Below are 57671 nucleotides of genomic sequence, written 5' to 3'. Positions count from 1 at the left end.
TCAAATTGTAGAGGCCATTACCCAAATCGCCAATCAGACGAATTTGCTCGCGCTGAATGCCGCGATCGAAGCTGCAAGAGCCGGCGAGCACGGGCAAGGGTTTGCCGTCGTAGCCGGGGAAGTGAAGAAGCTGGCCGTCCAATCCGGACAATCGGCGGAAAAGGTCGGCGAACTGATCGGACAAGTTCAAGCCGATTTGCGGCAAGCGGCGGCTGCTATGGGGAAGGGGACCGCGGTCGTGCGGGAAGGACTGGAGCAGGCGCGGCAAACCGGGAAGGCGTTCGAGGATATCGCTGGCGCTGTCGACGAAATTACAGCGCAGTCCCAAGAGGTGTCGGCTATCGTCGAGCAGGTTCACGCGAGCTCCCATGAAACGAAGGCGATGATGGAGCATATCGCCGAGCTGCTGAAGCAATCGGCCGCGAATACGCAAAATGTCGCCGCCTCGGCGGAAGAGCAGTATGCGTCGAGCGAGGAAATATCGGCTTCCGCCGCCAGTCTCGGCGAGATGGCCGGTCAATTGCGAAAGCTGATCGGAGCGTTCAAGATGTAGAGGTAAGTGATGTGCTTCCCCGATTGTAGGGAGCTTGGCAAATTATCGGAAAACGCTCGTTCTGATGCCTGCGGAATCGCTATTTCTTGTCTAAATTTCTCCTGAAAATATTCGCGCTATATACCGATATTTGATAAGTAGACCTTGAACATGTCCCGAATATCCTTCAAATTACAGCCGACAGGAGAAGGAACTGATATGATTACAGATCCAAAAGATATTAGATACGTTCTGGCCGCAATGGAATCTTCCTTCATCGTTTCGATTACGGACGCAAGCGGTATGATGACGGCCGTAAACGATCATTTCTGCCGAGTGTCGGGGTATAAGCGCGATGAATTGATCGGGAGAAACCATATGGCGGTCAGTCCGAAGTTTCTGGCTCAAGCCGCTTATGAACAATTGTGGAATACGATTAGCGAAGGGCAAGTGTGGACGGGAGAAATTAAAAACTGGAATAAGGACGGCCGCGAATATTGGCTCAACCTGACGGTAGTGCCTTTCGTGAACGAGCAAGGGGCCGTTTATCAGCACCTCGCGCTGGGCACCGACATTACGCACCGCAAGCAGGGAGAAATCACGCTGTCGCAAACGCTGGAAAATTTGCGCGATATCGAGAATGCTTTGGATGAATCGTCGATTGTCGCCATTACGGACGACAAAGGGGTCATTACATACGTAAACGCCAAGTTTTGCGAAATTTCCAAATACGACCGCGAAGAGCTGATCGGCCGGACGCATCGCGTCATTAACTCCGGCTTCCATCCCAAGTCGTTTTTCAAAATCATGTGGGAGACGATCAAGATAGGGCACGTCTGGAAAGGCGAGGTGAAAAACCGGGCCAAGGACGGCAGCGAGTATTGGATGAACACGACGATCGTACCGTTCCTCAACGAGGATGGGACGCCGCATCACTTTATTTCGATCCGTACCGATATTACGGACCGGGTCAAGGCGGAAACGGCGCTGGCGGAGCGTACGGCGCAGCTGGCGAAGGCGCATGACGAAGCGATAAACGCGAATCTGACCAAAAGCCAGTTCCTTGCCAATATGAGCCATGAGCTGCGTACGCCGCTCAACGCGATCATCGGTTACAGCGAAATGTTGAGGGAGGAAGCGGAGGAGCTCGGCGAGCAAATGTTCGTGGACGATCTGACCAAAATCAGCAAGGCGGGCAATCATCTGCTCGCTTTGATCAACGATATTTTGGACATATCCAAAATCGAAGCCGGCAAGATGGAGCTGCTGCTCGAAACGTACGGCTTGTCCGATCTGATTCAGGACGTTATGGCGACAATTCGGCCGCTAGTGGAAGCGAAGGGCAACAAGCTGATGACGATCTGCGAGGAGAAGGGCGCCATTACGACCGACATCATGAAGCTGCGGCAAATTTTAATCAATTTGTTAAGCAATGCGAGCAAGTTCACCTCAGCGGGCTCCATCACGTTTGAGGCGTACGGGGAAATGCGCGACAACAAGGCCGGTTATGCTTTCCGCGTTCACGATACGGGAATCGGGATGACGCCCGATCAGCTCGACAAGCTGTTTCAGCCTTTTACGCAGGCGGACGCCTCCACGACGCGGAAATACGGAGGTACCGGACTCGGGCTCGCGATCAGCCGCCATTACAGCAAAATTATGGGCGGCGACATCGAAGTGGAGAGCGAATTCGGAACGGGAACGACCTTCACCTGCTGGATACCGGATCAGCAGCAGGGGAAATGGCGCGATTCGCGTCCCCAACCCGCCGTTAGCGCGGATGAGGCGTAGATGCTTCTGCAAAACAAAGACTCCATTCCCGCTCCAAATGCAAAGCGGGGATAGAGTCTTCTTCTTGTTTCGGATTACAGCTCGGCGAGCAGCTCCATCAGCCTTGTATTCTGATCCGCCTCAGGCAAGGAGCACAGATCCAGCAGTTTCCCAATCGCTTCCTGTCCGAGGGATTCGCCCGGCAGCTCGGCGAGCAGGCGCTCGTCCGATAGCCATCCGGCAACGAGCCGGGTGCTGGGCTGTCGTTTATCGGCAAGCAGATCGGTCACGGCTTCCCGCAGAAACTGGGCTTGAAACGGTTTTACTACAAAAGCCCGGGCGCCGCTGGCCAGGCCCGTTAATACGGAGACCACCTGCCCTTTGGCCGAGCAAATGACGATTTTCGCCTCCGGATCGATTTCTTTGATCGCCCGGGTCGCTTCAAAGCCGTCCATCCCGTCCGGCATATGGATATCCATAACGACGATATCAGGCCTAAGCTCGCGGAACTTGGCGATACCGTCTTCGCCGCATGACGCTTCTCCTATGACGGTATAACCGTCCTTGCCCAAAATGTCGCCGAGCATATGCCGCATGAAAGGGGCATCGTCGACGATAAGAACAGCAGCTTTTTTCAAGGGCTCCCCGTCTTCCTTTCGTGTATGCAGTCTTTGGTTTAATTGCTGGATGACCGTTTGGATTTTATTGTGTTCGCGTTTCAGCTCGCTCGACCGGAGCTTGAGCGCGTCTTCGATCCTTGCCGGATCGCCGGTGGCGAGCAGCTCCCGAATGGCATCCAGACTGAAGCCGTATGCCTTCATTTCGGTGATGAACACCAAATCCCGCACCTGGTCCTCGGAATAATACCGGTACCGGCTTTTGGCATCGGTGCGGTGCGGCTTGAGCAGGCCGATTTCATCGTAATATCTTAGCGCGTCGACGGAAATATTCACAATCTTCGAGATCTCGCCAATAGAGTACATGCTGCCTCCATTCCATTGCTTCCATAACATGTTTGGTAAAGCTATCTTACACTCTGGAGCCGCACCAGAGTCAACACACCTTTCGCGGCAAAAGGTTCGAATAAGCGACGAAATTGCGGAAATGGATGATATTGTGCGACGAAGAAGCGGAAAGAAAACAAGACCGCCAAGTCGGCGGCCTTGCGAAGCGGGTATTGAGCTATATGTGATGGTTAGAGGGTCAGGAGCGGGCAAGCTCCTTGTGCACGATCGGCGCGACCTTCGTCCCGAGCAGCTCGATCGCTCGAAGCACTTCCCGGTGCGGCATCGTGCCGACGTTAATATGCAGGAAGAAACGGGTAACGCCTAAATTTCGGCGCAGCAGCACAATCTTCTCGGCGACGAATTCCGGGTCGCCGACATACAGCGCTCCGCGAAGGCTGCGCGCGGCATCATAGGCGGAACGGTCGTAAGCCGGCCAGCCCCGCTCGCGGCCGATGACGTTCATCTGGGCTTGCGTCGACGGGAAGAATGCATCGGCGGCTTGCTCGGTCGTCTCACCGACGAATCCGTGCGAGTGCGTTGCAATGGGCAGCGATTCCGGATCGTGCCCGGCCCGGGCGGCCGCCTGCTTGTACAGCTTCACCAGCGGAGCGAACCTCTCGGGCATACCGCCGATGATCGCGAAGGCTATCGGAAGGCCCAGCATCCCGGCCCGGACGGCGGACTCGGGGTTGCCGCCGCTGGCGATCCAGACCGGCAGCGGGCTTTGGACGGAGCGCGGATATACCCCAAGGTTCTGGATAGCCGGGCGGTGGCCGCCGCGCCATGTCACTTTCTCCGAGGCGCGAATCGCGAGCAGCAGCTCCAGCTTTTCCTCGAACAGCTCGTCGTAGTCGTCCAGGCTGTAACCGAATAGCGGGAACGATTCGATAAAAGAGCCCCGGCCCGCCATAATTTCCGCCCGTCCGTTCGAGATCCCGTCAAGCGTCGAGAATGCCTGGTAGACGCGGACCGGGTCGTCGGAGGAGAGGACGGTAACGGCGCTCGTGAGCCGGATGCGTTTGGTCATGGCCGCGGCAGCAGCCAGTACGACTGCGGGAGCGGTACCCGCGTAATCGGCGCGGTGATGCTCCCCGATCCCGTATACGTCAAGGCCGACCTGATCGGCCAGCACGATTTCCTCTACTGCATGGCGCAGCCGTTCGGCATGGCTGATGACCGAGCCTGTCACCGGGTCGGGAGTTGCCTCCAAAAAGGTGCTGATTCCTATTTCCATTGGTTGTGTTGACGGGTTTGTCATGGCGGAAGCCTCCTTTGTTTATCTATTTCAGTTTACTTATTTTCTTTTGGTTTCTCAAATAAAGTAAGTAAAAAACACGAACTATTTTTCGATATCGAGAATACAGCGCCATTGACAGCATGAAATATAGTTGTATAATACAATCATATAGTTGCATCATACAACTTTATGAACAGGAAAAGGAGTTTTATCGTTATGTCTTCATTGGACAACGCACAGTCGGCCAGTTTGCTCAAGCAGCCTCGAGCAGTCTGGGCCGTTGCTTTTGCTTGTATTATCGCTTTTATGGGGCTGGGTCTCGTGGATCCGATTTTGCCGGCTATCGCCAAAAAGCTCGATGCATCGGCGAGCGAGGTATCGCTGCTGTTTACAAGCTATAATGCGGTGATGGCCGTTATGATGCTGATTACCGGCGTCATCACGTCCAGGCTCGGGATGAAAAAGACGCTGCTTGCGGGCATTATGATTATCGCTTTATTTTCTGCTTTGGGCGGATTGTCGAACAACATTTGGGTTCTGATCGGCCTAAGAGGCGGCTGGGGCCTCGGGAATGCCTTGTTCGTCGCCACTTCCTTGACCGCGATCGTTTCGCTTTCGAACTCTGGGGTCGCCAAAGCGATTATTTTATATGAAGCGGCAGTTGGTCTCGGCATCTCGGTCGGACCGCTGCTGGGTGGAGAGCTCGGCGCCATTTCGTGGCGTGGGCCTTTTTTTGGTGTCGCTTGTTTGATGGTTGTCGCTTTCGTCGGACTAACCGTGCTAATGCCAAGCCCGAAGCCGCAGGCCGCTGCCGTACGGAAAAAATCTTCACTGCTTGACCCGTTTCGCGCCCTGAAGCATCGTTCACTGCTTGTGTTCGGCATCATGGCCTGCTTCTACAACTTCGGCTTTTTTACGATTATGGCTTACGCACCGTTAGTTCTGGGCCATATGGGAATGGATGAGCACGGGCTCGGCTACGTTTTTCTGGGCTGGGGCATTTTACTTGCCATTACTTCCGTTTTTATGGCCCCTGTTCTGCAGCGGAAGTTCGGAACGATCAAATCTCTGTCTTTCATGCTCGTTTTGTTTGCGCTGACGCTTGCCGCCATGAGCATATGGACAACAAAGGAATGGGTGCTGATCGCTGCCGTTATTTTTGCAGGCGCGCTTCTCGGCAATAACAATACGCTGCTGACGACTGCCGTCATGAATGCCGCGCCAGTAGAGCGGTCGACAGCATCGGCCGCGTACAGCTTCCTGCGTTTTATCGGGGGGGCGATTGCGCCGTATATGTCGGGCAAGCTGGCCGAATGGTACAACCCGCATGTGCCTTTTGCCGTTGGCGCCGGTTTCGTCATTCTTGGAATGCTGGTCGTCTTGATCAATAAGAAGCATGTGATGCATGTCGATCAAGCGGAAGGACACTAAATACTCGATGCTTACAAGCCGATGCGAATCGGCTTTTTTCTTTTATTTACTTAGGATGCGGAGCCGGCGATTCGTTTATGTATCCGGTCGTGTCTAGAGGGATAAAGGCGCCGAGCTTCGTTATGACTTTAGTACCAGATCCAGTTTCCGGTCCCGTTCGCGGCCGGTGCTTTTTTTGCGTTTTTCACCAAAATACAACATCTTTTGACGAATCCCGGAAGGAGTTTTGTATAGTCGCAAAGAACTACTATTGGTTAAAAAAGGTATAAGAGTCGGTGCGAGGGTCAGGCAGGAAGGAGAACTTTATGCGAATCAAAGCTTTGGCGTGGCTTCTGTTGTGCGCGGTGCTGCTCGGGGGGTGCGGTGTACAAACACAGACCGCTGACGGGAAGCGGGTCAAAATCGGCATCATGCTGTCGGATGTCGGACTGGGCGACCAATCGTTCAGCGACGCGGCTTTTCTCGGCTTAAGCAAAGCTAGGGACGAGCTTAACATTCAATTCGACTACCGGGAAATATCGGAGACGGGGGACTATGAGAAAGGGCTTGTCGAGCTGGTGAAACAGGACAACGACCTGGTCGTCGGGCTCGGCTTTATGGTGCAGGAGAGCCTTGAGAAGGTAGCTAAGATGTATCCGGAGCAGGCATTCGTGTTGATCGACAGCGTTTCGGACGTGCCGAACGTCGTTTCGCTTACGTTCAAGGAAGAGGAAGGAAGCTTCCTCATCGGCGCGCTGGCCGGGCTGAAAACGAAAAGCAACAAGCTCGGGTTCATCGGCGGCATGGACGCCCCGGTTATACATAAGTTCGGCGCGGGCTTTAAACAAGGAGTGCAGACGGTCAACCCTCAGGCGCAGATCGTGGAACAAATCGCCGGCGATTTCGGCAGCGCGGAGAAAGGGGCAAGCATCGCCGCAGCCATGATTCAGAGCGGTGTCGACGTGTTGTATCCGGCCGCTGGGTTAACCGGGGTCGGCGCACTGAAGGAAGCGGAGAAGCAGGGCAAGCTCGCGTTTGGCGTCGACAGCGATCAATTTTTTGTAGCCGAGAAGGCGGTTGTCAGCTCGATGATGAAGCATATCGATATGGCGATTTACCTGATTGCCGAAACGCTGGTGAAGGACGGCAAGCTGTCCGCGAAACAGATGGAGCTCGGCTTGCAGGAGGACGGTGTCGGCCTGGCCGAAGTGCGTGTCGCCGCGCTCAGCGACAAGGAGAAGGAGCGGCTTGCATCGCTGAAGCAAGACATTATATCTGGAAAAATTAGGGTGAATAAAAAGTAATTGTAAACGGTAAAAATGGAAACGGGTGAGGTGCCCACGTTGAACCTGAATGTCAAGCTGCTGCTTAACGCATTGCTTCCGCTTGTTCTGGCCATAGCGGTAGTCGTGTATGTCAATATGGAAATGAGGCAAATCCAGGAGTCGGGGGCGGAGGACGTTCAACTGCTGCTCGAGGTGGAGCAGTTAAACGGAGGGCTTGTCGCCGCCCAGCTTGCGCTAAGCAGCTATTCCGGCTACATGAGCGGAGCAAATGCGAGCGATGCCAAAGAGAAGGTGGCGAAGGTCGGCGAACGGATCGCCTCGCTGCACAGCAGGCTGAAAATCGATGAGCATGCCGACGCCTTGCAGCGGATTGAGCACAAGTACAAGGAGCTTGTCGAAATGTTCGACAAGGCGTCTAAGGCCAGCGATAGCACGGAGCTGAAACGGCAATCGATCCGTACGCTCGGCATCGTCAACGATTCGTACCTGCTGAAGGACAAGGTGAAAAGCTATTACGATCAGGGGCTCGTTCGGACAAACTACGTCGCGGGCATTACGTTCGCCGTCAGTGCGGGGCTGCTGCTCGTCTCGTGTCTCCTGTCGTGGTATACCGTTCGCAGGCTTACCAAACCGATTCGTCAGTTGAACGCCGCCGCCCTGACCATCGCGGCAGGAGATTTGACGGTTGACATTATACCGGCCCGCTCACGGGATGAAATCGGGCAGTTGACGGAGTCGTTCCGCAAAGTCGCGAGCAGCTTGCGGACGCTGATCGATCAGATCGTAACCACATCGGATCGGCTTGCCGTATCCGCAGGCGAAATATCGGTGCGTACCGACGAGATGAGCCAGGCGAGCCGGCAAATCGCCGAAACGATCCAAGAAGTCGCCGTGGGCACGGAAAACCAGACGTACCGCGTCAAGGACAGCGAACAGGCGATCATAGCGATGACAGGCAGCGTACGCAACATATCGTCGCACGCTGAGAAGGTGTCGGGATTGGCGTCGGAAGCTTCCGACAAAGCGTCCGAAGGCAATAATACGATAGCGGCTACGGAAGGGCAGATGAGCGCGATTCGCCAAACAGTTCAGAGCCTTGAGAGTGTCGTGGCCCGCCTAGGCGAGCGGTCGGAGCATATCGGCGCGATCGTCTCCATCATTACCGGCCTCAGTCTTCAGACGAAAATATTGTCGCTGAACGCTGGCATCGAAGCGGCCCGCGCCGGCGAATACGGAAAAGGCTTCGCCGTGGTCGCCGGAGAAATCCGCAAGCTGGCGGACGACTCGGCGGAATCGACATCGCGGATCGCCGAGTTGATCGAAGCGATACGCAGCGATCTGGCGCTGGCGCTCCGGTCGATGGGCGACGTATCGCGCGAGGTGGCGACAGGCATGAACGCCGTGCAGACGGCGGGCGGCTCGTTCGCGCATATTCGCGAGGCGGTGGAGCAGGTCGTCCGGAAGATGGAGGAGTCGACAGCCGATATTATGACGCTTGTTTCCGGCTCCGAGCAGGTGGAGCAGTCGGTCCGCGTCATCGCCGGCATTGCCGAGCATTCGGCGGCCGGTACGGAGGAAGTGTCCGCAGCCACCGAGGAGCAGCTCGCCTCCGTAGAGGACATGCTCGTAGCTGCCAACCTGCTGAGGGAAACGGCCGAGCGGCTGCGGGAGCAGGTCCATCATTTTAAGCATTAATGGCGTAGCAGGCCCGGCGGGCGGCGGCGATTACTGAATATTTAGGACGTAGTCATAGAGGCCGTCGATTGCGAATCGCCGCTTCTGTGCCGTCAGGAAAAGCAGCCGTAGGGCTGCTTTTTCGGATTTGACAAGCACGAACGTTCGTGATTACACTTGGTTACAACAAACGATATGGGCGTAGCGGGAACGAAAGAAGGATAAAGTCGTCATGAATGACAAACTGGTAATGCCTCTATGGACGTTCGGCTTGTTTATTGTCGTAATGAATACGACGATGTTTAACGTATCGATTCCGAGCATTATTCAAGATTTGAACATTACGGCCGATCTCGGGTCGTGGGTCATCTCCAGCTACTCGATCGGGTACGCGCTCTCGACCGTTATCTACAGCCGGCTGACGGATACCGTTTCGATCCGCAGGCTGCTTGCCGTCGGACTTGCCGTGCTCGGGCTTTCTTCGATACTCGGGTTATTTGCACGCGATTTTCAGACGTTGCTGGCCGCTAGAATCGCTCAATCGGCCGGCGCCGGGGCGATGGCGGGGCTTGGCCTCGTGCTCGTCAGCCGCTACATCCCGATCGAGCGGCGAGGCCGGGCGCTCGCGCTCATCTCGTCAGGCAGCGCGATGGCGTTCGGGCTTGGCCCGATCGTCGGCGGCCTTATCAGCGAGTTTCTCGGCTGGAACGGGCTATTTGCCGTTACGTGCCTCGTGCTTGTCGTGCTGCCGGTGCTGCTGCGCTTGCTCCCCAAGGAGCAGCCGCAGGCGAGCGGCTTCGACCTGTGGGGCGCCGTGCTCACGGTCGTTAATGCGGCGACGCTGCTCACGGCGGTGACGCAGCAATCTTTCCTCTGGCTGGCAATCAGCCTGCTGTCTTTCGGCGTTCACGCCATGCATTTGAAGAAAGCGCGCAGGCCGTTTGTCGATCCCGGGCTGCTAAAGCAGCCGGGGTACGGCAAGCTGCTGCTGATCGGCTTTTGCATTCTCGTGTTGAACCTGGGCAATTTGTTTCTAATGCCGCTCGCGCTGGCCGCTCTGTTTCATCTGTCGGCGCTGGCGATCGGGCTTGTGATCGCGCCGGGCGCGATGGTTTCGGTCGTTTTGACGCGGTTTGTCGGCAGATGGATCGACCGGTACGGCAATGTGCGGTTCCTGCTTATCGGTCACGGCCTGTTGGCCGCGGTTATGGTTTTGTTCGCGTGCGCGGCTCCTGTTTCGCCTGTCGTTTTTTTATGCGGGTATTTGATCTTCTCGCCCGCTTTCTCGGCAACCATGGCCTCGTTGAACAACGAGACGTCCCGATTGCTGCCGAAGACGATGATCGGTTCGGGCATGGGACTGCTGCAGCTGATCCAGTTTTTCGGCGGTTCCGTATCCGTGGCGTTCTGTGGCTTGCTGCTGGAAGTGCAGCGAAACGTGGCACCGGCAAAAGCGTACCAGCATGTATACGGGCTGCTCATTTTGATCATCGCCGTCTCCTGCGGCGTGCTGTTGTGGTACCGGAGATCGCTGTCCGTAAGGGAAGCGTCCCAGCCTGTATGAAGAGACTTTTCGCGGAATCGCGGATGAGGAGGACGGAAGGTGGAGCCTTTTACAAAACGGGTCATCGATACGATTCGCGCCATACCCGAGGGTTCTGTTATGACATACGGCCAAATTGCGGCGCAATCGGGGAGTCCGCGGGCGGCGAGACAGGTGGTGCGCATTTTGCACTCGTCAAGTCGCGCTCACCGGCTTCCGTGGCACCGGGTCATAAACGGCAAGGGAGAAGTGGCGCTTCAGGATGACGAAGCCCGCTTTATGCAAATCGCGCTATTGCGCGGGGAGGGCGTTGACGTGGACGATGACGGTCACGTCGATCTGGAGCGATTCCGGCATGTGCCGGAATAAACGCGGCCATCCGGCAGCGATATACAAAGCACCCCTCTCCAAGCGGAGAAAGGGTGCTTGTGTTGTAGTTGAAGTAAGGAATCACGAATAGTTTGACACATCTGGCGTTTCGTTTACAAGCGATAGCGATTGGAAAATCAAAGACGCCCCCATTTGAGCTGCAAATTTTGGTACGATAGTAAGCGACAACTTGTCGTCCGCTTGATAGGAATTCCAATGGGATGGAGGGAAATAAGCGATGCACGAGCAACACGAACGCGAGCGATTTTTTCGGACGAACCCGGTTCGGAGCCAGCCGGAGGAGCTGCGCACCGAACGGAACGTCGAATCGGCAGGCGGCAGCGGCAACGACGTATGGAGGATGCTCACTGCCGCTATGACCGGCGATGCAGTAGAGGCTGCCGAACTGCTTGGGCGCGATCCGGCTCTGGCGAACTGCTGCTGGGGCTACTTCACGCCGCTTCATTTCGCCGTGCGCGAAGGGCATGCCGAGCTGGTACGGTTGCTGCTGGACTATGGGGCGGACGCTGCGTACAAATCGGGCCTATCGTGGCAGGATAACCTGCTGACCAAAGCCAGCGACCGCGGACATCGCGACATCGTTCTCATGCTGGAGCGCCATCTCGAGCGGAGCTACGGAACGACGCCGACAGGTACGGATATTGCGGCGCTTATTCGTGAGCGGCGGGTTGCCGAGGCAGTCCGGCATTTGGACGAAACCCCCGGTCTCGCGGCGCAGGCCGACGAGCGGGGCAACACACCGCTGCACTGGGCCGTCCTCACCCGTCAGCTGCCGCTGATCGACGCTTTGCTTACGCGCGGGGCCGATATCCAGGCGAAGCGGGCCGACGGGGCGACACCGCTTCAGCTCGCCATTGCCGGTGGCGATTACTGGTACCGGGCGAGGCGCGATTTGCCCGCTGAGGCGATGCGAACGGAAACGTTTCTCGTCGGTTATTTGATCGCTAAGGGCGCCGATTACGATATATGGGCCGCTGCGGCCGTTGGCGATGCCGAGCAAACGGCGCAGCTCCTGGCCACGGATCGTCAGCTCGCGAATGCGAAAAATTCCATAGGCAAACGGCCGCTCGGTTATGCTGCAAAACATGGCTACAAGACTGTAGTGGGACTGCTGCTGGATCACGGAGCCGACCCGAATGCGGAGGAAGCGGAAGCTCCGCGCGGCAGCGCGTTATGGCACGCGGCTTGCGGCAACCATCTCGAATGCGCCAGGCTGCTTCTCGCCCGCGGTGCCGACCCGAACGCGCCGCTTGATGCAAGCGGAAGCCCGCTCAGCATCGCCGTATCCAAGGGGCATGACGAGATGGCGAGGCTGCTGTATGCCCACGGAGGCTTCATGCGCCTCGATCTGGCATGCTATCTGGGGCTTATCGACGTGGCTAGCGCGATATTGAGCACGGACCCCTCGACTGCGAACGGCGGCGGCGATTACGGGCCGCTCTGTATGGCGGCCGGGTTCGGCCATACCGACATTGTGAAGCTGCTGATTCGCAGCGGAACCGATTTAAATGCTCCGTGGTATGCGAATAACTATATGGGGTATGCAGCCGATTATGGAACGGATATGGTGCGGATGCTGTTGGATCACGGGGCGGATCCGAATGCGGCGAGCTGGCTCGGGGTCACCTACCTGCATCTCGCGGCGTGTAAAGGAAAGACGGCAGTTGCTGAACTGCTGCTGGAATACGGGGCCAATCTCGATGCGATCGACGACGAATATGGAACGACCCCGCTCGGCTGGGCCGTGAAATACGGGCAAACGGACATGGTCCGGTGGCTGTTGGGGCACGGTGCCGATCCTTTTCTGCCGGCCGGGCAGCCGTGGACGCAGCCGCTTGCCTGGGCACAGCGCAAAGATCGCGGCGATATAGCGGCTCTGCTCGCGAAGGCTGCCGAGCGTAGAGATTGACACACCCCAGGAAGGTATGGTCACAAATCGTTTCAAATTGGTGTGATTGCAAGCACAGGCCGAATCGTTCTCGCTTCCTATACTGGGTGTATACCTAATCCAAACAAAGCGAGGAGATCGACATGTTAAGTCCAGCTACGATTGATACCATCAAATCAACGGTTCCGGTTTTGGAGAAGCACGGGACTGATATAACGAAACGTTTTTACGAGCTGCTGTTCAGTAATCATCCGGAGCTGTTAAACGTGTTCAACCACGCGAATCAGAAGCAGGGCCGCCAGCAGGCGGCTTTGGCGGGGGCTGTGTATGCCGCTGCTCAGCATATCGACAATCTGGAGGCGATTATTCCGGTTGTGAAAATGATCGGGCATAAGCATCGCAGTCTCGGCATCAAGGCTGAACATTACCCGATCGTCGGCCGCAACTTGCTCGCAGCCATTCAGGATGTGCTTGGTTTATCGGCGACAGATCCAGTTGTTCTGGCGTGGGGGGAAGCCTACGGCGTCATAGCCGATGCATTCATCAGCGTGGAAGCGGACATGTACGAGCAGGCGGAGCATCAGGAGGGAGGCTGGGCCGATTTCCGACCGTTCCGCGTGGAACGGAAAGTAAAAGAAAGCGATGAGATCGTTTCGTTTTACCTCGTTCCCGTGGACGGCAAGCCGATCGCCGCTTTCGACCCCGGCCAATATGTAAGCGTGAAGGCGGAAATTCCGGGAGAGCCGAATGTGCATATTCGCCAGTACAGCTTGTCCGTTGCGCCCGGCCAGCCGTATTACCGGATTTCCGTGAAACGGGAGAGCGGCTTGTCCGGCCGCCCGGACGGCAAAGTGTCGAACTACTTGCACGACAGCATCGAGCCGGGTGACGTTTTGCCGCTATCGGCTCCAGCGGGCAGCTTTACGCTGGACGGCGGCGATTCGCGTCCGGTCGTGCTCATCAGCGGAGGCGTCGGCTTGACGCCGCTCGTCAGCATGCTGCGCCACTCGGCTCAGACGAACCCGAGCCGGCCGGTTACAATCATACACGCCGCGCGAAACGGAGACGTGCATGCTCTGAAGGAGGAAGTGAAGCATGTCGCTGCAGCGAATTCCGGCATCGCCGCCTACTGGTGTTATGAGCAGCCGACGGAGCAAGACAAGGAGCTCGGCGAGTACGATCGGGAAGGCCGTATCGATCTGAACTGGCTTCAGCAGATCGTTCCATCGAAGCAGGCGAGTTTTTACTTCTGCGGTCCCGTGCCGTTTATGAAAGCCGTCAATGGCGCTTTGCGGGAATGGGGCGTAGAAGAGGCCGATATCCATTATGAATTTTTCGGTCCGTCCGGCAGCTTGGACTGAGCGGCCGCTTCGGCCCGCAGCAGCCGGTTGACCGTCTCGCGGCGAAGGCCGATCAATTGGCCGATTTCGTCCTGGGTGAGCACGTCGGTCATCGTGTCGGGCGCGATATAGGCGCTGAACCAAGCCTGGAGCTTCCGCAGCTTGTCGGCCGGAGCAACCTCGGTCAACTGGTCGATGCGCTGCTGCATCATGCGAAGCTTATCCTGCAGCTGAAGGGCGATAGCGCGGCATTGATCCGGATTGCGCTCCAGCTCGAGGTACCACAGCTTCTCGGACAGCACCTCGATCTCGCATGTCGTAAGCGCGACGGCCGTACCGAAGTACGGCTTTGGGCTGATGAGGGAATGGTGCGGGATCGTTTCGCCCGGCACGATCAGGTTGACCACAAACTGCCGTCCGTCCTCGTGCAGCCGGACAATTTTGAGCAGGCCGCTGTGCAGGCGGTAGAGCGGTCCCGACTCTCCTTGGCGAAATAACGTCTCGCCTTTGTGCAGGATCATATATATCCTCCATGTGTGGAAAGAAGCGGAAAACCCGTCTTGATCGGGGTTCGCTTCTTTTTTGTGTATCGTCTTCTATGTGCATTATACCAAGAATGCTTGGCCAGGCTCCATTGCCATTGTTTCTATGTTGACTGTTTCGGCGGGGAGGATTACAATGAAATTATTAAAAGATATTAACTATTAGGTGTAATTAATAGTTTAAAATTAATTTGTTTTTCTCGTCTTCTTGTATGCATTTCAAATTCGGGAGGTTTTCGTCATGGGAAGATTGGACCATAAAGTAGCTTTAATCACCGGCGCAGCCGGTGGCATGGGCAAGGCCGACGCGCTGTTGTTCGCAAAGGAAGGGGCGAAGGTTGCGATTACCGACCTTCAGCTGGACAAGCTTTAAGCCGTTGTGGAGGAGATTAAGCAAAATGGCGGCGAAGCGATCGGCTTTGCCCATAACGTAGCGTCCGAGGACGATTGGATTCGCATAGTGGGAGATACTATTGCCCAGTACGGCAAAATCGACATTCTCGTCAACAATGCCGGTATTTCCAGCGCCGTTCCTTACCTTGAAACGACGGTAGCGCAGTGGGACAAGGTCATGTCGATCAATTTGACCGGGACGTTCCTCGGACAAAAACACGTCATTCCCCATATGATCGAAAATGGCGGCGGCTCGATCATTAATATTTCGTCGATCGCAGGGCTGACAGGCGGCAGCGGCGCAGGCGCCTATACGGCGAGCAAAGGAGCCGTTCGGCTGCTGACGAAGGCGACGGCGATCGATTTTGCCAAACACAATATTCGCGTGAACTCGATTCATCCGGGTTATATCGCCACTCCGATGACGGTTGATTTGATGGCCGATCAGCAAATGAAAATGTGGTTCGAATCGCAAACGCCGCTGCCGCGTCTCGGCAAAACGGAGGATATCGCTAACGGCGTGTTGTTCCTGGCTTCCGACGATTCGTCGTTTATAACCGGAGTCGAGCTGCCGATCGACGGCGGATATTACGCCAAGTAAGCGCGCCGGGGTGAAGTCGGTTTCGGTTTCCATATACGGATTGTAAAAACGATAAAGGGAGAGGATACTATGACACAAACGAAGCAAATCGCGGTAGTTACGGGAGCCGGCAGCGGCATCGGCCGGGCGACAAGCCTGAAATTGTCACAGGACGGGGCGATCGTCGTCCTCGTCGATTACAGCCGGGAAGGCGGGGAAGAAACGCTTCGCCAGCTCCGCGAGCAGGGCGGCGAAGGCATGTTTATCCAGGCGGACGTTTCGAAAGCCGAAGAGGTGCGCGGTTATGTCAACCAAACGGAGGAGACGTACGGACGGATCGACTTTTTCTTCAATAACGCCGGAGTCGTGCAAAAGTTCTCGCTGCTGGAGGACATCGAGGAGGCCGAATTCGACCGGCTGATGGCGGTTAACGTGAAAGGCGTGTTCCTCGGCATGAAATATGTGCTCGAAGTGATGAACAAGCAGGGCAGCGGCCATATCGTCAACACCGCATCCACGGCCGGTATTCGCAGCGAGCATAGCGCCGGCGTGTATTCGGCGACGAAACACGCGGTGGTCGGTTTGACGAAGGCGGCGGCGCTGGAGTATGTGAAGAAAGGCGTCCGCGTTAACGCCATCTGTCCGGGCGGAGTCAACACGCCGCTTGTGGCGGGTGTAGCCAAATCGTTCGCCGAAGGCGGCTATGTGCCGGAGGAAATATCGCCGATGCGGCTGGGCCGTCCGGCTGATCCGACGGAGATTGCCGGTGTCGTCGCTTTCCTGGCATCGCCCGCTTCGAGCTATATGACCGGTTCGCTCGTGACGATCGACGGCGGGTTGACGCTGTAAGAGGCCAAGTAAAAGAGAGCCGCCTTCGCGAGAAGGCGGCTTGATGTTTGTGGGGGGCGGCAGCGGCGTAATAGAGGAAAAGGAATTCCGTTATTTGTAGTCCTCATCGAATACCCCCGGGTAACGGAAAACTGGTTCCGTTATTTTGGCCCATTGTTGTTTTTAATTGCAGCTACGGCGCGCAGCTGCTCCATTTCCGCTTGCAAGCGCTCAATAAACAGCCGCGACGGGTTTGAAAAATGCTTCTCCTCCGCATGAAGCCATCCCAAATAAACGGTTCTTTGCCCGGGCACACTAAGAGGCAGCAGCGCCAGCTCCCCCCGGATGTAGGAAGGGAGCCCGAGAAACGAGAAATCGAGCCCTACGGTCGCGGCCATCCCTTCGCACACCGCTTTGCGGATCGTTTCCGTATTGTTCGTGGAAAACAGAACGTTAAACGGGCCGTACTTGGACTCGGCCTGATCCATATACGATTTTACCGTTTCATCCTGATACAAAATTAGCGGAAGCGCCCCAAGCTGCGACGGGTCAAACGGCGATTCGTAGGCTAGAGCGTGCTGGCGGCTGACGGCGACGACCATCCGGGCCTCCATCAGCTTACCGAAGCTGAGTCCCGCCAGGCCCTTTGCTTCCTGCTCCGCAAGCACAGTCAGACCGAGATCGGCGCGGTTGTGGCGGATATCGTCCATAATATCAGTCGTGCTTTTTTCCGCAATCGTCATGGCGATACCCGGATAGTCTTGCTTAAAGTTCATAATGACATCGATCGCGAGCGACAACGGCCCCGGAATCGTCACGAGACGAAGCTCGCCGGATTGGGTCCGGGAGCTGCCGGCCGCCTCGTTGCGAAGCTCCTGCACTTTGCCGATGATCTCGAATGCTTTCTTGATAATGCGCTGCCCTTCGGCCGTCGGCACCGAACCGACCCGGGAGCGCGTAAACAACACGACGCCGAGCTCGGCCTCCAGAGCGGATATCGACTGGCTGACCGCGGACAGCGATATATGCAGATTGTTCGCCGCGCCGGTCAAGGAGCCGGTTTTGGCGACTTCGACTAGACATTCGAGCTGCTCCAAATACATATTCATCCGCTCCATTCCGGCAAGCCGCCCGGACAAGTTACAAGTTATTAAATCAATATACCTGTTGCTGCGCCGGAGAAGCAAGCCGGACCGGATTACGGCAAAAAGCCTTCCCCGAAGAGGGAAAGGCTTGTACCGTTCAGCAGGATTCGTCTGGAACCGTGCGCTCTTATTTAAACGAAGCGTATCCTTGATCGACCATGACGACGCTGCCGGTGATGGCCTCGGCTTCGTCAAGCGAGACGAGATAGACGCTTTTGGCGACCGTTTCCGGCTTGGTCAGCTCTCCGCCCATTACTTTGGCCCGCATGCTGTCCAGCATTCCCGCGTTTTTATACCCTTGGATGATCGGAGTATCTACGGCTCCCGGCGCGACGGCCACGACGCGAATGCCGTACGGGGCCAGCTCCAGTGCGGCCGATTTGGACATCATGATAACCGCGCCTTTCGTAGCGTGATAGGCGAAGGTGCCTGGCGAAGCGAGAAATCCGAACACGGACGCCGTATTGATGATGACGCCCCGGATGCCGAGTTCCTTCATTTTGCGGCCTGCCGCCATAATGCCGTACGCGACTCCGTGCTGATTGACGGCGATCGTTTTATGGTACAGATCCATGTTTTGCTCCAGTACGGGACCGGCTCCGCCGATACCGGCATTGTTAAACATGACGTCGAGACGTCCATACGTATCTACAGCCTGTTGGACGAGCGCATTGACGCTTTGCTGATTCGATACGTCAACCTGGATAAATACCGCTTCGCCGCCGAGCTCATGAATGAGCCGAACCGTTTCTTGTCCGCCCGCCTCGTTAAAATCCGCCACGACGACCCGGTCGCCTTTGCGCGCAAATTGCAGGCTCGTTTCCCGACCGATTCCGCTTGCTCCGCCCGTTATGATAGCTACACGCTTATTTGCTGTTGTCATAAACGATAACCTCCCAAGGTTGTGGTCTAAGCTGTAACGATCGTTTACATCCTCATTATAGGCCTGCCGCATAGTTAAGTAAATTTGAATATAGTTAACGTTAGTTAAGTGTATGTGAAGGATTAGTTGTAGATAATTTTATCCCCCGATTCGCGAAATGACCTTCTCCTACAAAATCGCGGTTGTTCCTATAATCAAACTTGTAAGCGAATTCAAACCGTGATGAGGAGGTCACTTATGAATAAGACAAAAGCGATGCTTTCCGTAGTAGCGACGATAGCTCTGGCCGGGACGGCCATCGGATGCGCCAGCGGCGGCGGGGATACGAAGACGAACACGCCGAACAATGCGTCCGGCGGCGGAACGAAACCGGCGGAGACGGCCAAAGAGTTCAAGATTACGATCCGGCATATCAATATCCGCGAAACGGCGAAAAATGCACTGGCGCTGCTTCAGGACGTCGTCAAGGCGACGGAAGCCCAGGTACCGGGATTAAAGTTCGAGCTCGACGGCGTTGAGGATACGGTGAACCGCGACCAGAAGCTGAAAGCGGAAATGTCCGCCGGCAACCCGCCTCCGATCTTCAACCTGTTCGGCGGCGACGACACGAAAAATTATTCGAAAGCCGGACGGCTGCTCGATCTGACCCCGATTCTCGCCGAGCTCGGGCTGAAAGACAAATTCATGAACTTGAGTGAATTTACGGTCGACGGCAAAATTTACGGGCTGCCCGATGCGGGGTATGTCGAAGGCTTCTTCTACAATACGAAAATGTTCGCCGACGCCGGCGTTCAGGTGCCGAAAACATGGGACGACTTCTTGAAAGTATGCGAGGCGCTGAAGGCGAAGGGGATTACGCCGATTGCAATGGGCGGCGGCAGCGGTGACGGCTGGGTGCTAAACATGCCGGTCAATACGATGTTTGTACGTCTCGGCGGCACGCAGCTTCAGGAGAACTTCTCCAAAGGCAGCTCCAAGTGGACGGACGCTCCGGTCGTCGAGTCGTTCAAACGGTTCGAAGAGCTGAAAACGAAAGGGTATATCGACAAAAACGTAATCGCGATGAAATATGCGGACGGGCAGGCGAAGTTTTACACCGGTCAGGCGGCGATGCTGTTTGATGGCAGCTGGGCGATTGCCGGCATTACCGGCGAGAAGTCGACGATCAAGGACAGCGTCAGCTTCTTCAACTTCCCGAGCATGGGCGGCCCCGGCGACGATACGATTAACGGCGGCTTCTCCAACGGCTACGGCTTCTCAAGCAAACTGAACGACAATGAGCTGAAGGCGGTTAAGGCGTTTATCAAAAACTTCTACACGGAAGCGAACCAGCTTCGGGAGCTGAAAAACTCCGGACGCATCCCGTCGATGAAGCTCGCCGATATCGGCGATACGAAAGGGCTCGTGGCCGATGTCGTCAAAGCGCAGGTGGCTGCGAAGAAGGGCGCGTTCCCGGCATTCGACTCGCTCGTGCCGGCATCGGTCAAGAAAACGCTGGAAACGTCGATGGAAGAGCTGATGGGCGGCAAGGTGACGCCGCAGAAGGCGGCCGAAACGGTGCAAAAGGCGCAGGAGGAAGCGAATAAAGCGAAGTAAGGGAAGCGAAGCCGCACAACCGCGAGTTCCCCAGGCGATTGCACGCGCGGGCGCCCCACGTCGGTGGCGGCGCCTGCGGGGTTCCGGGCCGGTCTATCAGCGCGCTTTGACGGAAAGGAAGGAGGAGGCCGCCATAAACAAGGTGATGCGCAACCCGTATGCCTACGCCCTGTTCGTCGTACCCGCCCTGCTGCTGTACATCACGTTTTACGTGGCGCCGATGTTCAGCTCCTTGCGGTATTCGGTGACCAGTTGGAACGGCATTAACGAAGCGACATTTAACGGTTTCAGCAATTTTGCGAAAGCGTTCGGCGACGAGAAGTTTCTGGTCGCTTTGAGAAACAACATTTACTTCGTTTTGTTTTCCGTTTTTATGCAAATCCCGATCATCGTGCTGATCGCTATTATCATTAGCGGTGTGCGCCGGTTTTTGGACTTTTACAAAACGACGGTATTTCTGCCGAGCATTTTGTCGACGGCGATTGTCGGCATCGTATGGAAATTTATCTATCACCCGGACGCCGGGCTCGTCAACCAGATTTTGCGGGCTGTCGGGCTCGAGTCGTGGACGCGCGGCTGGCTGGGGGAGGAGCATTTCGCTTACTTGGCGATTCTGATCACCAACGCCTGGCAGTGGACCGGCTTTTATGTTGTACTCGTGCTGGCCGCCATCTTCGCCATTCCGAAGGAAATGCAGGAGGCCGGACAGATCGACGGAGCCGTCGGCTGGCGCAAGGTGCGCTACATTACGGTGCCGCTCATTCGCCCGGTCATCCTCGTGATTACGCTGCTGTCGATTACCGGGGCGATGAAGGCGATGGATATCGTCTACATTATGACGGCCGGGGGACCGTTCGGCAGCTCCGAGGTCATGGGCACGTACATGTACAAACAGGCCTACTCGATGTCGCAGTTCGGCTACGCGAACGCGATATCGATCGTCATATTCGGCTTTACCTGCTTACTGACGCTTATTTTCCATCTGTTTACGAGAAGGCTGGAGGAGGTCGAATACTGATATGAACCGCCGCGCGAACCTGCTCCCGCATCTGGTGCTCGTCCCGTATCTGGCAATAGTGCTGTACCCGCTTCTGTTCGTGTTTAATTCCTCGTTCAAAGGCAACTCGGAAATTGTACTGAAGCCCTGGAGTTTGCCTGAGGCGTTCGCGCTCGATAATTACGTGAATGCGCTGACGAGCTCGCATATCGGCAAGTACTTTTTTAACAGCCTGTACATTAGCGCTACTTCAACGCTCGTCGGTATCCTGCTGTCCACCGCTATCGCCTATGCGGTCACCCGGATGAAGTTTCCGCAGCTTAGCAAGCTCGTGTACGGGGTGCTGCTGCTGTCGCTGCTCATACCCCCCGTTTCTCTGCTCATACCGCTTTATATCATGATTAAAAACTTGGGCTTGTACAACACGCCGCTCGCGCTTATCATTCCATACACGGCGTTCGGCATTCCGCTGTCGGTGTTTATCATTGCCGCTTTCCTGAAGTCGATGCCAAGGGAGCTGGAGGAGGCGGGCATTATGGACGGACTGACCGTCTATGGCCTGCTGGGCCGGATCGTGCTTCCTTTATCGACGCCCACGCTCGTGACCGTATTCATTCTTAACTTCTTGAACCATTGGAACGAATACATCATGGCCAATCTGTTCTTATCCAGCCAAAACTTGCGTACGCTGCCCGTGGCGGTCGTCGCGTTCATGGATAAATTCAATATGAACTACGGGGCGCTCTGCGCTTCGGTCATGATCAGCTGCGTGCCGGTCATCGTCGTTTATGCGCTGCTGCAGAAAAAAATTATCGAGGGCGTTACGGCAGGCAGCGTGAAAGGGTGAGGAAGCTGAGCCGGGGATGAGGAGAGCGTGAGCTGGTTCGAGGATAGGCGAAAAGGACAAGGAAAATCGGCCGCATCCGTGATATCCTTGAACATATAGCGGATGATCAGTACTGGAACCGTTAAGGATCGGACAGGGGGCGCAAGCGATGAGGGTAAAATGGACGGCGGCAATAGGCGCGGCGCTCCTTCCGGCTCTGCTGCTGTCCGGCTGCGCCGGCAAACAGGCGCAGACCGGGGATGACGAGGCGAAGCCGTTTACCGTTACGCTCCGCCATGTGCTGGTGCGCGACGACGCCAAGCCGAGACTGACGATGCTCGAAGACGTCGTCAAGATGATGGAAGCCGCCGTCCCCGGCCTCAAGGTCGAGCTGGAAGGCGTCGAGGACAAGGTGAACCGGTTCGAGAAGCTTCCGGCCGAGATGGCCACCGGCACGCCGCCGAAAATTTTCGACCTGTTCGGCGGGACCGATACGCAAAAATATGTGAAGGCGAAGCGGCTGCTCGACTTGACCCCGATTTTGGACGAACTGGGATTGCGGGAGTTATTTTTCAACCTCGACGAATTTACGGTGGACGGCAAAGTGTACGGCTTGCCGATGGCCGGCTTCGTCGAGGGCGTTTATTATAACAAGCGGATTTTCGCCAAACTCGGCGTGCAGGTGCCTCTGACTTGGGAGGAGTTCATCGACGTGTCCGAGAAGGCGAAGAAAAGCGGCATTACGCCGATTGCACTTGCTTCCGCCGATGCCTGGGTCATTAACATGATGGCGAATACGCTGTGGGTACGCACCGCAGGGGCGGAATCTGTTCCAGGCTTCGTGGACGGCACGAGAAAATGGACCGACCCTGACGTCGCGGACGGCTTCCGGCGCTTCGACGAGCTTGTGCGGCGAGGCTTTTTCCCTGAAGGCAATTTGGGGCTTAAATACGCCGAACAGCAAAACAAGTTCAAGGCCGGTGAAGCGGCGATGATGTTCGACGGCAGCTGGGCGAATTCGTCGCTGATCGACAAGCAGCGATCGAACATTTCGGGCGGCGATATCGGTTTTTTCAATTTCCCCGGCGTTGGCGGCAAGGGCGATTCGCTCATTAACGGCAGCTACTCGAACGGCTACGGCTTCTCCTCGAATCTGAACGAGCGGGAGCGCGAGGCGGTCGTGGCGTTCATCCGGGCGATGTTCAGCGAAACGATGCAGAAGCGCCAGCTCGTAGAGGTCGGCGTCCTTCCGGCGATGAAGCTGACGAACTTGTCCGGGGTCCCCCCGATCGTCGGCGAGGTGCTGCAGGCCGCGAACACGAAGCAGTTCCCGGCGTTCGATTCGATCGTGCAGGCGAAGGTACGGGAGACGCTCGAGACCGGCATGCAGGAGCTGCTGGGCGGCAAAACGACGCCGGAAAAGCTGCTGGCGGCTGTGCAGAGGGTGCAGGAAGCGGCCAATAAAGAAACGGCGAGCAGGGGGCCGCGATGAATCTTCGCGCTAAAGTGTTCACCGCCTTTGTCGCATTTATCGTCATGCCGTTATTCGTGCTCGGCCTTATCACCTATAAGGTGTCCCAGCGTATTATCGAGCAAAACTTCAACGAGCAGTCGGAATTCACGCTTAAGGCGGTTGGCCGCAACCTTACGTACATGCTAAAGGAAGCCAACTATTTCTCGGATATGAACATGCTGCAGCAGGACATTCAGAACTCGCTGACGGACAAAAGCGAGCTGGACCTGTACGAGGTGGCGGAGTTCACGCGGCAATTGCAGCGGACGTTTCTCGCCTATCCGCCGGTCTACTCGGTCACGCTGTACAACTTTCGCGGAGCCGGCTATTCGGACGGTAAAATCGGCCATCAGGTCATCCCGTACGAGCGGCTTACCGCACATCCCGTTTTCCCCGAAATCCGCAGGCTGAACGGCTTGTCCAAGTGGATCGGCCCGCACGAATACCCGGAGCTGACGGGAGGCGGGCCGCTGTTTACGCAAATCCGCATCGTCAACGACAAGTACACGCTCGACAACCGGGGGATTCTTATCGAGCAGCTGCAGTTTCAGGAGCTGGATAAAATATTCAACTTTTTCGGCACCGGTCCGCGCAAAGAAATCCGGTTCATGATCGTAGGCCGGGACGGCGTCGTCATGGTCGACAACAAGAAGCAGCTGGATGGGGAGTCCGTATTCGCGCAAAGCGACAAACGGCCTGATCTCGGGGCCGAATGGAGCAGCGCCAAGATGATGTTCGGCGGAGTGGAGAGCATCGTGTCGGTGCATCATTTGGAGCTTGGCGATCTTGGCTCGATGGACTGGACGCTCGTATCGGTAACTCCGTGGGAGGTGCTGTCCGGAACGACCGTGCTTGTGCTGAAATGGGTGGCGGCCATTACGGCGCTTTGCCTCGTCTGCGCGCTGCTGTTCAACCTCTTGTTCGTGAACCGGATCATCCGGTTTATTCTGCGAGTCGTCCATTCGATGAAAAGAGCCGAGATCGGCGACCTCGCCATCCGGGTGCGGACGAACAGCCGCGACGAGACTTCGGCTCTTGCGCGGGGGTTCAATTCGCTCCTCGAGCGGATCAGCTCGCTGCTTGAGGAAGTGAAGCGGGAGCAGGAGCGGAAAAACAAAGCGGAGCTGATGCTGCTGCAAGCGCAAATCAAGCCGCACTTCATCTTCAACACACTCGAATCGATCAATGCGCTCGCCGTCCAGAACGAAGGCCGCAAAGTGAGCCAGCTCGTTCACCGGCTCGGCACGATGCTGCGGATCAGCTTTAATCAGCGGGAGGAAATTCCGCTCCGGCTCGAGATCGATCACCTGCGAAACTATTTGCAAATCCAGAAATACCGGTTCGAGGAGCTGTTCGATTACGAGCTGGACATCCCCGAGTCGGTTATGGATTACTCGATTTTGAAGCTAACGCTGCAGCCGCTCGTGGAGAACAGCATTCAACACGGCTTCGGCGGTCAGGAGCGGAGAGGCCGTTTACGCGTCCGAGCTGAGGAGCGGTCGGACTCCATCGCCATATTCGTAGAGGATAACGGGGAGGGCATCCCGGGCAACGTGCTCGCCCGGCTGCACTACAAGGATTCGCGCTCCGGCGGCGAAGCATACGAGCTTGAGCCGGACCGGCAGCCGGAAGATGATGCCGCGCTCGAGCGGATCGGTCTCGGCATCCCGAATGTGGCCGACCGGATTCGCATCCAATACGGCTCTCGTTACGGCATATGGATATGCTCGGCGGTCGGCGAAGGCACGATCATCGAAGTAGTCATACCGAAATATAAGGCCGGGTGATGCGGAAATGAACTTGAAAGCACTTCTCGTCGATGACGAGATCAACATCATGCGCAATTTGCAAACGGTCATTCCTTGGGCTTCGCTCGGCATCGAAGTCGTCGGGATGGCGAAAAACGGGGTGAAGGCGCTGGAGCTGATCGGCGAGCACGAGCCCGATCTGATTTTGTCCGATATCCGCATGCCGGTTATGGACGGGATCGAGCTGCTTCGGCAATTGCAGGAGCGGAAGTATGAAGGCGAGGTCATCATGCTGACCGGCTTCCAGGAGTTCGATTACGCCCGGTCGGCAGTTAAGTATGGCGCGAAGGACTATATCCTCAAACCGATCGATTACGAGGAGCTGGAGGCGGTTGTCGGCAGACTCGCCGCGTTAATTCGCGAGCGCCGCACCGAGAAGCTGAAGGAGCGGAGGAAGCGGGAAAGCTTGTCCAGTCTCGCTTGCGAGAAGGTGCTGTACGACGTGCTGATGGACTATACATCCGTCGCCGCTTTGCCGGAGGAAGAGCACAAACTGCTGCACGAGTCGACCTATACGCTGCTTTTGGCCGATCTGGACGGTTACTCGCAGATCGCCCGCCCGTGGGACGAGAATGAGCGGAAGCTTCATAATTTCGCCCTTCGCAACGTGCTGCAAGATGCTCTTTTGCCCTACGAGCTGACCTATGCGGTCGTGCAAACCCGCGAAGGCGAATGGTGCCTGTTCGTCCAGCGCCGTCCGGACAGCCCGGATGCCGCTTCCGCAGAGGTGCGCGGTTGGTGCGAGGCGCTGCAGCAGGCGGCCGAACGGTACGCGAAGCTCGCGATCAGCATCGGCATTTACCCGGAGCCGGTAACGCTGGAACAGCTCGGAGCGGCGTACAAAAACGTGCAGCGGTCGCTCCAGCTGTCGCCGGGGAAACGGCATATTACGGTCGCCGACAAGCCTGGACCGGAGGACGAGGACAATTCGCCGCTGTGGCATCTGTTCGACGAGTTGGCGGCGGGACTCAAGCAGGTGGACAGATGCCGCCTCGAGCAGGCGACGCGCGAATTACATGCGGCGATCAAGCCGATTATGACGCAGTCGGTGCTGCGCGGCGAACAAATTTTGCATTTTCTCGTGCTGCATCTGATGCGGGAAATGCGCGAAGGCGGCCTGCTTGCGAGAAGTCAGGAGGAAGCCGTATGGGCAAAGCTGGAGAAAAGCGTCAGCGTCAAGGAGCTGCTGGATACGATCGACAGCCTGATCGCGGAATGCCTGGACGCCCGTCTGGCCAAAAAGTCGAGCGAGGTGCTGATGGTGACGGCGAAGGACTTTATCGACCGGCATTTGTCCGAGGATATCGGGGTCGATCAGATGGCCTGCCATCTCGGCATCAGCTGCAGCTATTTCAGCCTGCTGTTCAAGCAGCAGTACGGGGAGACGTTCGTCGAATATTTGACCCGCCGCCGGGTCGAGCAGGCGAAGTCGCTGCTGCTCATGAGCGACAAAAGCGTGACCCAGATCGGTAAGACGGTCGGTTATGCCGAGCGCAGATATTTTTCGAAAGTGTTTGTGAGGCATGTCGGTGTGACGCCGTCGGAATATCGCGAGCAGATGAAGCAGGTGTGACCGGAAATTCAACCGCCGGTTGGGAGCGTTAACGAAGCCTCGATACCTTTCATAGCGCAGCTCTTATACAATAAAAGCAGCTCGAACGAAATCTAGCGCGAAAGAGGTGCGTGACGTGGTAATGGCAGAGGAAACGGGCAAGAGGATATGGAAGCTTCGCCAGCAAAATGGATTGACGCAGGAGCAGCTCGGCCAGCGCCTCGGCGTATCCGGCCAGGCCGTATCGAAATGGGAGAACGGCGATTCGCTGCCGGACACGGGGCTGCTCGTCAGTTTGTCCCGAACGCTCGAATGTACGACTGATTATTTACTAGGAGCGGATGGCGGTGGAGGGGCGGAGCTATACGTACCGCAGCTTCAAGAGGAGCTTAAAAGCATGACGCCGGAACAAAAGATCGATTTGGCCTTCAAGCTGTTTCACCTGATCGACGCGCCTTCGCTTGCCCATATGGCTCCATCGCTGCACAAGGCGGTACGCGATTCCGGAGCGCTGCCATTTGTCCATGCGGGACCGGACGGCGTTACGATCGGCTGGCAAGGCAAGTTTCTGTGCAGCGTTACTTTGGATGCTCTGCGCGAAGCGGAATCGATCTGGAGTGAAAGCTTGGCGTTCGAACTGTTCCCGGCGGAGCAGAGAGCGGTGCTTGCCGCCGTGCTGGCTCACAAACAATCGCTGTTTCTTCCCGATACGGGAGTGACGGAAGACGAGCTTCGTTCCCGTTTCCCTGTGGACGGGGATTTCGGCGCAGCAGTCGAGCATTGGGTTGAAGCGGGGATGCTGGAGAAGGGGAAGGGCGGCTACCGGATGGGCATACGCGCGGAAGTGCTGATTCGCGTTATGGCGGTGCTATTCCGCTCGATCTGGAAGCCCGGAGTGATCACTACCCGCTCCGCCAAGGCGCCGGAAGGATCGGTACAGGGCTAAGTGTGCGCCGTTCATACAAACGGCGGCGATTCCAGCTTGAAGCGCTCCATGAAATGAATCGCTACAGGAGAAAGCGGCGACTTCGCGGACCAGATCCAGCCGAAGCGGACCGGCTGCTGAATGAAGCGATCGAGCTCCAGCAGGACAAATTCGGGCTCGCGGCCATCCGATTGGTGGAGAAAAGAGAAGTCGTGACCAACCGTGACGGCGATTCCTTCCAGCAGGGCGCTCTGGATCGCCAGCGCATTATTGCTCTTGAACAAAATTTGCGGAGCGCCGAACTGGTTCGTAAAATCGCGGATGAACCATTCGACGTAATCGTCTTTGTACAGCACGAGCGGCTGCTCCTTCAGCTCCTGCGGCGTAACAACCGTCTTACCGCCTGCCAGCAGCGGCGATTTCCTGCCGGCGGCGATCACCATTTTGCCGGTTAGAAACGGCTGGAAGCAGAGGTCTTTGGCAAGCCGCTCGGGCATGTCGACTGGCATGGCCACGAGCCCGAGATCGAGCTCGCCGAGGCGAACGTCTTCCATTATGTCCGCAGACCCTTTCTCGCTCACCTCGATAACCACGTCCGGATGGTCCTGCTTCAGCGAGGAGACGATCCGAACGAGGCCGTTCATCTCCGCCGGGAGCGTCCCGAGACGCAGCCGCCCGCTTATCATGCCGCTGCGCTTCTGCGCTTCCTCGCGAATTTGCCCGATCAGTTTCGTAACCTCGAGCGCCTTCTGGATGATGGCACGCCCTTCGGCGGTCGGAACCGTTTCGGTTCGGGAGCGATGGAACAGCTTGATCCCGAGCTCCTTTTCCAGTCCGGTGATGGCCTGGCTGATCGCCGATTGCGTAACGTGCAGGCTGATGGAAGCCGCCGAAAGCGATTTGACTCTGGCTACCTCCACGATATAAGCGAGCTGCTCGATATTCATTTCGTAGTTCACTCCCGCCGTTTTATGTATTAGTAACACTTAACGATAGATTAATAAGCTTAATTTTATTAAAACATAAAGCGGGATTATAATGAAGACAGAACCATTTGAAGCAGCCAACTTATAAGGAGGTAGCTCAAGATGAAAGCAGCAGTATGGCACGATACGAAGGACGTTCGTATTTCGAATATAGAGGAACCATCGGTTCAGCCCGGCGCTGTCAAAGTCAAAGTGGCCTGGACCGGCATATGCGGCAGCGATCTGCACGCGTATCACCACGGCATCGGCGTTCAAACGGGGCAGCCGCATCCGCTTACGGGCCGGATGGCGCCGCTGACGCTAGGCCATGAATTTGCAGGCACGATCGCAGAGCTGGGCGAAGGCGTTACTGGTCTTGCGGCCGGGGACCGAGTTGCGATCGAGCCGCTCATTTATTGCAGAGAATGCTCTTATTGTCGGCAGGGCAAGTACAATCAATGCGAGCAGTTCGGTTTCGTCGGACTGAACTCGGACGGAGGATTCGGCGAGTATGCTATCGTGAAGCCGTATATGGTTCACAAGCTGCCAGATAACGTTTCGCTTGAGGAAGGCGCTTTGGTCGAACCTACCGCGGTAGCCTATCATGCGGTCCGGCAAAGCCGGCTGCACGTCGGGGGCAAAGCGGCCGTATTCGGCGTTGGGCCGATCGGGCTGCTGACGATCTTGTCCGCGAAGGCGGCGGGAGCCGCCCAGATTGTCGCTGTCGACGTGTCGGACGAGCGGCTGGAGAAGGCAAAAGAGGTCGGGGCGACGTTCACAATCAACAGCGCCAAGGAAAACGCAGCTGCCAAAATACTCGAACTGACGGGCGGCGTGGACGTGGCCTATGAGGCGGCGGGTGTGCAGGCGACGTTTAACGATGCGATGACCGTTATCAAAAAAGGCGGCGAAATTATGGTTATCGCCGCATTCGCAAAGCAGCCGCAGATCGATCTGCTTCAGTTGATGGTTAAAGAAGCGAACGTAACGTCCATTCTCGCTTACCGGCACATTTTCCCGGAAGTTATCTCGTTGATTGCAGCAGGGCAGCTTGACGTGAAAAAAGTCATTACGAAAAAAATCGAGCTGGATCAGCTTGTCGAGGACGGTTTGGAGCTGCTCCTTCACGACAAAAGCCAGGCGAAAATATTGACCCGCATCGGCTCTTGAAGCTTCCGATTGGCGGTTTTGCCGGTGCGGCATATGACATAACGGCTCGGAAGCGGGATAATGCGGCTTCCGGGCCGTTTTTAATGGCGGGTTGACTTCCGAACATAATGTAACTATAATAGTTACAGGTTGAACTGATAGTTGGCGTGGATACGGTGAATACTAACGGGGACGGCTTATTGCCGGACTTCGCAGGCATTCACCGCCTCCGGGCTTCCCATACCATTTTCAGGAGGATGAGCAGAATGAATATAGCAGTGATCGGGGCAAGCGGCAAAGCAGGAGCGTTTATTGTGAAAGAAGCGAAAGACCGGGGACATAACGTGACGGCGATCGTCAGAGATGCGTCGAAGGTGAGCGGAATGAACGTAGCCGCGATCGAGAGATCGGTGTTCGAGCTGAAGGCGGAAGATTTGCGATCCTTCGATGCGGTCGTTAACGCATTCGGAGCGGCGCCCGGACAAGAGCATCAGCACGTGGAAGCGGGGAGAGCGCTGATCGAGGCGCTGAAGGGAGCGCCTGGCACCCGTTTGATCGTAGTCGGCGGAGCCGGGAGCTTGTTCGTAGATGAAGCGAAAACGACTCGACTGCTCGATACGCCGCAATTTCCGCAGGAATATTATGCAACGGCGTCCAATCAAGGTAAAAACTTGGAGGAATTGCGGGGGTCCAGCGGGATCGAGTGGACATTCCTGAGCCCCTCCGCCTTCTTCAACCCCGAAGGCAAACGCACCGGCGCTTACCGCAGCGGGCAAGATCACCTGCTCGTCAATTCCAAAGGCGACAGCTATGTCAGTTATGCCGATTACGCAATTGCCGTTATCGACGAGATCGAGAACCCGCAGCACAAGAACGAACGCTTTACGGTCGTTTCCGAGGCCGAGTGAGTTAAAACGGCGCGAAAACGCAAAGACTATCGGCAGACAGCTCAAGTAATCTGCTGCCTCCGATAGTCTTTTTCCGTTTCGACTATTTTACGCCTAGCCGCATCCGGTAGCTGAACAAGAAATCGAGCGTTCTTCCGGCAAAATATCGCTCGGCGCTCTTGCGAAATGCGGCAATATCTTCGTCCAGTTCGGTCGATCCGAGCTTGAGTACCGTTTGCAGGCCGCCCTGGCTTAAAGCAAGACCGACAAAACGGTCGGCATCGCCCTGCTCCGTGTTGTGAAAGACAATCTCCCTCGTATAGCGGAACTCGCCGCTGGCGCGCAAGTGTTCCAAATGCCGCTCTTTGTCGCGTTTAACTGCCTTTTCTCCGTCCTCGGACAGTCGGGCCAGAACGGCGTCCGATTTCTCCAGCAGCTTGGCGTAGCTGTCTTCGACGCTCCAATGAACTGTAGGCGGCCAGTCGCAATCGTAGGCGGCGAACACGCCTCCGGGTGTCAGTACGCGGGAGATTTCCCGCAGCGTGCTAACCGGCTCCATCCAATGGAACGATTGCGAGCAGGTAACGATGTCGGCAGAGCCGCTCTCAAGCTCCAACTGGTTGGAGTAGCCTTGGACGAACGAAATCGGCGTGGCCGGCTCCGATCCGGCGATCGCCGGCAGCTTGGCCCGCGCTTTGCCGATCATATCCGGATTCGGCTCTACGCCGATGATGCGTTCGGCGTGCCGGGTCCAAGCGAACGAGGAAAGTCCCGTACCGCACCCGATATCGACGACGAGTGAAGGCTGTCGGCCCAAATACGCCGTCAAAATGTCGATGACCTGCAGCGGAGCGGCAGGCCGGTAACGGTCATAAACGTCTTCGAAGCCTAAAAACCGGTTGACGTTACTTTGCAAGTTTCCTTCGGGTATCATGGGGTCGCCTCCGTTTGATTAGTTTCGTTTATTTAACCATTCGCTCCATAACAGGAAAAGCCTGCTGCACTGAAAGAAACAGGCAGCCGGGCAGGGTTGACTTTTTCATACCAACTAACTAAAATATAGTTAGCAACTTAAATGCGGCAGCTAATTGTTTTGGAAAATATTTGATCGATTTCCATGCCGTATGCCCGTTCCTGTGGCGTCATTCTATAGACAAATATATAAATATACGGAGGGAAATCATCATGAAAGTCGTTGCAATCGTAGGCAGCATCCGCAAGGAATCTTACAACTACAAGCTGGCCCAGCATGTTCAAAACCGTTACAAAGAAAAGTTCGAGCTGGAAATTCTCAGCCTTCGCAGCTTGCCGATGTACGATCAGGATATCGAAAACGAGCCGTCCGATGCGGTGAAGGAATTCAAGCGCAAAGTCGCCGAGGCGGACGCCGTACTGTGGGTAACGCCGGAGTATAACGGCACGATCCCGGGCGTTCTCGGCAACGCGATCGACTGGCTGTCCCGCGTCGACAGAGTGATGGTCGGCAAGCCTTCCTGGATCATGGGCGCTTCGATGGGCAATCTGGGTACGGTAAAAGCGCAATTGCATCTGCGCGAGATTTTGTTCTCGCCGGGCATCAATTCCCCGCTTCTGCCGAGCAACGAAGTATACGTAGGCGCCGTTCATGAGAAGATCGACGCAGCGGGTAACCTCACTCACGAGCCGACGGTTCAGTTCCTGGACTCGGTCGTGAACAACTTTGTCGACTGGATGGGCAAGCAAGCTCGCTAAGCGATAGGTTACGCAGAACGGTAAAGGCCTGAAGTCTATTCCAGCGAATAGGCCTCGGGCCTTCTTCCCGTTTACGGACCTTTATGGGTGATCGCGGCTTTGCAAAATTAAAGGAATGTTTCCGCCCTCAGGCGAATCTCTGTATAGAGAACAAGGTTCGCGCGCGTTCGTGCATCGGACCTGGCAGAAAAGCCGAGGAGGAAACGGCATGCAGAAAACGGTACTGGCGAACGGGCTCACCGTCGTCAGCGAGCATCAGGAGCAAGCGTCATCGACTCTGCTGTGCTATTGGGTCAGAGCCGGGGGGCATTACGAGGATCGTTATCCGTACGGCATCGCCCACTTGCTGGAGCATATGCTGTTCAAAGGCACTACCACGAGAACGAAGGAGCAAATTTCGTACGATATCGAAAATTACGGCGGCCATCTGGGCGCGGGCACGAGCACGGACAGGACCCGCTATTACGCTTATACGCCTTATGACCGCTGGCAGGACGGAGTGAAGCTTCTTAGCGACATGTTATTCCAATCCGTCTTTCCGGAGGAAGAATTGACGCTGGAGAAAAAGGTCGTTCTGGAAGAAATCCATCGCTCGCGCGACAACCCGCGCGAGCTGGGAGGCCGCACGCTGACCCGCCAGCTTCGCGCGGAACATCCGGAGCGGGCCAGCAATCTCGGCACGGAGGAGAGCGTAACGAGCATCACGCGGGACGATCTGCTGCGGTTTCACGGTGAGTTTTACGGGGCTGGCAACATCGTCTTGGCGGCGACGGGGCATGTGAAGCACGAGGAGCTGGTGGATCTTCTGAACGGGCTGAACATACCGGCGGGCGAGCGGCCAACGCACCGTCTGGAAAAGCTGCAAACCTGCGAGCTGGGAGGCAGGCTGATCCACGAAGCGAGAGATATCCGGCAAGCTCAGCTGTATTGGGGCTTGTATGGCCCCGATTCGTTCGAGGAGTCGAAATATGCCGGATTCGTGGCGATGCATCTGCTCGGCGGCGGCCAGGCATCCCGGCTATGGCGTAACGTGCGCGGGGAGAAGGGGCTCGCCTACGAGGTATGGGCTACGATTAGCCCGATGGTGAGCGAAGGGTTCATTACGGGGTTTGTGGCGACCGATCCGCTGCGGCTCGGGGAAGTTAAGTCGATTATTGCGGGCGAGCTGGAGCGGATGCGGCGGGAGCGGGTAACGGCCGAAGAACTGGAACGGGCGCAAAATGCGATCACGGGCCGACATTTGATCGCCCAGGATAAGCCGGAAGCGATCAACGCGAATATGGCGGCGCGGTATTTGTACGATCTCAATACGGACCCGCGCTATTTCGCCGAACGGATTCGCGCTGTCTCGGGCGATTCGATACTCGAATTTGCAGAGACGTACCTGGACCCGGCACGTATGTTGTACGTTCAAGTAAGCCGTGAAGCGGATGCGGATGCGGTGGCGATGAGGACCGGAGCGGCGGAAGCTGCTGCGGCATCAAGCGGCGATTCCGGCCAAGGAGAGGCGCAATAAGCGGCGGAGGCTAAGTCGCGAGCGGGGCAACGAAGGCTGCGTATACCGACATGTCGATGGTGCGGCAAAGCACGGAGCGCACATGGCGGGGAGGCGCGGCCTTCCTGCGTTGAGGTTGACGGCAATTTCGTATATGATGTTAGAGGCAGCAGCGGTTAGTCCGCTGCGCAATCGCGCATGATAACATTCAAGTAAAAGGGAGAAACAGCTTTCATGTACCCTAGAGATATGCAGTATTCGATGCCGGCCGAATGGACGGAGCACGAGAGAACTTTCATTTCATGGCCCGTCCGGGCGTCGATGGTTTACCCCGATATGTACGAGCAGGTATCCGAAGGTTATGCCCAGATCGTCAAAGCGATCGCCGAGTTCGAGCCGGTAACGGTCATCGTGAGCCCGGACGATGCCGAGCAGGTGCGGAGCCGGTTTACCGAAACGAACGTGGACATTTTGACAATCCCGCATAACGACGCGTGGTTCCGCGATAACGGGCCTACGTTCGTCGTCGGGGAAAACGGCGAAGTGGCCGGCGTAAATTGGAAATTTAACGCATGGGGCGGCAAATACGCGCCGTGGGATCTGGACGACGCGGTCGCTCCGATCGTGCTAGAGCACTACGGCATCAAGCGTTTCGACGCGCCGCTCGTGATGGAGGGCGGTTCGCTCCATGTCGATGGGGAAGGGACACTGCTGACGACGGAGGAGTGCTTGCTGAACCCGAACCGCAACCCGGATATGACCCGCGAGCAGATCGAGGACGAGCTGAAGAAGTTTCTGAACGTCAGCACCGTCATTTGGCTGAACAAGGGCCTCAGTGGCGACGAAACGGACGGCCATGTCGACAACATCGCCTGCTTCGCAGCTCCAGGCAAGGTGATCATGCAAGTATGCGACGATCCAGAAGACGACAATTACGCCATTACGCAGGAAAACTTGCAGAGACTTGCCGAAGCTACCGACGCACAGGGACGCAAGCTGGAAGTGATCAAGCTTCAGCAGCCGCCGCTTACGACGTACGAGGACAGCAGGCTGACGCTCAGTTACTTGAACTTTTACTTTGTAAACGGCGGTATCGTGCTGCCCGTGTTCGGAGGAGCGGCCGCGGAAACGGACCGTCTGGCGGAGCAAGCTCTGCAAGCGGCTTTCCCGGAGCGGCGCATTCGCACCGTCGACGGTATGGCGATCATCCGCGAGGGTGGCAACGTGCACTGTACGACTCAGCAGATGACGGCTCGCAAGTAATGGAATGAATGATCATGCGCCCGAGGAGGATCGGTCACGAGCCCGGGCGGACAAGCACGCAGGAGAGGAGATACGGATGATGAGAAACGTGAAGATCGCCGCGACCCAGATGAGCTGCTCCAGCAATATCGATGAAAATATTTGCCGGGCTGATGCTCTCGTCAGACAAGCAGCCGCCGAAGGCGCGCAAATTATTTTGCTGCAGGAGCTGTTCGAGACGCCGTACTTTTGCCAGAAGGAAAAGGCGGACTACTATGTTTATGCCACGGAGCTTGAGCATAACAAGGCGGTGAACCATTTCCGCGCTGTAGCGAAGGAACTGAAGGTTGTTCTGCCGATCAGCTTCTACGAGAAAAAAAATTACGCTCGCTACAACTCGCTGGCCGTTATCGACGCTGACGGGGAAGTGCTCGGCAAATACCGCAAAAGCCATATTCCCGACGGTCCGGGCTACGAGGAGAAGTTTTATTTTAACCCGGGCGATACCGGCTTCAAAGTATGGAAAACCCGCTATGCGAAAATCGGGGTAGGCGTTTGCTGGGATCAGTGGTACCCGGAGGCAGCCCGGTGTATGGCGCTGATGGGGGCGGAGCTGCTGTTCTACCCGACCGCGATCGGCTCGGAGCCGCAGGATGGCTCGATCGATTCGAAGGATCACTGGCAAATGTGCATGCGCGGCCACGCCGCCCAAAATCTCATTCCGGTTATCGCCTCGAACCGGATCGGCGAGGAGCGGGATGAAGATTCGTCGATCCATTTCTACGGCTCTTCGTTTATTGCCGGCCCGCAAGGGAATATGATCGCCGAAGCGAACCGGACGGAGCCGGGCGTACTGACGGCCGAATTCGATCTCGATTTGCTCGAGACGCAGCGTATCGAATGGGGCATTTTCCGCGACCGCCGGCCCGAGCTGTACAAGGCGATTGCCACATACGACGGAGATCTTGCACTGTAAGGTGTATCAGGATGTAGGGCGCCTAGCATATTAGGCGTCCTTTTGTTTGGACGGCGAGGAAACATTTGGACGGGCGGCTTGCCCGCCTCACTTGTTCACAACCTATAACGATTCGCTTATACTTTGGGTTATGTTTATACGCTTGGTCACAACATAGAGAAAGAGGACATCATGAACAGGACTATAGTGAAAAGGGTGTGCGCCCCGCTCCTCGTTTTCGTGCTACTGCTGACGTTGGGAACGTCCGGCGGATTTCTTCAGCCTGCCGCCGTGCAGGCGGCGGGCGAGCCGGCCAAAGCGGCCAAAAAGCTCGTAATGGGCACCTCGCCCGATTATCCGCCGTACGAAAGCGTGGATGCGAAGGGAAACGGCGAAATCGTCGGCATGGACATCGATATCGCCAAAACGATAACGGCCCAGCTCGGCTATGAGCTGGAGATCGCCAGTATGGACTTCAGCGGTCTGATTGCGGCCCTGCAGGCCGGCCGGGTCGATTTTGTCATGTCGGGCATGTCGGTAACCGAGGAGCGCAAACTAAGCGTCAGCTTCTCGAACAGCTATTACACCGCGCGCAACACGATCGTCTCCCGCAAGGAGAGCGGCTACGATTCGGTCGGACAGTTATCCGGCAAGCTTGTCGGCGTGCAGCTCGGCTCGATCCAGGATCTGTTCGCGCAGACGATCGCCGGAGCGTCGCTGAAGAAGCTGAACAAAATCGCCGACCTCATTCAGGAGCTGAACTCGGGCCGGATTGACGCCGCCGTCGTCGAGGACGCCGTCGCGATCGAAATGATTCGCTCCAACCCCGGGCTTACAATGAACTTCCTGCCCGTAACCGACAAAGACAACGGCTATGCGATCGCTTTTCCGAAGCAAAGCGGCCTGGTGAGCAACTTCAACCGCGTGCTCGATCAGATGAAGGACAGCGGCCAGCTGCAGCAGATCGTCAACAAGTGGTTTGAACATCAAGATACAGCCCCTTCGGAGCGGTCGTCCGGTCTTATCGACTTCCGGGTGCTTGAGGGGTACGTGCCTTTCATCCTCAAGGGTGTGTATGTGACGCTGCTATTTACGTTCGTTTCCGCCTTGCTCGGCTTAATCTGGGGCGTCGTGCTCTCGCTGTTCAAAATATCCGGCGTCAAGCTGCTGCAATGGTTCGCCACCGCCTATACGTCGGTATTCCGCGGCACACCGCTGCTTGTACAGCTTACGATTATTTACTATGCGACGCCGCAGCTGCTGCACTACGACATTCCGGCCTTGCTTGCCGCAGGCCTTGCCTTCGGGCTTAATTCGGCGGCCTATTTGTCGGAGACGATTCGCGGCGGCATTATGGCGGTGGACAAGGGCCAGCGCGAGGCTGCGATTTCCCTCGGCATCCCGTACCGGAAAATGATGGTGCGGATCATTTTTCCGCAGGCGCTTCGCCATATCCTACCGGCGCTGGTGAACGAGTTTGTCGCGCTGCTGAAGGAGTCTTCGCTCGTTTCCGTTATCGGGGTAACCGAGCTGATGCGCCGCGCCGATGTCGTGCGAGCCAGTACATTCCGCGCTTTCGAGGCGCTGCTGCTCGTGGCGGCGATTTATTACGTGCTCGTGCTTATTCTTACGTCTCTAGCCCGTATGCTCGAAAGGAGGCTGCGCCGCAGTGATTAAGGTGGACAACTTAACGAAATCGTTCGGCAAGCATCAGGTGCTGCACGGCATCACCACGCAAGTCGAGAAAGGGGAGGTCGTTGCCTTGATCGGCCCTTCTGGCTCCGGCAAGTCGACGTTTCTGCGCTGTTTGAACTTGCTGGAGACACCGACAACGGGCACGATTACGATCGACGGGGTCGAGATTACGAAGCCGAAAGCGGATATCGCCGGCGTTCGCCAGCGCATCGGTATGGTTTTTCAGCATTTTCATCTGTTCCCGCATATGACGGTGCTGGACAACATAACGATCGCGCCGATCGAGGTCAAAAAGATGCAACCGGACGAAGCTCGGACGAAGGCGCATGCGCTGCTAACGCAAGTCGGGTTGGCCGATAAGGCGGACAGCTATCCTTCGCGGCTGTCGGGCGGACAGAAGCAGCGCGTCGCCATCGCGCGGAGCCTCGCCATGGAGCCGGATACGATGCTGTTCGACGAGCCGACGTCGGCGCTCGACCCGGAGATGGTCAAAGAGGTGCTGCATGTCATCCGCGGGCTCGCCCAAACCGGGATGACGATGCTGATCGTCACTCACGAGATGAAGTTTGCCCGCGAAGCGGCCAATACGATTTATTTTCTCGATCAGGGCCGGCTCGTCGAGCGGGCCGCTCCGGAGTCGTTTTTCACCCGCCCGCAAAGCGAAAGGGCGATTCGTTTCCTCGATCAAGTGTTGTAGGCAGGAGAAAGCCAAGCACCAGGATGCCAGCACAAAAAACGGCCTTGTTCGCATTGGAATGCGACAGGCCGTTTTTTCGCGCGGCTTTTAGCCGATCGTTATTTTCCCTTCCGGATAGCGGAACAGCTCTTTCTCCGGCTTTGACGTTAAGGTGAAGGCAAGTGTTACCGGGCCGAGCCGCCCGATGAACATGAGCAGGATGATGACGACTTTGCCGAATTCCGTCAATTGCGAAGTCAGTCCCATCGACATGCCGGTTGTGCCGTATGCCGACGTCACCTCGAACAGAATGCCCAGAAACGGAAAGTCCTCGGTCGTGGAAAGCACCATCGCGGCAATGACGATAAGAAAGAATGACAATAACGTAAACGTGATCGCCTTGTAGATCCGGTCTTTGGCGATCCGGTACCGGAACATGACGATGTCTTCTTTACCGCGAATCATCGCGATCATCGCGCCGATCAGGATGGCGAACGTCGTAACCTTGATCCCTCCGCCGGAGGAACCGGGCGCCGCCCCGATAAACATAAGCAGCAGAATGAAAAATTGCGTCGCCTGCCGCAGCGATTCGATGTCGAGCGTCGTTAACCCGGTCGAGCGGGCGGTAACGGACTGGAACATCGCCCCGAACACTTTGCCGATCGGCGACAGCGGCTCCAGCGTGAGCGGGTTCGTCAGCTCAAACAAAAAGATGACAAGCGTCCCGACCACGATCAGGGCGGCCGATACGGTCAGGACGACTTTGCTGTGCAGCGTCAGCTTTTTCGTTTTCGGATAGGAGAGCAGGTCCGAGATCACGATAAAGCCGATACCGCCGAAGATGATAAGCACTATGGTCATGAAGTTGATAATCGGGTCTTCAACGTAATGAATCAGGCTGCCGCTGCGCTCCGGGAACACCCCGAACAGGTCGAAGCCGGCGTTGTTGAAGGTGGATATGCTGTGAAACACGCCGAAATAAACCGCTTGTCCGGGCGGCATCTCGAACATCAAGCGGACCGCAAAGACGGCCGCTCCGACCGCCTCGATGATCAGCGCGTATAGGAGCACTTTACGAATGAGCCGGACGATGCCTTCCGTGGACGACTGATTCATCGCTTCTTGCAGGATGAGACGTTCCCTGAACGTAATGCGCCTGCGGAACACAAGCGCCGCCAGGGTCGCTATCGTCATAAAGCCGAGGCCCCCGATCTGCACGAGCAGCAGCAGCACGAGCTGGCCGAAGAGGGAGAAATGCTCGCCGATATTATAAAAAGAAAGTCCAGTCACGCAAGTGGCCGATGTCGCCATAAACAGCGCGTCCAGAAACGGTATCGTCGATCGGTTGGCCGAGGCGATCGGCAGCGATAACAGAAACGAGCCGGCGGCGATCATGACCGTAAATCCGAGCGCTAGCGCTTGCGGCGGATTGGGCCGAAAGCGGAACGGCTTTTTGCGAATGAGTCCGAACATGGAAATAACCCCGCAACGTTGTTTGCGATCTATTCTAGCGATCTCGGTAGCAAATGTAAAGGTTATCCTTGCGAATTGTGGTATAATGAAAGCGAACACATGTTTTCGTTCGGCATACGAACCATAGTACGACGGCAGGTGATAAGGACAATGCCCGATCAGGTGGAAGTATCGGTGCGGGCGCTCGTGGAGCATGTATACCGCGGAGGCAGCATCGAAGCCGGCTTTCGCACCGGGGCGCCGCTGGCGGAAGGAACCAAGGCGCATCGGACAATACAGAACGCATACAAGGAAACGGATAAGAAAGAAGTATACGTGCGCGGCGATCTGGAGTACGAAGGTATCGTATACCGGATCGACGGCCGCTGCGACGGCTTGCTGTTTGGCGAAGCCGGCGAATCGGACGAGGTGACTGTAGAGGAGATCAAGTCGACGTCGGGAACTATCGCGCTGCTTGAAGAACAGTCTCACCCCGTACACTGGGCACAGGCGAAGTGTTACGCTTATTTGTACGCTGCGGCCGAGAACCGGGAGCGCATGCGCATCCGGCTGACCTATATTCATCGTGGGTCGGAGGAGCGCAAGTCGTTCGAGAACACGGCCTCGTTCGAAGAGCTGGAAGCTTTCGTGCGCGAACTGATCGAAGCGTACGCTCCATTTGCGAAACAAAATCTTGAGCATACCGCCAGAAGAGAAGCGAGCGTTAAGGAGCTTTCGTTTCCGTTTTCCGCCTACCGGCAAGGGCAGCGGCATTTTGCCGGTGCGGTCTACAAGTCGGTCGTGGAGCGGAAGCGGCTGTTCGCACGGGCGCCTACCGGAACGGGCAAAACGATCTCGACGCTGTTCCCCGCCGTCAAGGCGATCGGAGAAGGGCATTTGCGCCGCTTCTTTTATGTGACGGCCAAGACGACCACGCGTGCGGCTGCGGAGGAAGCTTTGGCGCTTATGCGCGGGCGCGGCCTGTGTCTCCGGTCGGTGACGATTACGGCGAAGGATAAAATATGCTTCAAAGAGGAGACGCGCTGCGAGAAGGAATACTGCGAATTTGCGGACGGATACTATGACCGGATTAACGGAGCGCTGTACGATCTGTGGCGTTGTGAAACGGCGATCACCCGCGATGTCGTCGAGGCGTATGCGCGCAAGCATCGGGTGTGCCCGTTCGAATTTTCGCTCGATGCCGTGTACGAGGCCGATGCGGTTTTGTGCGACTATAACTATGTGTACGATCCGCGTATTTCGCTGAAGCGACTGTTCGAGGAGCAGAAGCGGCAAACGGCGATTCTGATCGACGAAGCCCACAACCTGATCGACCGGGGAAGGGAGATGTATTCCGCGGAGCTTGCGAAAGCGCCGTTTCTCGAGCTGAAGCGTCAGACGAAGACTGGGCATCGGGGTCTGTACGAAACGGCGAAGGCGGTGAACGACGCTTTTATCGCGCTGCGCAAAAGCTGCGGCGAGGGCGGCGGCATGACGGTGCTGGACGAAGCTCCGCAAGCGCTCGTCCCGCTGCTGGAGTCGTTTGCCGTCGAAGCGGAGGCGACGCTTGCCGGCGGGTATGCAGGGGAGTATCGGGAGCTGCTCACGGATACGTATTACGCCGTGCAAAACTACATCCGGACGGCGGAAGGCTATGACGAGCGTTACAGGACCTATGCGGATGTTCAGCGAAGCGACGTCCGGTTGAAGCTGCTTTGCGTCGATCCTTCCGGCATGCTGCGTCTTTTGGGCAAAGGGTACCGCTCGCAAATTTATTTCTCGGCGACGTTGTCCCCGATCCCGTATTATCGCGATATGCTCGGCGGCGAAGAGGACGATTATACGCTGGCGATTCCATCGCCGTTCGGGAGAGAGCAGTTGGACGTATTGCTTCTGCCGCTGTCCACCCGTTATCGCGACAGGGAGCAGTCGAAGCGGCCGATCGCGACGGCAATCCGCAGGGTAACCGAGGAACGGCCGGGCAACTTTCTTGTCTTTTTCCCGTCGTACGAATATATGAACGAGGTAGTCGAGCAATTCGCCGACCTCGCATGGAGCGGAACGATGCTCGTGCAGCAGAGCGGCATGTCCGAGGAGGAGCGTGATACGTTTCTGGCATCATTCGCCGGCTGGTCGGACAGGACGCTGGTCGGCTTCGCCGTGATGGGAGGGGTGTTCGCGGAAGGGATCGATCTGACCGGTGACCGGCTGACCGGAGTCGTCATCGTCGGGGTTGGACTGCCTCAATTTGGCGGGGAGCGCGATCTGATCCGGCGTTTCTTCGACGAATCGGGCAGAAACGGTTTCGATTACGCCTACAAGTTCCCCGGTATGAACAAAGTGCTTCAAGCGGGCGGGAGGCTGATCCGCACCGAGAGCGACAGCGGCACGCTTCTGTTGATCGACGATCGGTTTATGCAGCCGGACTATTATGCGCTGCTGCCCCAGGAGTGGAAGCCGATTACGACTATGAGAGGACAAGCGGCGGCAAATCCTCATCGTGAATGAAGCTTAAGAACGCATGGGGACGGACAACCGGGTTGACGGAATTGGGCGTGTGTAACTATACTTGTTACATTCATTGGATACGTTAGTTTGAAAGGATCGAAACTATCATGAACGAACGACTAGCCGACCTGCCGCCAGCCGGGAAAACGCCAAGCCGGGCGCGGCTCGCTCTTATTCTCGGCACGCTCTCGGCTTTCGGGCCGTTTTCGCTCGATATGTATCTGCCTGCGCTGCCCGAGCTGGCAGCCGATCTGAATACGACGGCGTCGCTCGCCCAGCTCAGCTTGACGGCTTGTCTCGCCGGACTCGCTTCGGGGCAGCTGCTCGCCGGGCCGATCAGCGACGTTCGCGGCAGACGGCTGCCGCTGCTGATCGGGCTTATCGTGTACGCCGTATCGTCGCTGCTCTGCATGTTCAGCCCGTCCGTATGGACGTTCGTGCTTATGCGCTTCGTCCAGGGGCTGGCGGGGGCGGCGGGCATCGTCATCTCCAGGGCGGTCGCCCGCGATCTGTTCGGCGGCGCTGCGCTGACGAGATTTATGGCTTCGTTGTCGCTCGTGAACGGGGCCGCCCCGATTATCGCGCCGATCGCGGGAGGGCAGCTGCTGCAATTCATGTCGTGGCGCGGCGTCTTTTTCGTGCTGAGCCTGCTCGGCCTGCTGACGCTTATTGCCGTTTTCTTCGGACTGCCGGAGACACTGCCCGAAGACAGAAGATCTCGCGGAGGGCTCAAAGCAACGTGGCGGACATTTGGACGGATAACGCGCGATCGCTCATTCATGGGTTATGCCTTGTCGCAGGGACTGGTTGCTGCCGCCATGTTCGCTTATATCGCCGGTTCTCCCTTCGTGCTGCAAAAGATTTACGGAGCTTCGCCGCAAATGTTCAGCCTGTGCTTTGCCGTAAACGGCTTGGGCATCATCGCGGTGAGCCAGGTCACGGGCCGATTGGCCGGACGTCTCGGAGAGACGCGACTTCTTATAGGCGGTCTGATTATGGCCGCGTGCGGCGGAACGGCGCTGCTGCTCGCCACTATGGCCCAAGCCGGGCTGTACGGCATTTTGATTCCGCTGTTTTTCGTTGTGTCCAGTGTGGGCGTGGTGAACACGGCTTCGTTCTCGCTGGCGATGCGGGGGCAGGCGAATTCGGCAGGAAGCGCTTCGGCGCTGCTCGGCGTGATGATGTTTATGTTCGGGGGCATCGTTGCTCCGCTCGTCGGGATTGCAGGCGAGGGCACGGCGCTGCCGATGGGGCTCGTTATCGCCGCCGGGGATATCGGGGCGCTTGTCGTGTATTTGGGCATGATCGGAGTCGGCAAAAGGGCAGTTGTCCGGCGGGAGAACCAATAAAAGGGCAGGAGCGGGCGAAAAAGGGCGGATGGTCCCATAAAGCGGCCAGATAGGGAGCTGAAGTCCGTTCTTGTCACAAAATGTTCACAAATGTCAAAAATTGATTTTTCCCTATTTTTCAGTTGAGGGGTATAATAGAGGACATATAGGGTTCGCACTCGAACCTGTTCCTGCTCTGGAAATAGGCAGACATGCACATTCCGATTCCGAATATCCGATTCTTTGGCACCTGCGCGGATATTCCGTCCGCTCAGGCCATGCTTGTGAAAAATGGAACAGCTTTGGCGGTAATCGGATATTGCTTCTCGTCATTTCGCCGGCACAACGGTCGGACCGAACCTAGGTTCCGATCCGATACTTGTGACCGTTTATGCGATACAGGCGTGCGTCTACCTTGCTCGAACAGGTATCGGGATACTCGGGCGGGCTGCTATTTCATGCAAAGGAGGACGTTTACTAATGTCAGAAACAACTACGCAAGAAGCGGTTCTGACTCCGGCAGCGCGGGAGGACGTACTTGATCAATTGATGAAGCCCGAGGTGCAGCAATCGCTGACGGTTCTCGTCGAGAACATGCCGAAACTGGCAGAGATGGTCACACTGATGACGAAAGCTTATGATTTCGTGCAAGGTCTGACGACTGACCAAGTGCTGATCGATGACCTGAAAGGCGGCATGGACGAGTTCGTTAAGCCGATCACGGAAAAAGCAAAAGGAATCGCTTCCGCGGCTATCGAGGCGGGCGACCGCGCGCATGCGGAATCGGCTACGATCGGCCTGTTCGGCTTGCTCAAAATGCTGAAGGACCCGCAAGTGCAGCAATCGCTCCGTTACGCGCAAGCGTTCCTGGAAGTGCTCGGAGAGCGTCGGAAGCAAGGCTAATCGGTTAAGTTATACCGAAATCAGAACGGAGGATCCGTATGTCTAAGGAAATCGTAATTCTGGGTGGCGGCTACGGCGGATTGCTTGCCGCACTTAGCGCGCGTAGTCATATGTCGGCCGAAGAAGCGACGATTACTGTCGTAAACCGTTTCCCGTCCCACCAAATCATTACTGAGCTTCACCGTCTGGCAGCCGGCAACCTGGCCGAGAAAGCCGTTGCGCTTCCGCTTGAAAAGCTGCTGCGCGGCAAACAGATCAACCTGATGATCGACACCGTGCAAGAGATCTTGCCGGATCAAAAAAACGTCAAGCTGGCCAGCGGCGCTTTCTTGAAATACGATGCGCTTGTCGTGGCACTCGGCAGCGAAACGGCGTTCTTCGGAATTCCAGGGCTGCAAGAGCACAGCTTCATCCTCAAGTCCGTTAACGACGCCAACAAGCTTCGCGCACATATCGAAGAGCGCATAGCAGCTTATGCAAAATCGGGCAACAAAGCGGACGCCACGTTCGTAGTTGGCGGCGGCGGTCTGACGGGTATCGAATTGGTCGGCGAATTTGCCGATATGCTTCCTGGCCTGTGCCGCAAGCATAGCGTCAATTACGACGAAATCTCGCTTTATTGCGTAGAAGCGGCTCCATCGATCTTGGCGGGCTTCTCGCCGGATCTGGTAGAGTATTCCCAGAAGAGCCTCGAAAAACGCGGCGTAAAATTCCTGATCGGCCTTGCCATCACGGAAATGCAAGCTACGACCGTTTCGCTTAAGGACGGCAGCACGCTGGAAACGAGCACGCTCGTATGGACCGGCGGCGTTGGCGGCAACGCGGTAGTGGCTAACTGCGGCATCGAAGTAAACCGCGGCCGCGCTACGGTTACCGAAACGCTGCAATCGACTTCGCATCCGGACGTGTTCCTCGCCGGCGACAGCGCAGTCGTAATGAGTCCGGAAGGACGTCCGTTCCCGCCAACGGCTCAGCTGGCTTGGCAAATGGGCGAGCTTTGCGGCTTCAACATCTTCGCTTACTTTAACGGGGCGAAAATGGACACGTTCGAGCCGGTCTTCTCCGGTACGCTCGGAAGCCTCGGCCGCAAGGACGCTATGGGCACGATCGGCGGCAACAAAACGAAGCTGAAGGGAACTCCGGCTTCGCTGATGAAAGAAGCGAGCAACGTTCGTTATTTGTCTCATATTAAAGGTTTGTTCTCGCTCGCTTATTAAAATAATCCCGAAACTTAAACGCAGAGGGTGCGGCGAAAGCCGCACCCTCTGTTTGTCGTCTTGACGTTAGATCGTCATATAAGCAATAGCCGAAAGCAGCAGCGAGGTGACGGACATCGCCAGCACCGGCCGCAAAGCTTTCGTCCGCAGCTGCTTCAGGCTGACGTTCAGCCCTAGGCCAACCATCGCCATCGACAGCAGGAACGTAGTCCCCGTCGTTAAGCCGCTCATAACCGCAGGTACAGCCATAACATTCCCCAAAACGTAACTTCCCAACAAACTCATCGCGATGAACCCAAGCAAAAACCATGGAAATTCCATTTTCGCTCCACTCTGAAGCGAGCCCGACCGCTTCTTCCAGCCGATCAGCAGCAGGCAGAACGGAACAAGCAGCAAGACGCGGCTGAGCTTGGCGAGCAGACCCGCCGCAAGCGCATCTTGACCGCCGGGAGCGGCGGCAAGCGCCACATGGGCGATCTCGTGCAGGCTGATGCCCGACCAGGTGCCATAATCGACGCCAGCTAGCGGAAGGATTGGCCGCAGCAGCGTGTAGCCAACGGCGAATATGGTTCCGACAAGCGCGATCATGCCCGCTCCGATCGCCGTATCCTCGTCTTTTGCATTCAGGATCGGGGATACGGCCGCGATGGCCGCCGCGCCGCAAATGCCGGTACCGATGCCGAGCAGCAGCGTGATGGAAGGGTCCGCTTTGAAGCGTTTGCCCAACCATACGGTCAGCGCTACGGCGAAAGCGATGGCGATAGCGGCCCGCAGCAGCAGCCCCAGGCCGTCATGCAGCACGACGCCGATATCGAGTCTGAGCCCGAACAGGACGATGGCTAGCCGCAGCAGCGTGCGGGATGAGAACTGAATGCCTCTGCGCAGCAGCTCGGGATAACCCCAGAAATGCCGGTACACGACGGCCAGCGCAATCGAGCAGGCGAGCGGGCCGAGCCGGTCCAGTCCGGGGAGCAACGCCGCTCCCCAGCCGATCAGGGCCACAGCCATCGTAAACAGGACACCGAGGCTCCATGCCCGTCTGCCCGGCGAACTGGCGGGTGCGGCAACACCGCGGGGCTGAGTTGTTGGAGCCGAATCCGGGCTCGCCGGGGCGGGTGCTCCGAGCGGCACCGGACCGCGCGCATTCGGTTGACGCGTCTCCGAAGGAGTTACCTTTTCTGTTTGAACAGTCATCGTAAACACTCCCGTCAAGTATGCCTTTCCTATTTGATCTCAACTTCAGCATACTCCCGGAATTGCAATAAATAAAATAAATCATTATGATCATATTCATAAGTGATCACTTATGGTAGATGCCAATTTTGAGCGGGAGGGAGAGGATGCAATGGATCAAGCGCTGCTTGTGTTTCTGACAGTCGCCGATAAGCAAAATTTCACCCGAGCGGCGGAGGAGCTGCACATGACCCAGCCGGCAGTCAGCCAATATGTGCTTCAGCTTGAGAAAACGTACGGCACGAAGCTGCTCGACCGGGGAAATAAGCATGTTAGGCTCAACAAAGCCGGAGAGATCGTGTACCACCATGCCAAAGAAATTTCGCGGCTATATTCCCGCATGAACTACCTCGTAGACGACTTGCTGCACAAAGCAAGCGGCATCTTGACGATTGGCGCGAGTTATACATACGGCGAATATGTGCTTCCCCGTATTATCGCCCGGCTGCAGGCCGAATATCCGCTTATTCAGCCCGCGATCACGATCGGCAATACGAAGGATATATCGGAAAAAGTTGCGGCCGGCGATCTCGACGTAGGCATCGTCGAAGGGGAGTTTCGGCACGACAAGCTCGATATCGAGCCGTTCGCCGACGATGCGATGTATGTAATGGCTGCCTCTGACCATAGGCTGGCAGCACTTGCGGACGTGCCCGTGACGGAGCTGGGCCGTGAAACGTGGATTGTGCGGGAAACGGGATCGGGTACGCGGGCGGCGACGGATACGATGTTCGAGCGTTTCAGTATCCGGCCGCAGCGCTCTATGGAATTTGGCAGCACCCAGCTCATCAAGGAATCGGTCGAGGCGGGACTAGGGGTAACGCTGCTGTCGGAGTGGGCGGTACGCAAAGAAATCACCCTAGGCACGATGCATAAGCTGCACATCCAGGGTACCCCGGTGATTCGGCGGTTTTACTGGATCGCGCAGGCGACCCGCTTTCATACGCGGGCATCCGTCGTATTCAAGGAGCTTCTGCTTCGGGAGAGCGGCAGGGGCGCCGATTGATTCGAATCTGAGGGTACGGAATCTCCGTAGACGACCGCTTTGCGTAAATCCAAACACTAGAAAGCCTCCAATTCCGCTCGCGAGAAAAGCGGTTTTGGAGGCTTTTGCATTGCTTTATTTTAACCGGATACAGCCGGATTGAGCACGTTCGCTACAAGTGATGCGTAGAACGCAGCACCGTCGCTGTTCAGATGAACGCCGTCGGAGGAGAAATAAGAGTCCTTATCGGCACTGGCCTCGTACCAGTTGAGAACCTTGGCGTTCGGGAACGATCCGGCGACCTCCTCCAGCGTTGAATTGACCTCCGACTCCCACGGGCGCGGTACTCGAGTATTGATCAGGATGATTTGCCGTTCTTTGCCGATCAGGGTCAGCAGCGATTCTAGCTTTTTGCGGGGGAAAGCTCCGTTCGTGCCAAGCTCGATGACGACCCGGCTGCCGAGCTTGTTGTCCGACTTCATCTCTTCAATAAGATCGGCGGCTTGCGTTAGCTGTCTGCCGACTTTGCCGTCTACCGCGATTCCGGGAAGCAGCTTTTCCAGATGCGGCTGTGCGTCGAGAATGACCGAGTCGCCGATGACGGTGATTCCTTGGCCGCTTTTGGCCTCGGGAGCCGGGTGACTGGCATCCGGCTTCGTTTCGCTCCCCGGAGCCGTCTCCTTCGAAGGGGGATTCGGAAGTGATCCTGAGCCGCCGGAGGTTGCCCCACTCGACTCTTTGCGATCGGACTCGGGAAAGACCGGCGTTCCGGGCTTTGCCCCCGCCGGAGGGTCAACCCGGTGGTCTGCTGCCCCGCCAGGAGGCTCGGGACGGATAACGCCGCTCTCTTCGGGACGATTCGGCTCCGTTTCCGGCTGCGGAAGCGGTGTGGCTACGGAAGGCACCGAACTGGCCGAAGCGGACGGATACAGCAGGGAGGCGCAGGTGGCGAACAAGATGAGGGCGCCCAGCGAGCCTGCCGCCGCGACGATGGCTTTCCCCCCGACCTTACGTCCGATCCGCTTCCGGTTGCGCAGACGCATCCACAGTTTCCCGACCGCCCCGCGGCGGATCGGCTCCTCTACGAATCGCCACGACAAGGCGGCTAGCCCGATGCTGACAGCCGCTTGAAACAGCGCGAGCTTCCAACCGAATCCCCCGGTTTGAACGGCCGGCTGGGTCAGTGCGATAACCGGATAATGCCACAAATAAATTCCATACGAGCGGACGCCCAGCCAGCGGAGCGGTTTAACGCCCAAAACGGCGCCGAGCCTGGATGACGGATGGGCTAGCGTGGCGACGACGAGAGCCGCCAGCAGCGATAAGGCAACCATGCCGCCTCTGTATAGAGCCCCGTCATACTCGCTTGACCGTACCACCATGTACAGCACCCCGATCAGGGCGGCGGCTCCGATGCCATCGAGAACGCTTCGCGCGAGTGGGCTTACGTTCCGGCTGGTGAGCTTGGCGGAGGGCCATACGACAGCAAGCGCGGCCCCGATCAGCAGGCCGAACGAGCGGGTGTCGGTGCCGTAGTAAACACGGCTAGGGTCTGCCCCTGGCTCATAAAGCGCCGCCATGGCCGTAGCAGACAGGGCTGCACCGGCTGCAATGAGCGCGAACAGCTTGCCGCGCTTCGGGGCGATCCGCAGCAGCAAGGCGATCACGAAGGGCCATACCACGTAAAACTGCTCCTCCACCGCCAGCGACCACAGATGGCCGAGGGGGGAAGGCGGCCCGAAGCTTTCGAAATAGGACACTTCGTGAAAAACGAACCACCAATTGCTTACATAAAGTACCGCTGCGATTATATCGCCTTGCAGCGATGCGAGCCGGCTGCTATCTGTTACCAGCAGCCACAGCGAGACGGCGGCCAGCATGACGAACATCGCCGGCAGCAGCCTTCGCGCGCGGCGAAGGAGGAACGGCTTCATCGCGATCCGGCCGCTGCCCTTCCACTCCGCTACTAGCAGATCGGTAATCAAATAGCCGGACAGGACGAAGAAGACGCCGACGCCCAGCAGTCCTCCGGGAGCCCAAGCCGGATTCAGGTGGTAGGCGATAACGGCGAGTACCGCAATCGCCCGGAGACCGTCCAAGCCGGCCATGTAGCGGCCGCCGCCGCTCGGTTTAGGCATGGCGCAGTCCCCCTTCGCCTAGCGACGTACCGGCTTGCAAAACAAAGCGCTGCCTGCCCTCAGGTCTGTCTGTGTTGTTCCTTTTTCTCTGGATGTCCATACGCATTCTGCCCTTTCGCTCGCTGTCTCCGTACTTGCGATCGTCAAATTAGACGGGGTGGACATGCATGAAGTTACATGCGGCCGCAAAACTTTTTTTGCCGCTTTTCGGCGCGTCTGGCGGGCCCGGCGGCAGGAATGTTTTGTCTGCCTGGCCCATACATTTTTAGCAGGAAGCAATCAGGAATCCGGGCATAAGAGCGGAAGGGGGGCTTGGTTCGAAGCGCTCTCTGCGGGGCATCCGAACAGAGGCGAAAGGCCGTCATTCCAGGTTATGGAGTAACCGCTTTATCCGCGCAAAAAAAGGTGTTGACAATGGAAGCAGTCGGGCGTATTCTTATTTCCATAATTCCTACCGGAAAAATATGAATTATTAAAGGAGAGGGTAGACTTGAACAACAACTTATGGAACGCTTTACAGTCGAACTGGGTCAGCCTCGTCGTTTCCATCGTCATCATCGGCTTCCTGCATGTGCTGGCCCGCAAGCGTATCGGCTTCGGCACGCGGGTGCTGATCGGGCTCGGCCTCGGGCTCATCGCCGGGATCGTGTTCAACAGCTTCAAGCTGGATTACAAAAGCGTAAGCACGATCGGAACGATTTATGTCAATCTGATCAAAATGCTCGTCATCCCGCTTGTCTTCGTACTCGTCATCAACAGTATCGCTCAGCTGTCTAGCCTTGGTCAGTTGCGCAAAATCGGCGTTAAAACGATCGGCTGGTTTCTGCTGACGACCGGCATCGCCGCGATCATCGGCCTGCTGGTAGCCCTGGCGATGGACCCCGGGTCGGGCATTTCGGCTTCGGTGCCCAAAGATTACAAGCCGCGCGACATTCCGACGTTCTCGCAGGTCATTCTCGACCTCGTGCCGTCCAACCCGTTCAGCGACGCCGCCGGCGGCAAAGTCGTACCGGTGCTCATCTTCGCCATTTTCGTAGCGATCGCGATCATCCACGTGGGCTCGAAAAAGCCTGATGTCGTCGCACCGGTCAAAACGCTCATTCAATCGGCCACGGCCGTATTGCACCAGGTAGTCAAATATGTAATCCGGCTCACCCCGTACGGCGTCTATGCACTGATAGGCTCCATGGCGGCCAAATACGGCATTGAGACGCTCGCTCCGCTCGTGAAGCTGATCGGTACGTCGTATCTTGCCCTTCTTATTCATTTCGTGCTTGTGTTCGGCGGGCTTGTGCTGTTCGTGGCCAAGGTGAATCCGATCAAATTTTTCAAAAAAGCTTATCCGACGGTGGCCGTCGCGTTCACCACGCGAAGCAGCTATGCCACACTGCCGGTTAACCTGGAAGTCATCACGAAGCGGCTTCGCGTGTCTCCGCGCATCGCAAGCTTTGTCGCCCCGCTTGGCGCCACGATGAATTTCAACGGCTGCGGCGGCATATGGCCGGCTATCGTTGCGATTTTCGTCGCCAAAGTATACAACTTGCAGCTCGGCTTGTCCGATTATATCGTGCTGGTGCTCGTAGCCGTCATTTCGTCGATCGGAGTAGCCGGCGTACCGGGGCCTGCGACGATCTCCACAACGGTCGTCCTGACCGCGCTCGGATTGCCGCTGGAAGGCATGGGGCTCGTAATCGCCGTAGAATCCGTGATCGATATGGGACGCACGGCCGTTAATGCGACGGGTACGACTGTCACTTCGCTGCTGGTCGCCAATGCGGAAGGCGAATTCGATCGCGAGGCGTTCGACCGGGACGAGGAAGACCCGCTCGATCTTGGCGCGGCGTAACATTTCCCCGACCTTCGTTCAGGAATTCGCTCGCCCATCGTCCGATTTGCTTTTGCCCGGTTTGCGGTAGTATAGTGATAGTATCTATACAGGGGTGGAACAAATCGGATGATGGCGAGCTTTGATCTGTCGGGTTTTCGTCTGGAAGACATGGAGCAATTGTTGAATCAGTTCGAGGCGCTTGGACCGCTGCCCGGACTTCTTGCCGCATGGCTCGAATCGCTGCTTCCTTTTTTGCCGCTGGTAGCGATTTTGATCGCCAATGTGAATATATACGGATTTTTGGAAGGTTTTTTGCTATCCTGGATCGGCGTCGTTTCCGGAGCGTTTACGGTGTTCTGGATTATTCGCCGGTTTGGCGGGCGGATACGCCATTTCGTAGAGCGAAAAAGTCCGCGCTCGAAAAGGCTGATCGAGTGGCTGGAGCGGCACGGATTTATGCCGATTTTCCTGCTGTCCTGCTTTCCGTTTACGCCGTCGTTTCTGGTCAATATCGTATCCGGCATATCGAAGGTGCCGTTCCATACGTTCATTATCGCTACGCTGCTCGGCAAAGGCATCATGATTCTGATCGTTTCGTTCGCCGGGCACGACTTGTTCAACTTGTTTCAGCAGCCGTGGAAGCTCGTGCTGATCGTTTCGCTGTTCGGGATCATGGCGCTGACGGGGCGCAAGATCGAATCGAAATATTTCAAATGAATCGCCGGGCCTTCCTTACACGGGAAGGCTTTTGTTTGCTTTTCCCCCTTGTTCAGAATATGTTCAGCCCCATTTGTTACTATTAAAGCAGCTTAAGTGAAGGACATCATGGAGGAACAGAAGGGGAGGATGGAAAGATGGCAAAGGTAATGGTAGTGGACGATGCGGCGTTTATGCGTCATATGCTTAAACATATATTGGTGACCGGCGGTCATGAAGTATTGTGCGAGGCGGCGAACGGAGCGGAAGCGGTCGAGAAGTACAAGGCGTTTCGTCCGGACTTGGTCACGATGGACATCACGATGCCGGAGATGGAAGGGATCGAGGCGCTGCAGCTGATCCGCAAGTCCGATCCGGAGGCGAAGGTCATCATGTGCTCGGCAATGGGGCAGCAGCGCTTGATCGTGCAGGCGATTCAGTCCGGCGCGTCCGACTTTATCGTCAAGCCGTTCCAGACGAGCCGCGTGTTGGAGGCGGTGACGAAGGCGATGATTCCTCTGTAGGAGGATCGACCGAATGCAGCAGCTGTTACAGAACAACCTCGGGCATCCGGCCCGGGGCTCGTTGGCGTATCCGGAATAAAACGTGCGTCAAGTCGGAGCGCATTGCATTTCGCGCTTTTCCTGTTTATAGTGATAATACACGTCTATACACAAAGAAAGGCTCCGATAACGGCTGATGGAACAGCCCGATCGGCGGTAACAATCGGTATGAGCGATGAAGGAAAAAACCGGGCCGGCATTCGTCCGGGGCTCGAGGTGGACATCGTCCTGAAGCAGGACCAGCGGACGGGGAAAACGACTCGCGGCATCGTCAAAGATATACTCACCAAGTCGCCGAATCATCCCCACGGCATTAAGGTGCGTCTTGCGGACGGACAAGTCGGACGAGTGAAGGTTATCGTCTCCGGCAAGTTAGACGGGGAGTGAACGGTACACCCGGTCGCCGGAAAATCACGGACAGGAGCGGATGAAAATGAGCTTGATCAGGCCTGATGCGGCGGAATATGCCGCGCATTTTACCCCTTATATCGGGCTCGTGCCGGACGGATGTCTGCCCGATCTGCTGCGCGAGCAGGCGGAGCGAGTGAAGGAGCTGTTCGGGGCGATTCGCGAGGAGGACGGCGATTACCGGTATGCGCCGGACAAATGGACCGTCAAGGAAGTGCTCGGACATGTGATCGATACGGAATTGATCATGACCTACCGGCTGATGCGCGTAGCTCGCGGCGACCGGACGCCGCTGCCCTCGTTCGACGAGAACGACTTCGTCCGCGGCGGTGAATTCGGCCGTCTCTCGATCGCGGACCTGCTTGCGCATTTCGGTATCGTGCGCCAAGCTACGCTGACGCTAATCGAAAGCATGCCGGAGGAGGCGTGGGAGCGGGAAGGGAGCGTTGCCGGGCACCCCGTGACAGCACGCGCGCTGGCTTACATCGTCGCAGGCCACGAACGTCACCATACGCGGCTGCTGGAAGAGCGCTATGGGGCGGTAATCGCCAACGCCTAACGAACAAAAAGGCCGCTGATTTGGCGGACCGGGGTGCGTTTACGACCCGGCTTCCAGATTGGCGGCTTTTGTTTTGGTTCGCGTATAAAGTGAGGCCCATCCGGCTTCGAGCGCCTGCGACAGTCCGAGCGCGACCAGAAGACCGAGCAGCGAACCGCATACGAATACGGGAAGCGTCCAGATCGCCGGCAGCGGCGCGAAAAAAGGAATAAAAGCGACGGCAAGAATCGGTGCCGCATGAATGCGAATGAGTTGGATTAGGCAGATCGTGACGATGCAGGTCAGGACGAAAGCGACGGCGCCGGGGCTAAGCGCATGAAGCACGCTTCCAGTTGCGGAGGCGGTCACGGCTGCGGCGATCACCTTGAGAGCTTCGCTTCGATTCAGGCTGCGGCTGATGAAGAAATAGCCAAACGCGCCGAGGGTTGGGTAAAAGCACATTTTTAGAATGCCGAAATGCGACGATAGCCAGTAGGCTGCGAGCAAATAACAGATTAAGATGGTCGATTTGATCCACATAGACGTTGTTGCCCTGCTTTCTATAAAGTAAAGAAACAATTCTCAGTAAGCTCATCGTTATTGGCGGAGATAGCGCCGCAGCTTATTGTAAAGCAGGGAGGAGCTTTCGGTCAAGTGAAAAAGCGACAAACCCTGTACAAAAAATACCCTGACACCGGAGAAGCGGCCGTTCGCTTCTGGGTGCAGGGTATTTTTTTGAGAGTTGAGCTCCCTATCGGCCGGCTATCCGGCGTTATCCGACCCGCTTGAACTGGCTCGTGTATAGCTCGTAGTAGAAGCCCCGGCGTTCGAGCAGCTCCTGGTGGGTGCCGCGCTCGATAATTTCGCCGCCGTTAATGACGAGAATCTGGTCGGCTTCGCGGATTGTGCTCAGCCGGTGGGCGATAACGAAGCTGGTGCGCCCTTGCATCAACGACTTCATCGCTTCCTGGATGTGCATCTCCGTGCGCGTGTCGACGCTGCTCGTCGCTTCATCGAGAATGAGGATGGCCGGATCGGCAAGAATCGCACGCGCGATCGTGATCAGCTGCCGCTGTCCCTGGCTTAGGTTGCTGCCCTCCGCCGTCAGCATCGTATCGTAACCGCCGGGCAGCTTGCGGATGAAGGAATCGGCGTTAGCCAGCTTGGCTGCCATCTCGATTTGTTCGTCGGTTGCGTCCAGTCGGCCGTAGCGGATGTTTTCGCGGATCGTATCCGAGAACAGGTACGCATCCTGAAGCACGATGCCGAGCTGCTCGCGCAGTCCGCTCTTGTCCAGCTCGCGAATGTTGCGGCCGTCGACGGTAATCGTTCCTTTGTCGATATCGTAAAAACGCGTGAGCAGATTGACGATCGTCGTTTTGCCCGCTCCAGTCGGCCCTACAAGCGCGATCGTGTCTCCGGGCTTCGCGGTTAGCGTCACGTCCTTCAATACGGGCACGCCTTCCTTGTAGCTGAACGTGACGTCCTCGAATCGCACTTCTCCGCGTATCGGGCTGCCTGCGGCAAGCGCGGTCTGATCGTTGTCGTATTCCGTGCTGCTGTCGAGCACCTCGAATACCCGCTCCGCTCCGGCGATCGCCGACTGGATCATGTTGAACTGGTTGGCCAGATCGTTGATCGGCCGGGTGAACTGGCGCGAATAGTTCAGGAAGCTGACGACGATCCCGATCGTCGTGTAACCCCCGATTGCCATCCAGCCGCCGATCGCGGCGATAAGTGCGAAGCTGGCGTTGTTGATGACGTTGTTGACCGGGCCCATCATGCCGGACAAAATTTGCGCCTGGATGCCGACTTTTCTCAAGCTTTCGTTATGCGTCTGAAACTGTTTCAGCGCTTCCTGCTCGCGGTTGAACGACTTGACCACCTTTTGCCCGGTAACCGTTTCTTCGATATAGCCGTTCAGCTCGCCGAGGTGCTTCTGCTGAGCCGAAAAATGTTTGCGGGTCCGCTTCGCGATCGCCGCCGTCACCACCATCGTAAGCGGGATCGTGAGCAGGCTGACGATCGTGAGCCAGACACTCAAGCTGAGCATAAGGGACAGCGCGCCGACGATGGTGAGCAGGCTGTTGATGAGCTGGGTGACGCTTTGGTTCAGCGAGTTCGACACGTTCTCGATGTCGTTTGTCGTGCGGCTCATCAGCTCGCCGTGCGTGCGGCTGTCGAAAAAGCGCAGCGGCAGCTTCTGCAAATGCTCGAACATATCGCGGCGCAGCTCGCGGACGGTGCGCTGGGAAACGCCGGCCATGACGTACGCCTGAATCCAGCTCATGATGGCGCTGAGCACGTAAACGCCAAGCAGCGTAAGGCATAGCCAGACGAGCCCGTCGTAGTTCCGGGGCATAATGTACTGGTCGATCGCCCGCCCGAGCAGATATGGGCCGATTAGAGCGAAGCCGGTGCTGAGCGCGGTGAGGATAAAGACGGTGACGAGTCCGCCGCGCTGACGGCCAATATAACGCCAGAGCCGCTTCAGCGTCGGGCCGAGCTGCTTGGGGCGTACTTTCGGCATCATGCCGCGGGCGCCGGGACCGCCCCCCGTGCCCATCGGCCCGTGTCCCCCTGGACCAGGCATCGGCCGCGCATTCGATTCCGAATGCCGATTAGGCGATTCCGCCATGGCGAATTTCCTCCTTTCCAAGCTGAGATTCGTAAATGTCCTGGTATACGGCGCAGCTGCGCATCAGTTCGTCATGCTTCCCGACGGCGACGATGCGGCCCTCATCCAAAACGACGATTTTGTCGGCGTCCATAACGGACGAGATGCGCTGGGCGATGACGATCGTCGTGCTCGTTCCCATCAGCTCCTTCAGCGCTTGCTGGATGCGCGATTCCGTGCCGAGATCGACGGCGCTCGTGCTGTCATCGAGGATCAGCACGGCCGGTCGAATGAGCAGCGCCCGCGCGATCGACATTCGCTGCTTTTGGCCGCCGGACAAGTTGATGCCGCGCTGACCGATGATCGAATCGTAGCCGTCCGGCATCCGGGCGATGAATTCGTCCGCCTGTGCGGCGCGGGCTGCCTGCTCGATCTGCTCCTGCGTCGCCTCGGGCTTGCCGTAGCGGATGTTGTCCCGGATCGAGCCGCTGAACAGGATCGCCTCTTGCAGTACCATGCCGACCTGCCTGCGCAGATGATCGAGCCGGATGCCGCGAATGTCGACGCCGTCGACACGGATCGAGCCTTCGGTCACCTCGTACAGCCGCGAGATGAGATTGACAAGCGTCGATTTGCCCGAGCCGGTGGAGCCGAGTATAGCGACTGTTTCTCCAGGTTCGGCGGTAAAAGAGATGTTACGGAGCTCATACTCGCCGCGGCTTGTGTCGTACTTGAATGAAACGTCGTCGAACTCGATGCGTCCGGCGCGGATGATGTCCGATCGGGCGCCCGCCGCG

Annotated in this window: 48 protein-coding genes and 1 pseudogene (2 of these 49 only partly in view); 36 read left to right on the top strand and 13 right to left on the bottom strand. The window is 57.0% G+C overall.

Annotation, left to right across the window (positions count from 1 at the left end):
- Both D7M11_RS06285 and D7M11_RS36860 read left to right on the top strand, forming a co-directional pair.
- On the top strand, window positions 1–553 hold the final stretch of the coding sequence (locus D7M11_RS06285; protein ID WP_158606482.1) for a methyl-accepting chemotaxis protein. The gene continues 1169 nt to the left of window position 1, outside the view; 553 of the gene's 1722 nt are visible here — the last part of the coding sequence; its start codon lies off the left edge, out of view; the stop codon is at window positions 551–553.
- A 198-nt stretch (window positions 554–751) separates the two neighbouring features.
- Window positions 752–2323, top strand: coding sequence for a PAS domain-containing sensor histidine kinase (locus tag D7M11_RS36860; RefSeq protein ID WP_120746301.1), 1572 nt, complete (start codon window positions 752–754; stop codon window positions 2321–2323).
- A gap of 74 nt (window positions 2324–2397) precedes the next feature.
- Here the strand turns inward: D7M11_RS36860 and D7M11_RS37900 are convergent, their stop codons facing one another.
- A complete protein-coding gene (locus D7M11_RS37900) occupies window positions 2398–3285 on the bottom strand; it encodes a response regulator (RefSeq protein ID WP_158606481.1) in 888 nt (295 codons plus the stop codon).
- Between the two features lie 220 nt (window positions 3286–3505).
- The gene (locus D7M11_RS06270; protein WP_120746299.1) at window positions 3506–4543 is read right to left on the bottom strand and encodes an LLM class flavin-dependent oxidoreductase; all 1038 of its coding nucleotides are present in this window, start codon (window positions 4541–4543) and stop codon (window positions 3506–3508) included.
- Between the two features lie 219 nt (window positions 4544–4762).
- Between D7M11_RS06270 and D7M11_RS06265 the strand changes: the two genes are divergently transcribed.
- From D7M11_RS06265 to hmpA, 7 genes are all read left to right on the top strand, one after another.
- Entirely contained in the window at window positions 4763–5977 is a 1215-nt protein-coding gene (locus D7M11_RS06265; RefSeq protein ID WP_120746298.1) for an MFS transporter, read from the top strand.
- Between the two features lie 305 nt (window positions 5978–6282).
- Window positions 6283–7260 carry a BMP family lipoprotein gene (locus D7M11_RS06260; protein WP_338042478.1) on the top strand — a complete coding sequence of 326 codons (978 nt, stop codon included), beginning with the start codon at window positions 6283–6285 and terminating at the stop codon, window positions 7258–7260.
- 30 nt (window positions 7261–7290) lie between these two features.
- On the top strand, window positions 7291–8937 hold the full coding sequence (locus D7M11_RS06255; RefSeq protein WP_193556124.1) for a methyl-accepting chemotaxis protein: 1647 nt from the start codon (window positions 7291–7293) through the stop codon (window positions 8935–8937).
- Window positions 8938–9148: 211 nt separating this feature from the next.
- Window positions 9149–10480 (top strand): MFS transporter, encoded by a 1332-nt coding sequence (locus D7M11_RS06250; protein ID WP_120746296.1) that lies wholly within the window; start codon window positions 9149–9151, stop codon window positions 10478–10480.
- Between the two features lie 39 nt (window positions 10481–10519).
- The gene (locus D7M11_RS06245) at window positions 10520–10828 is read left to right on the top strand and encodes an MGMT family protein (protein ID WP_120746295.1); all 309 of its coding nucleotides are present in this window, start codon (window positions 10520–10522) and stop codon (window positions 10826–10828) included.
- Window positions 10829–11066: 238 nt separating this feature from the next.
- Window positions 11067–12758 (top strand): ankyrin repeat domain-containing protein, encoded by a 1692-nt coding sequence (locus D7M11_RS06240; protein WP_120746294.1) that lies wholly within the window; start codon window positions 11067–11069, stop codon window positions 12756–12758.
- Between the two features lie 122 nt (window positions 12759–12880).
- Window positions 12881–14098: an NO-inducible flavohemoprotein gene (gene hmpA / locus D7M11_RS06235; protein ID WP_120746293.1), complete on the top strand. Its 1218-nt coding sequence runs from the start codon at window positions 12881–12883 to the stop codon at window positions 14096–14098.
- On the opposite strand, the gene D7M11_RS06230 is transcribed toward hmpA, so the two are convergent.
- Window positions 14062–14598 (bottom strand): Crp/Fnr family transcriptional regulator, encoded by a 537-nt coding sequence (locus tag D7M11_RS06230; RefSeq protein WP_120746292.1) that lies wholly within the window; start codon window positions 14596–14598, stop codon window positions 14062–14064. The genes hmpA and D7M11_RS06230 overlap by 37 nt on opposite strands.
- Before the next feature lie 262 nt (window positions 14599–14860).
- Between D7M11_RS06230 and D7M11_RS06225 the strand changes: the two are divergent.
- Both D7M11_RS06225 and D7M11_RS06220 read left to right on the top strand, forming a co-directional pair.
- A pseudogene (locus D7M11_RS06225) lies at window positions 14861–15613 on the top strand (SDR family NAD(P)-dependent oxidoreductase).
- 69 nt (window positions 15614–15682) lie between these two features.
- Window positions 15683–16441 (top strand): SDR family NAD(P)-dependent oxidoreductase, encoded by a 759-nt coding sequence (locus tag D7M11_RS06220; protein ID WP_120746291.1) that lies wholly within the window; start codon window positions 15683–15685, stop codon window positions 16439–16441.
- Window positions 16442–16581: 140 nt separating this feature from the next.
- Here D7M11_RS06220 and D7M11_RS06215 read toward each other — a convergent pair whose 3' ends face one another.
- Both D7M11_RS06215 and D7M11_RS06210 read right to left on the bottom strand, forming a co-directional pair.
- Window positions 16582–17538 carry a LysR family transcriptional regulator gene (locus D7M11_RS06215; RefSeq protein ID WP_240040976.1) on the bottom strand — a complete coding sequence of 319 codons (957 nt, stop codon included), beginning with the start codon at window positions 17536–17538 and terminating at the stop codon, window positions 16582–16584.
- A gap of 154 nt (window positions 17539–17692) precedes the next feature.
- Window positions 17693–18448: an SDR family NAD(P)-dependent oxidoreductase gene (locus tag D7M11_RS06210; RefSeq protein ID WP_120746290.1), complete on the bottom strand. Its 756-nt coding sequence runs from the start codon at window positions 18446–18448 to the stop codon at window positions 17693–17695.
- A 237-nt stretch (window positions 18449–18685) separates the two neighbouring features.
- Here D7M11_RS06210 and D7M11_RS06205 point away from each other — a divergent pair, with 237 nt between their 5' ends.
- From D7M11_RS06205 to D7M11_RS06175, 7 genes are all read left to right on the top strand, one after another.
- Window positions 18686–20044 (top strand): extracellular solute-binding protein, encoded by a 1359-nt coding sequence (locus D7M11_RS06205; protein WP_240040975.1) that lies wholly within the window; start codon window positions 18686–18688, stop codon window positions 20042–20044.
- Between the two features lie 106 nt (window positions 20045–20150).
- On the top strand, window positions 20151–21062 hold the full coding sequence (locus D7M11_RS06200) for a carbohydrate ABC transporter permease (protein ID WP_338042477.1): 912 nt from the start codon (window positions 20151–20153) through the stop codon (window positions 21060–21062).
- A 1-nt stretch (window position 21063) separates the two neighbouring features.
- Window positions 21064–21888 (top strand): carbohydrate ABC transporter permease, encoded by an 825-nt coding sequence (locus D7M11_RS06195; protein WP_120746289.1) that lies wholly within the window; start codon window positions 21064–21066, stop codon window positions 21886–21888.
- Window positions 21889–22036: 148 nt separating this feature from the next.
- Window positions 22037–23359 (top strand): extracellular solute-binding protein, encoded by a 1323-nt coding sequence (locus D7M11_RS06190; protein ID WP_120746288.1) that lies wholly within the window; start codon window positions 22037–22039, stop codon window positions 23357–23359.
- Entirely contained in the window at window positions 23356–25167 is a 1812-nt protein-coding gene (locus D7M11_RS06185; RefSeq protein ID WP_120746287.1) for a cache domain-containing sensor histidine kinase, read from the top strand. Before D7M11_RS06190 ends, D7M11_RS06185 begins: the two co-directional genes overlap by 4 nt.
- A 7-nt stretch (window positions 25168–25174) precedes the next feature.
- Window positions 25175–26761 carry a response regulator transcription factor gene (locus D7M11_RS06180; RefSeq protein ID WP_120746286.1) on the top strand — a complete coding sequence of 529 codons (1587 nt, stop codon included), beginning with the start codon at window positions 25175–25177 and terminating at the stop codon, window positions 26759–26761.
- Window positions 26762–26882: 121 nt separating this feature from the next.
- Window positions 26883–27686: a helix-turn-helix transcriptional regulator gene (locus D7M11_RS06175; RefSeq protein WP_120746403.1), complete on the top strand. Its 804-nt coding sequence runs from the start codon at window positions 26883–26885 to the stop codon at window positions 27684–27686.
- Window positions 27687–27697: 11 nt separating this feature from the next.
- On the opposite strand, the gene D7M11_RS06170 is transcribed toward D7M11_RS06175, so the two are convergent.
- Window positions 27698–28612, bottom strand: a complete 915-nt coding sequence (locus D7M11_RS06170) for a LysR family transcriptional regulator (protein WP_120746285.1) — start codon at window positions 28610–28612, stop codon at window positions 27698–27700.
- 141 nt (window positions 28613–28753) lie between these two features.
- On the opposite strand from D7M11_RS06170, the gene D7M11_RS06165 reads away from it, so the two are divergent.
- Entirely contained in the window at window positions 28754–29800 is a 1047-nt protein-coding gene (locus D7M11_RS06165) for a 2,3-butanediol dehydrogenase (protein WP_120746284.1), read from the top strand.
- Between the two features lie 245 nt (window positions 29801–30045).
- Window positions 30046–30687, top strand: a complete 642-nt coding sequence (locus D7M11_RS06160) for an NAD(P)-dependent oxidoreductase (protein ID WP_120746283.1) — start codon at window positions 30046–30048, stop codon at window positions 30685–30687.
- A gap of 82 nt (window positions 30688–30769) precedes the next feature.
- Here the strand turns inward: D7M11_RS06160 and D7M11_RS06155 are convergent, their stop codons facing one another.
- Entirely contained in the window at window positions 30770–31600 is an 831-nt protein-coding gene (locus D7M11_RS06155) for a class I SAM-dependent methyltransferase (protein ID WP_120746282.1), read from the bottom strand.
- 251 nt (window positions 31601–31851) lie between these two features.
- On the opposite strand from D7M11_RS06155, the gene D7M11_RS06150 reads away from it, so the two are divergent.
- From D7M11_RS06150 to D7M11_RS06125, 6 genes are all read left to right on the top strand, one after another.
- Complete coding sequence (locus D7M11_RS06150; protein ID WP_120746281.1) at window positions 31852–32397, top strand: NADPH-dependent FMN reductase; 546 nt, start codon at window positions 31852–31854, stop codon at window positions 32395–32397.
- Window positions 32398–32605: 208 nt separating this feature from the next.
- On the top strand, window positions 32606–33913 hold the full coding sequence (locus D7M11_RS06145) for a M16 family metallopeptidase (protein ID WP_158606479.1): 1308 nt from the start codon (window positions 32606–32608) through the stop codon (window positions 33911–33913).
- 213 nt (window positions 33914–34126) lie between these two features.
- A complete protein-coding gene (locus D7M11_RS06140; protein ID WP_120746279.1) occupies window positions 34127–35155 on the top strand; it encodes an agmatine deiminase family protein in 1029 nt (342 codons plus the stop codon).
- Window positions 35156–35234: 79 nt separating this feature from the next.
- A complete protein-coding gene (gene aguB / locus D7M11_RS06135; protein WP_120746278.1) occupies window positions 35235–36110 on the top strand; it encodes an N-carbamoylputrescine amidase in 876 nt (291 codons plus the stop codon).
- A 171-nt stretch (window positions 36111–36281) separates the two neighbouring features.
- On the top strand, window positions 36282–37766 hold the full coding sequence (locus D7M11_RS06130) for an ABC transporter substrate-binding protein/permease (RefSeq protein ID WP_120746277.1): 1485 nt from the start codon (window positions 36282–36284) through the stop codon (window positions 37764–37766).
- The gene (locus D7M11_RS06125) at window positions 37759–38481 is read left to right on the top strand and encodes an amino acid ABC transporter ATP-binding protein (RefSeq protein WP_120746276.1); all 723 of its coding nucleotides are present in this window, start codon (window positions 37759–37761) and stop codon (window positions 38479–38481) included. The genes D7M11_RS06130 and D7M11_RS06125 overlap by 8 nt, the downstream gene beginning before the upstream one ends.
- A gap of 87 nt (window positions 38482–38568) precedes the next feature.
- Here D7M11_RS06125 and D7M11_RS06120 read toward each other — a convergent pair whose 3' ends face one another.
- Window positions 38569–39933: a TrkH family potassium uptake protein gene (locus D7M11_RS06120; protein WP_120746275.1), complete on the bottom strand. Its 1365-nt coding sequence runs from the start codon at window positions 39931–39933 to the stop codon at window positions 38569–38571.
- Window positions 39934–40083: 150 nt separating this feature from the next.
- Here D7M11_RS06120 and D7M11_RS06115 point away from each other — a divergent pair, with 150 nt between their 5' ends.
- From D7M11_RS06115 to D7M11_RS06100, 4 genes are all read left to right on the top strand, one after another.
- Complete coding sequence (locus tag D7M11_RS06115) at window positions 40084–42420, top strand: ATP-dependent DNA helicase (RefSeq protein WP_120746274.1); 2337 nt, start codon at window positions 40084–40086, stop codon at window positions 42418–42420.
- 107 nt (window positions 42421–42527) lie between these two features.
- Entirely contained in the window at window positions 42528–43769 is a 1242-nt protein-coding gene (locus D7M11_RS06110; protein ID WP_120746273.1) for a multidrug effflux MFS transporter, read from the top strand.
- Between the two features lie 459 nt (window positions 43770–44228).
- Entirely contained in the window at window positions 44229–44651 is a 423-nt protein-coding gene (locus D7M11_RS06105; RefSeq protein ID WP_120746272.1) for a DUF1641 domain-containing protein, read from the top strand.
- A gap of 38 nt (window positions 44652–44689) precedes the next feature.
- The gene (locus D7M11_RS06100; protein WP_120746271.1) at window positions 44690–45868 is read left to right on the top strand and encodes an NAD(P)/FAD-dependent oxidoreductase; all 1179 of its coding nucleotides are present in this window, start codon (window positions 44690–44692) and stop codon (window positions 45866–45868) included.
- Window positions 45869–45934: 66 nt separating this feature from the next.
- Here the strand turns inward: D7M11_RS06100 and D7M11_RS06095 are convergent, their stop codons facing one another.
- A complete protein-coding gene (locus D7M11_RS06095; protein ID WP_120746402.1) occupies window positions 45935–47062 on the bottom strand; it encodes a YeiH family protein in 1128 nt (375 codons plus the stop codon).
- A gap of 151 nt (window positions 47063–47213) precedes the next feature.
- On the opposite strand from D7M11_RS06095, the gene D7M11_RS06090 reads away from it, so the two are divergent.
- On the top strand, window positions 47214–48107 hold the full coding sequence (locus D7M11_RS06090; RefSeq protein WP_120746270.1) for a LysR family transcriptional regulator: 894 nt from the start codon (window positions 47214–47216) through the stop codon (window positions 48105–48107).
- Window positions 48108–48226: 119 nt separating this feature from the next.
- On the opposite strand, the gene D7M11_RS06085 is transcribed toward D7M11_RS06090, so the two are convergent.
- The gene (locus tag D7M11_RS06085) at window positions 48227–50224 is read right to left on the bottom strand and encodes an acyltransferase family protein (RefSeq protein ID WP_120746269.1); all 1998 of its coding nucleotides are present in this window, start codon (window positions 50222–50224) and stop codon (window positions 48227–48229) included.
- Between the two features lie 490 nt (window positions 50225–50714).
- Between D7M11_RS06085 and D7M11_RS06080 the strand changes: the two genes are divergently transcribed.
- From D7M11_RS06080 to D7M11_RS06060, 5 genes are all read left to right on the top strand, one after another.
- Window positions 50715–52070 (top strand): dicarboxylate/amino acid:cation symporter, encoded by a 1356-nt coding sequence (locus tag D7M11_RS06080; protein WP_120746268.1) that lies wholly within the window; start codon window positions 50715–50717, stop codon window positions 52068–52070.
- A gap of 108 nt (window positions 52071–52178) precedes the next feature.
- Window positions 52179–52769 carry a TVP38/TMEM64 family protein gene (locus tag D7M11_RS06075; RefSeq protein ID WP_120746267.1) on the top strand — a complete coding sequence of 197 codons (591 nt, stop codon included), beginning with the start codon at window positions 52179–52181 and terminating at the stop codon, window positions 52767–52769.
- 137 nt (window positions 52770–52906) lie between these two features.
- Window positions 52907–53272: a response regulator gene (locus tag D7M11_RS06070; protein WP_120746266.1), complete on the top strand. Its 366-nt coding sequence runs from the start codon at window positions 52907–52909 to the stop codon at window positions 53270–53272.
- Window positions 53273–53479: 207 nt separating this feature from the next.
- Entirely contained in the window at window positions 53480–53698 is a 219-nt protein-coding gene (locus D7M11_RS06065; RefSeq protein ID WP_120746265.1) for a YwbE family protein, read from the top strand.
- 46 nt (window positions 53699–53744) lie between these two features.
- A complete protein-coding gene (locus D7M11_RS06060) occupies window positions 53745–54278 on the top strand; it encodes a DinB family protein (RefSeq protein WP_240040974.1) in 534 nt (177 codons plus the stop codon).
- A gap of 39 nt (window positions 54279–54317) precedes the next feature.
- Here the strand turns inward: D7M11_RS06060 and D7M11_RS06055 are convergent, their stop codons facing one another.
- The 3 genes from D7M11_RS06055 to D7M11_RS06045 all read right to left on the bottom strand — a co-directional run.
- Window positions 54318–54797, bottom strand: coding sequence for a hypothetical protein (locus tag D7M11_RS06055; RefSeq protein WP_120746263.1), 480 nt, complete (start codon window positions 54795–54797; stop codon window positions 54318–54320).
- Between the two features lie 232 nt (window positions 54798–55029).
- Complete coding sequence (locus D7M11_RS06050) at window positions 55030–56895, bottom strand: ABC transporter ATP-binding protein (RefSeq protein WP_120746262.1); 1866 nt, start codon at window positions 56893–56895, stop codon at window positions 55030–55032.
- Window positions 56879–57671, bottom strand: partial view of an ABC transporter ATP-binding protein gene (locus tag D7M11_RS06045; RefSeq protein ID WP_120746261.1) — the 3' end only. Its footprint extends 959 nt past the window's final position; only the last 793 of its 1752 coding nucleotides appear in the window; its start codon lies beyond the right edge, outside the window — the gene reads right to left on this strand; its stop codon occupies window positions 56879–56881. The genes D7M11_RS06050 and D7M11_RS06045 overlap by 17 nt, the downstream gene beginning before the upstream one ends.

This window comes from Paenibacillus ginsengarvi (genome assembly GCF_003626695.1).
Taxonomy (GTDB): domain Bacteria; phylum Bacillota; class Bacilli; order Paenibacillales; family NBRC-103111; genus Paenibacillus_AB; species Paenibacillus_AB ginsengarvi.
This window is presented reverse-complemented; position numbering and strand designations above follow the sequence as displayed.

Coding starts and splice junctions, on each gene's coding strand:
- D7M11_RS36860 (WP_120746301.1), top strand. CDS start 752: ATGATTACAGATCCAAAAGATATTAGATACGTTCTGGCCGCAATGGAA.
- D7M11_RS37900 (WP_158606481.1), bottom strand. CDS start 3,285: ATGTACTCTATTGGCGAGATCTCGAAGATTGTGAATATTTCCGTCGAC.
- D7M11_RS06270 (WP_120746299.1), bottom strand. CDS start 4,543: ATGGAAATAGGAATCAGCACCTTTTTGGAGGCAACTCCCGACCCGGTG.
- D7M11_RS06265 (WP_120746298.1), top strand. CDS start 4,763: ATGTCTTCATTGGACAACGCACAGTCGGCCAGTTTGCTCAAGCAGCCT.
- D7M11_RS06260 (WP_338042478.1), top strand. CDS start 6,283: ATGCGAATCAAAGCTTTGGCGTGGCTTCTGTTGTGCGCGGTGCTGCTC.
- D7M11_RS06250 (WP_120746296.1), top strand. CDS start 9,149: ATGAATGACAAACTGGTAATGCCTCTATGGACGTTCGGCTTGTTTATT.
- D7M11_RS06240 (WP_120746294.1), top strand. CDS start 11,067: ATGCACGAGCAACACGAACGCGAGCGATTTTTTCGGACGAACCCGGTT.
- hmpA (WP_120746293.1), top strand. CDS start 12,881: ATGTTAAGTCCAGCTACGATTGATACCATCAAATCAACGGTTCCGGTT.
- D7M11_RS06230 (WP_120746292.1), bottom strand. CDS start 14,598: ATGATCCTGCACAAAGGCGAGACGTTATTTCGCCAAGGAGAGTCGGGA.
- D7M11_RS06220 (WP_120746291.1), top strand. CDS start 15,683: ATGACACAAACGAAGCAAATCGCGGTAGTTACGGGAGCCGGCAGCGGC.
- D7M11_RS06215 (WP_240040976.1), bottom strand. CDS start 17,538: ATGGAGCGGATGAATATGTATTTGGAGCAGCTCGAATGTCTAGTCGAA.
- D7M11_RS06210 (WP_120746290.1), bottom strand. CDS start 18,448: ATGACAACAGCAAATAAGCGTGTAGCTATCATAACGGGCGGAGCAAGC.
- D7M11_RS06205 (WP_240040975.1), top strand. CDS start 18,686: ATGAATAAGACAAAAGCGATGCTTTCCGTAGTAGCGACGATAGCTCTG.
- D7M11_RS06195 (WP_120746289.1), top strand. CDS start 21,064: ATGAACCGCCGCGCGAACCTGCTCCCGCATCTGGTGCTCGTCCCGTAT.
- D7M11_RS06190 (WP_120746288.1), top strand. CDS start 22,037: ATGAGGGTAAAATGGACGGCGGCAATAGGCGCGGCGCTCCTTCCGGCT.
- D7M11_RS06185 (WP_120746287.1), top strand. CDS start 23,356: ATGAATCTTCGCGCTAAAGTGTTCACCGCCTTTGTCGCATTTATCGTC.
- D7M11_RS06180 (WP_120746286.1), top strand. CDS start 25,175: ATGAACTTGAAAGCACTTCTCGTCGATGACGAGATCAACATCATGCGC.
- D7M11_RS06175 (WP_120746403.1), top strand. CDS start 26,883: ATGGCAGAGGAAACGGGCAAGAGGATATGGAAGCTTCGCCAGCAAAAT.
- D7M11_RS06170 (WP_120746285.1), bottom strand. CDS start 28,612: ATGAATATCGAGCAGCTCGCTTATATCGTGGAGGTAGCCAGAGTCAAA.
- D7M11_RS06165 (WP_120746284.1), top strand. CDS start 28,754: ATGAAAGCAGCAGTATGGCACGATACGAAGGACGTTCGTATTTCGAAT.
- D7M11_RS06160 (WP_120746283.1), top strand. CDS start 30,046: ATGAATATAGCAGTGATCGGGGCAAGCGGCAAAGCAGGAGCGTTTATT.
- D7M11_RS06155 (WP_120746282.1), bottom strand. CDS start 31,600: ATGATACCCGAAGGAAACTTGCAAAGTAACGTCAACCGGTTTTTAGGC.
- D7M11_RS06150 (WP_120746281.1), top strand. CDS start 31,852: ATGAAAGTCGTTGCAATCGTAGGCAGCATCCGCAAGGAATCTTACAAC.
- D7M11_RS06145 (WP_158606479.1), top strand. CDS start 32,606: ATGCAGAAAACGGTACTGGCGAACGGGCTCACCGTCGTCAGCGAGCAT.
- D7M11_RS06140 (WP_120746279.1), top strand. CDS start 34,127: ATGTACCCTAGAGATATGCAGTATTCGATGCCGGCCGAATGGACGGAG.
- aguB (WP_120746278.1), top strand. CDS start 35,235: ATGAGAAACGTGAAGATCGCCGCGACCCAGATGAGCTGCTCCAGCAAT.
- D7M11_RS06130 (WP_120746277.1), top strand. CDS start 36,282: ATGAACAGGACTATAGTGAAAAGGGTGTGCGCCCCGCTCCTCGTTTTC.
- D7M11_RS06120 (WP_120746275.1), bottom strand. CDS start 39,933: ATGTTCGGACTCATTCGCAAAAAGCCGTTCCGCTTTCGGCCCAATCCG.
- D7M11_RS06115 (WP_120746274.1), top strand. CDS start 40,084: ATGCCCGATCAGGTGGAAGTATCGGTGCGGGCGCTCGTGGAGCATGTA.
- D7M11_RS06110 (WP_120746273.1), top strand. CDS start 42,528: ATGAACGAACGACTAGCCGACCTGCCGCCAGCCGGGAAAACGCCAAGC.
- D7M11_RS06105 (WP_120746272.1), top strand. CDS start 44,229: ATGTCAGAAACAACTACGCAAGAAGCGGTTCTGACTCCGGCAGCGCGG.
- D7M11_RS06100 (WP_120746271.1), top strand. CDS start 44,690: ATGTCTAAGGAAATCGTAATTCTGGGTGGCGGCTACGGCGGATTGCTT.
- D7M11_RS06095 (WP_120746402.1), bottom strand. CDS start 47,062: ATGACTGTTCAAACAGAAAAGGTAACTCCTTCGGAGACGCGTCAACCG.
- D7M11_RS06090 (WP_120746270.1), top strand. CDS start 47,214: ATGGATCAAGCGCTGCTTGTGTTTCTGACAGTCGCCGATAAGCAAAAT.
- D7M11_RS06085 (WP_120746269.1), bottom strand. CDS start 50,224: ATGCCTAAACCGAGCGGCGGCGGCCGCTACATGGCCGGCTTGGACGGT.
- D7M11_RS06075 (WP_120746267.1), top strand. CDS start 52,179: ATGATGGCGAGCTTTGATCTGTCGGGTTTTCGTCTGGAAGACATGGAG.
- D7M11_RS06070 (WP_120746266.1), top strand. CDS start 52,907: ATGGCAAAGGTAATGGTAGTGGACGATGCGGCGTTTATGCGTCATATG.
- D7M11_RS06065 (WP_120746265.1), top strand. CDS start 53,480: ATGAGCGATGAAGGAAAAAACCGGGCCGGCATTCGTCCGGGGCTCGAG.
- D7M11_RS06060 (WP_240040974.1), top strand. CDS start 53,745: ATGAGCTTGATCAGGCCTGATGCGGCGGAATATGCCGCGCATTTTACC.
- D7M11_RS06055 (WP_120746263.1), bottom strand. CDS start 54,797: ATGTGGATCAAATCGACCATCTTAATCTGTTATTTGCTCGCAGCCTAC.
- D7M11_RS06050 (WP_120746262.1), bottom strand. CDS start 56,895: ATGGCGGAATCGCCTAATCGGCATTCGGAATCGAATGCGCGGCCGATG.